Raw genomic sequence first — 57475 nt, forward strand, 5'->3', positions numbered from 1 at the left:
TCAATCGTTGCTAAATCCGCCGATAATTCTTCAACATTTTTATAGGGTGCAGCCCGTGCCACATCGTGTAATTCATGATGAAACGTGCCAATTTCAAGCGCGGTAGCAAAAATACGCGATGCAATCGCCGACACGGCAAGACGATAAGGCTCGCCAATTTTGCGATTTTTATCATCAACGGCGCTTTCAGCCAATTCCGACAAAGCTTGATCAACGGCCACTAAGCGCGTCGACATCGACAACTCGCCTTCCAGCTTCAAGCATTGTTGGTAGTAATGATCTAAAGCCACGCCAGCTTGACGAGAAACGGCATAACGCATCACATCCGCCGTGACATTGGGATTGCCATCGCGATCACCACCAATCCAGCTACCGACTTGAATAAAGTTAGGCAACTGAATGGCTTCACCACTCATATCAGAAAACTTGTCTTCTAAATCTTGGTAAAGGCGTGGGATTTCATGCAAGAAGGTATTACGGAAAAAGGTCGAGCCATTTTCAATTTCATCTTGCACGGTTAGTTTTACCGTGCGCACTTCGCGGGTTTGCCACAAAGTCAGCATAACCCGTTCCATCGCCTCTTGGTTGTCGCGAACTTCTTCTGGCGTCATCTGGCTACGATCGCGCTCTGTCAGTAAGGCGGCGAGCGCATTATGACAATTGAGGATGGTTTTGCGCTTCACTTCTGTCGGATGCGCTGTCATCACCGGGGCTATCAGTGTATCCGCCAATAACGCTAACATTTCAGATGGCTTAACGTTACGTTCTAATAGATCATCAATCACCGCAGCAATACTGCCTCGTTGTGGTTTTGAACCGGCAATTTTATGTGCGCGGCGGCGGCGATTATGGTGCAAATCCTCTGCTATATTTGATAAATGCGAGAAGTAACTAAATGCACGCACCAAGGCCATGGTGGTTGGCATATCCAATATCGACAAGGAGCGCGCCAATGCTTTACCCGCATCAGGTTCGTGCCCTTGCACGTAGCGGAAAGCAAGTTGACGAATGGCTTCAATTTGTTCAGCAGTTGCAGCACCAGCCTGTTCACGAATCGTGTCAGACAACAAGGCAGCAAGCAGATCAAGATCTCGCTTTAAGGGTTGGTCTTTCTCAGCAATAGGTAAGTTCACAGGCATGGCAGTCCAACTTTTTGGAAATTCAAGACAATATTTTTTCTATCTTACCAAAAAATACCAATTTTTGCGTCACTAAGTGTCAGCAAGCAATTCTTTCAAGGTGATCGCCGCATGCCACAATATTCCTTTCACATGCTGAATGTTTTTGCCGAAAAGCCCTTAGCTGGCGATCCATTCGTGGTTTTTGTGGTCGATGACTTCCCAGAGACTGAAATCTGCCAAGCCCTCGCCTACCAAATGGGCGGCACCGAAGTGGCTTTTTTTAGTCCAAATAGCAAACAACTGCAATGCTTTACGCCGCAATACGCATTGCCATTTTCGGGCCGGGCTTTAATTGGTGCCACTGCGGTTGCTCGGCATTTAGATCCTGAGTTTAAGTCGCTCTTCATCACACACAATGCACGGCAATTTAAGGTGGGGTATAGCCATGAAGAATATGATTTCATTAGCTCACCAAGCAGTACCCGCCCTTATGACCAAAGTCCACTGGCCTTAGCCCAAGCGCTCAATATTAGCGTGCATGATTTAGTTTTGCCGATTTTATGGGTCGATAATGGAATCGAACAGCTCATGATTCAAACGCATTCACGGCAAAGTGTTTTACAGGCCAAGCCCCACCCCGCTTTACTGGCGCAAATTCTCAATAGTCCCAACGCCATGGCACAAGTCACCATCTGGCGGCGTGATGCTGAGCTATTTACCGTGCGCTGCTTTAGCTCAGATGCTTTTGGTGTCGAAGAAGATTTTGCATCGGGCACGGCAGCGGTCAATCTGGGCAGCTACTTACTGGCTACCGGCGCCAAGACACCATTGCAATTTAGAATTGAGCAAGGCCACACCATCCAAAAGCTGATTAGCCGACTTTGTGTGATCAATATCAAAGTTAATCCACTACTACAGATTTACTGCACAGGTAAAGTGAACTATTTAGGAAACGGTATTATTAATCTCTAATATCCAAGGCATAATAGCGCCCATACACCGTCTTTGTTACAAATGGTATGGGACCTTCACGATGACACTTAAATTTAAAGCATGGGCCTTATCCATTGCCGTTCTCGTCGCCTTAATTGGCGTCATGTTAGTTGGCTTAATCACCATGCGTGATATGAGTGCAAGCGACAATCAAGCACGTATTGAACAACTCCTTAAAAGCACCTACCTGACGATTACTCAGCTAGAAAACTTAGCCGCCAGCGGTCAACTGACTGAAACACAAGCCAAAGCCATCGCAACGCAAATTTTGCGCGAAAACAAATATCACAAATCGGAATACGTTTACGTTACCGACGAAAAACTCAACTTTATTGCGACGCCACTTGATCCACAATTGCACGGCACGAGCTTTAATGAATTTAAAGACGCCAAAGGCGGCAGCGTTGGTGCTATTGCGCTGGCAGCTCTGAATCAATCGGGCGGCGCACTCACCGCGTATCCGTGGACCTCCAAGCGTGATGGTGAAGTCGTCGAGCTACTGTCTGTGGCACAAAAAACACCACACTGGGGTTGGATTGTCGGCAATGGTGTCAGCTCAGCCGAAGCGCACACTCGCTTTTGGAGCAATGCGCGCTGGCAAGTTTGGATCTGCCTAGTGGTGGCTGGCATTGTTGGTTTTCTGATGCTCACCACTGTGCGCCGTATTTTAAATGACTTAGGTGGCGAGCCCGCTGAGGTATTAAAATTGGTGCAAAGCGTTGCCGATGGCAATTTACAAAACCACCACGAAGCCGACAATTCCTCCCCGCATAGTATTTTTGCCTCGGTCATCCGCATGCGCGAATCATTGCGCACCGTGATGTCGCAGCTATCACAAGCGGTCTCTACCTTACATCACACCAGTGAAGACATCGTGGCACGCGCCCAAGACAGCAATCGATTAATCGAAGCGCAAGGGCATGCGGCCAGCCGCATCGCGCACACACCGCCGAGCAATTTGCGGCGCAAACTCGCTCAGCTGAACAGCAAGCCAATACGGCCCGCCAACAAAGCGAATCAGCCACGGCCATTTCGGCACAGGGTCTCACGGTGATTTCATCGGCTGTCACGCGCTTTGCCGATATTGAACAAGCGGTTGGCGACACCCAAAGCAGTATTGATGATTTAGCGCAGCGCGTTGGCAGCATTTCCGCCGTCATTGCCGTCATTCGCGATGTTGCCGACCAAACCAATCTACTGGCTCTAAATGCAGCCATTGAAGCGGCGCGCGCTGGCGATATGGGGCGTGGCTTTGCTGTCGTCGCCGATGAAGTACGTAAACTCGCCGAACGAACTAGTTCAGCAACGCAAGAAATTGGCCTCACCATTACCGCAGTTCAAGGCAGTGGTCAGAATGCCAAAACCCGGATGGATGAGATGTTTATCCAGCTTAAAGAAGGGATACGCCAAGCCAAAGAAGGCGGTGAAGCGGTCAAAGCCATTCGCCAAGAGACCGAAGCCACCGCAATGGTGGTGGGCGCGATCGGCAATGCGCTCGCCGAACAAGTGCATGCCAGTATGGCGATCCGTAATGATGTCGATGAAGTGGCCCAATCTTCAAACGGCACCATGTCGGCAGCCCAAGGCACAGTTGGCGCAGCACAATCGATTAAAGTCGTATCAGAGCAACTGGCGACCTTAGTGCATAAATTCCGGCTATAACACCCTCCTCGTCAGACCAAAGCTCGTCGTTATTCACGACGGGCTTTTTTTTATAACTGTGCACCGCGTCATAGCTTGCTTTATGAAAACAGCGCAAAATCAATGGATTCCAAGCAGGAGCATTCATGATGAGCACGACGACCTCAAGCCCCCATCCTCTGATTTTAGCGGCAGCGGCGTCTGTCATTTTGGCGTCCGGTGTCGGCATCGCCCATTGGCTGGGCTATGTCGGTAATACGCCTCAGCCTAGCGCCAGTGCCCCCGCGCTGATTGCCAGCAGCACAGCAACCGCGAGCCCAACACCTACGCCGACAGCAACGCCAACCCTCACAACAAGTCCGAGTCCTAGCCCAACGCAGGCCCCAACCGCGGCACCGACGCCCAGCAAAAAACCAAAAATATCACCCGAAACCAACGCCAGTACCCGTTGCACCTGAGCTGGTGTGGACTAAAGTCCCAGCAAGCAATAGCCCGGTTAGCTGCCCCAACTGCGGACAAATTACCCATATTGAAACCATTCAAACCGATGGTGAGGGCTCTGCCGCGGGTGTAATACTCGGCGGCGCTGCGGGTGGCGTGATCGGCAATCAAATCGGCAAAGGCCACGGTAAAACCGCCGCCCGAATTTTAGGCGCGATCGGTGGAGCACTGATTGGCAATCAAGTCGAAAAAACGCGTTAATACACAAACCCATTATGAAGTCACCGCACAATTTGCCGATGGCAGCACCCGCACCATTCAATACCCAGAAATGCCAACATTACTCGTTGGCCAGCAGGTTAAATTAATCAATGGTGAGTTAGTTGCATACTAAAACATCGCAGCAATCGAGGGATTAAGCGAAAAAAAACCGCAAAGCATTTTGCGGTTTTTTTATGCTGTCTATTTATTCTTTCGGTTCATCGGGTAAGGTGGTAACGGTTGCTGGCGGCAAACGCTGCGGATAAAAAATCCAGCTACGTGCAAGCTCATAAAAAATCGTCAACAACACTGGACCAATAAATACACCCAGCATCCCAAACGCCAAAGCGCCGCCAAGCACACCAAAGAAAATCAAAATAAACGGCAGTGAACTACCTTTACCAATCAACAATGGTTTAATCACATTATCGGCCGAGCCCACCACAAATAGCATCCAGACCACCATAAAAATCGACCAGCCCACTTCGCCTTGATAATACAACCATGCCGCAGCTGGCAAACCAATCAACGACGGACCAAATGGCATTAACGCTAAAATAAAGCTCGCAAAACCCAGTGATGCGGCATTCGGTACGCCCGATATCAAAAAGGCCAACCATGCCAACACCGCTTGCACCACGGCCGTTCCCATAAAGCCGTAGACCACGCCCTTAGTCGAAGCCAAAGAAATACCCAATAATTCAATACTGCGCTCTCCAGCGAGTCGCTCAACAAAGCCGCGAATCCACGCCAATAAATCTTCGCCACCCATGTAAATAAAAAATGAAATAAATAAACTCATCACCAACAGCATCATGCCACTGCCAACCTCTTTGGCCAGCAACAATAATAGCTGTGAAGCAGGTGCGATATAACTGCGAAAGGAGGTTATCGTTTCGGCGTCTTTGGCGCCAAGTTTGTTCCAAAATTGATCAATATAACTACCCGCTACCGGCAAAGAAACCAACCACTGGGGTAATGCTGGCCAGCCCTCACCAAATGCTGCATGCAGCTGAATACTCCAAGTTGAAGCAACACTTGAAAAATCACTCGCAGCCAAAACAATCGGTAATAAAATAAAACCGCACAAAGCAGCAATCATCGTTACCGCTGCCAATGCACGCCGACCACGTAGGCACTTTACCAAAAAAAGGTAAGGTCGCCACGTGCTAATCACCAAAATACCGGCCCACAAAATAGCGGCCAAAAATGGGCGAACAATCGAAAAAATCGTCAATGACAAACAAACATATCACTGCCAATGCAACCAAGGGCTCAACAAAATCAGCCGTTTTGTTTTTCATAGCATGTAAGCTCAACAAGTAAATTGAGCTAAGCATAATCTAAAAAGCCGTCATCTGTCGTGATCGGCAATAAAAAAACGACCCATCATAAGATGGATCGTTTTTTAAAAGACACTCAATTGAAATTATCGCCCTTGATTAGCCGTCACCCGCGCACGATAAATTAACAAGCCCATCATATTGCTAATATCTCTTTTTACTTGCAAAGAATCCACTCGACCAAAACGATCACTCAATGCTTCATGCACTTCGCAGGCCAAATGAAATAATAATGGTTTTTTCGCGCATTGGCGCACTCACCAAATAATGATTAATTTCATTCACAATTTGATCGGCTAATTCATCGGGATAAATTGCTTTCGAATTTAAAATACAATCGAGTAAGCGCACACCAATCACACCCAGCGAAAGCAATTGAATTGTCATTGCAAACCTCTTTGATCCAAGCATTTGCTTCACTTTAGTGAGCATGCTCTGGTAATGTCGGCCAATCCGTCAAACGGTACTCGGACTAGGGGTATTCCAATAGCGACAAGGCATGTAATTTATTTTACATTTCAATGATGCAATGCACCATTCGGAGAAATCAATTTATGTGCGGAATTGTTGGCGCAGTATCAAATCGAAATGTTGTTCCAATGTTATTGGCTGGTCTTGCCCGACTTGAATATCGCGGTTATGACTCTAGTGGCATCGCACTCAATGGCGAGCAGCAATTAGAGCGCATTCGCGTAGCAGGCCGAGTGGCCGATTTAGCAGACCGTTGCCTGCATGCATCGGGGCAAAGTGGCATTGCCCACACTCGCTGGGCAACGCATGGCATTCCATCAGAAGCCAATGCCCATCCGCATTTAGGCGGCGACTCCGTCATGCTGGTGCACAATGGCATTATTGAAAACCACGCCGAACTCAAACTTGAGCTAGAAGCCGCTGGTTATGTATTTAGCTCAGAAACCGATACTGAAGCGATTGCACATTTAATCCATTTTAATTTGCAACGCAGTCATCATCTGCAAACCGCAGTGCAAGAAAGTATTCTTCGTTTACGCGGTGCATTCGCCATTGGTGTTGCCAGCTTAGCCGAACCCAATGTGTTAATTTGCGCACGACAAGGTAGCCCCTTGGTCTTAGGGCTGGGTTTTGAAGAGCAATTTTTTGCTTCAGACATCGCCGCCCTATTACCACTCACCCAACGCATGATTTACCTCGAAGAAGGTGATTTAGCGGTACTCAACACCAGCGGCATACAAATTTTTGATCGACACGGCCAACGAGTTGAACGCCCTGCGCGCACCTTGGATGTGGTCACCGATTCAGCCGACTTAGGGCCTTACCGCCACTACATGCAAAAAGAAATTTTTGCCCAACCCGTTGCCCTTGCCGACACGCTCGCTGCCGCGCTCAAACACGGATTTTCCTCTGCGCTATTTGGCAGCAATGCGCATGACATATTCAGCAAAACCACCGCGATCCGCATCGTCGCTTGTGGCTCAAGCTATCACGCTGGCCTGGTTGCTCGATACTGGATTGAGGAATACACCGGCTTACCCGTCAGCGTCGATATCGCCAGTGAATACCGCTATCGCAGCGGCAAAGAGCAAGACGGCACCTTAATCGTGGCGATCTCTCAATCGGGAGAAACCGCCGATTTACTCGCCGCACTTCGCTCAGCCAAAGAGCGCGGCCAAGTTCATATTTTGGCCTTATGCAATGTCGCTCATTCCACGCTCACTCGCGAAGCTGACCTGATCGCGCTCACTCATGCCGGTATTGAAATTGGCGTTGCTTCTACCAAAGCATTCACCACCCAATTGGCCGCGCTATTTACTTTGGCTGGCTCACTAGCTCACTGCCGGCAAACTTTAGACCCTGCAGCATTAGCGGAACTGGCCAATTGCCTGCCCCGCTTGCCTGCGATGTTTACAGATATATTCCCGCTAGAAACCGCGCTAGAAGAATGGGCGCACGAACTGAGCCACTATAACCATGCGCTCTTTTTAGGTCGCCATACGCTGTTTCCAATTGCACTAGAAGGCGCACTCAAGCTCAAAGAAATTGCCTATATCCACGCCGAAGGCTACGCGGCTGGCGAACTCAAACACGGGCCACTGGCTTTGGTTGACGAAGACATGCCAGTTATTGTCTGCGCCGCCAATGATGCGCTATTTGATAAATTACTATCTAACCTGCGCGAAGTACAAGCACGCGGCGGCAAGATTTTTCTAATCGCTGAGCCCGGTTGCGAAGCCGCCTTTGACTACTGCCATCGCACAATTACTCTGCCGAGTAAAATCGGCCCACTGGCCCCCATTGTTTTTACACTGCCACTACAATTTTTAGCCTACCACACCGCCTGCCGCAAAGGCACCGACGTCGATAAGCCAAGAAACTTAGCCAAAAGCGTCACAGTCGAGTAACTTTAAATTGGAAAAATTACTTTTTGTTAAGGAATAAAATATTTTGACACAGCACAATATATAGTGACACTAAATAATATAATTTGACACGCAAGCCCATCGCACTATACTTTCAAGAGAACTATAATTTTCTGGAGTATGGTATGCGTGGGCGTCGCTTTAAAACTCAAGCCGATATAGACAGGTATATAAAGCAAGGCTATGGGCAAGGCGAAGGCATTGACTATAAGCCATGGCTGCGCGTTCGAGACGTTCCCTCCAAGGGGCGTTCTCACATCGTTCCTGGCAGTAAAATTGATCGGGCATACCACTTTCTATCTGATATTGAATTTTATTATTTCTTGTCCTTGGAGTTTTCAGAGCAAATTCTTGATATACGTGAACAATATCCAATCCTAGAAATAGAACAAACGAAGGCAATTGCTACAAGTTTGGGCATCAAATATCCAAATTACCCGGGTACAAATGTCCCATTCATTTTTAGTACTGATTTTTTAGTAACCTATCAGGGGGATGATGGATTGCCACACTTGGCAGCCCGTTCCGTGAAAGACGAAACAGCTCTGGAACCATCTGAGAGTTTGGAATGGACGCTATTAAAGCTTGAAATTGAACGTATCTATTGGAAAAGCAAAGGAATCAGCTGGCTATTAGTGACGAACAAAACCATAAACCCAATCATTAGCCATAATCTTACCTGGCTACGTTCAGGAATTCGCTTGGACCGACAACTGCACGACAAAAAACTTCATCAATTATTTATTGAGACTTTTGCTCACCTGAATGGCTCTGACCGCAAACTACAGTCGATGATCAAATCCACTTCAACTGCAATTCATCTTAACTATAAAGATGGAGTCCTCCTTTTCAAACACTTAGTCTGGAATAAAGCAATTCGTTTGAATTTTAGTGAAACTTGCCTTGATCTAGCAATGAAAGCTCCAAAATTCGAATTATTCGCCACTTCGATTTGCCCAGATCAAGGGGTATCCTGATATGTTGCCCCAGTTAACAATAAATGACGTACTTGAATCCGTAACTGGTGAAGCTCCATTCGACAAACTATCGCGTATTCTTTGGGTAGATGGAGAATCAGGAGACATAACACTTCTGTCCATTGAAATACCCCCCAAGCAACCATGGGTTATGAATTTTCAAGAACTTACCGCGATGCTACAAGTAGGCACATTACAAAAAACGACGGTACGTACCCCGGCATTCATGCTTGAACTTGAAGAAGAACTACCAGAGCATGCCAAGACAATGCGTAATAAAAACTGGGAGCGTATACAGCCCTTAGTTGAAACGGCATTCCCCGGAGAATTTTTTCTTGCCACGAATGCGCGGCTTAATGGTTTCAATGCACGCCTCAAAAACAGGCCTGCCAAGAAAAACACTCTATCGTTTACTTTATCGATTTTGGCTTTATGGCAGCGTACGCAATGCATTACTGCCAGATAGAACCAAAAGCGGCAATCCTGGCGTATCGAGAACTTTTGCACCAGGCAAAACGCCAGGTCGTCCTGCAAAATACTTAGGTGAAACCGTGCAGGTTAAAAAAGGCATATTAACCGACCAAGATAAAGAATACATCCGAATTGGTTATGCGTTATATGCAAAAAACAAAGTAAAGTATATCTCCGATGCATATCAGAAAACATTAAAGCGCTATTATCGCGCAGAACACCCGAGTCCAAATGAAAAAGAAGATTATGTAGTATTAAAGCCATTGGCCGAACTACCTTCTAAAAAAACAATTTATCTATTGGGGTAAAAAATCTTTTTCTGACATGGCAGTTTTGCGGGGCCGCAAAGGAGAAAAGCGTTGGCAAAAAGATCATAGAGAACTTTCTGGGCGGGCTACAGATGGGGTGCATGGTCCCTGTCATCGTTTCGAAATTGATGCCACGATTGCCGATATCTATTTAGTTAGTCGATATCGAAAAGATTGGATCATTGGTCGTCCAATCGTTTATGTTGTAGCCGATGTTTTTTCAGGCATGATTACCGGTGTATTTATCGGCTTAGAGGGGCCAAGCTGGGATGGCGCTCGACACGCACTATTCAATACATTTACCAGCAAGGTTGCCTTTTGTAGCGCACATAATATCGAAATTTCAGAAGATGATTGGCCCTGCCACCACCTTCCACAAGAAATTATGGCTGACCGTGCAGAAATGCTAAGTGAGTCAGCAAAAGTCTCTCTTGTGGATAGCCTGAAAATAGACCTTGCTGTCGCTTCTCCGTACCGCCCTGATTGGAAAAGTATCGTCGAAAGTCGCTTTAAACTTTTGAATGATATTTCTCAGATACACTGGACTCCTGGAGGTGTTCGCGCTCGTGAACAAGAGCGAGGAGATCGAGACTATCGATTAGATGCAACGCTCAACTTAGAAGAATTTACCCAAATAATCATCGTCAGCATCCTGCACTACAATCGGCACAATCGACAACCCTCACGGCTAAACGCCGAAATGATAAATGATGGAATTGAACCAACACCACTCAACATCTGGAACTGGGGAATAGATCAAGGCCTAGGATGCTTTAACCCCCAATCAGATGAAATTGTATACCTGCATCTGTTACCAACCGCTCAAGCCAGTATTCAGGCAGGCGGAATCAACTTCAAAGGCATGTTCTACACGTCGGAATATGCTATAGAAAATAACTGGTTCTCACGCGCACGAAATAAAGGACGAACACCTACAAAGGTATGGTATTCGCCTTGGTCGACTGAATTTATTTGGATACAAGACAAAAATCGCACCTTTCACGCATGTTCATTACGTTCGTCAGAAGATCGTTATCGTGGCATGCGATTAGAAGAGGTTATAGATATGCTGGAAATAATCAGTAAGCCATCACCAAAAATTCATCATGAGCAATTAAACGGTCTAGTACAGCTTGATGAATTCATTGAATCTACAATTAATAAGTCCAAAAATAATCAATCAGCTAGCGGGGAATCTGCCGCAAAGCGTATCGAAGGCATTCGTACATATCGTCAAGTCGAGCGACTTGTAGAACAAACGCGATTGAATGTGCGTTTTGGGACTAAATCCAAGGAAAAACCGGCAGAACAACCTATTACAAAAGAACCGCTAACAATCCCAAGCGTAGCAACCACCTACGCAGGTGAGCGCAGCACACAAGTGATAGATCTCCTTGGTAGCCTTCATCAAAAAGGACGAAATTCGTGACCAAAAATACATTTGTGCAAGCACAATATTTTGAACAAGCCGTACTTGAATATCAGGGCAACCCCCTGATCGAGGCGCTTCCACCAATTTTATCGGAAGAAAATGCCGCAGTTGCAATGTCAAATTTTCCCGAAGAGCCAAGTGATGAAGAAAGGCAAAAACCCAAAGAAATCAGATTACACAGCATTGATCGACTCAATCGATTGGTTCAGCCTCTGCCAATTTATCTTGAACTAGAAAGTGTAGTTTCGACGGTCATCCGAAGTGGGTATGTGGGGCGCAATCCAATGAGCACCCAAACTTGGCGTCATTTATATGGGCTCTCGGCTGAACGCGGCATTGCAACAGAGTTTGTTTCAACGGCATCTTCATTTAGTTTGGTAGGACTCAGCGGAATTGGCAAGAGCACAATGCTAAGCTCAATCCTCAAACTCTACCCACAAACTATACGTCATCAGAAATATCGCGATACCGAATTCATACACACTCAGATAACCTATTTAAAATTAGATTGTCCTCATGATGGTTCTTTATCAGGGTTATGCCGCGCTTTTTTTCGGGCCGTGGATAAAGCATTGGGTCAAGATCGTTACACTCCACAGCTAAAGTCAAAGGCCAGCGTACCTGAACTTATTCAAAAGATGGAGCAAGTGGCCAGCACATATTTTATTGGCGCGCTTTTCATTGATGAACTCCAGCATTTAAACTCAGCCAAAACTGGCGGCAAAGAAAATATGCTAAATTTCTTTGTAAATATGATAAATAGCATTGGGATTCCTGTTGCCTTTATCGGAACTAACTCGATGGTTAATCTCTTTTCTAATGTAATGCGTAATGCTCGAAGAGCTTCTGGGCTTGGTCAGTATGAATTTGAACAGCCTAAAGAAGATGATCCAATCTGGAATCTTTTATTAGATGCAATCTGGCGTTATCAATGGGTTAAACAACCGCAGACGTTAGATACTGATTTGCGTAAAAAGCTTTATGAGTTAACTCAGGGTGTAACAGATTTTTTGGCAAAATTAATGATACTGAGCCAACGATACGCCATACAAACAGGCAAGGAAACGCTAACAACTGATTTACTCAGCTATATCGCTGACACAAAAATGGCTTTATTAAAGCCAGCAATATCGGCTTTACGAAGTGGCAACCCTAGACAAATGAAAAAATTTGAAGATTTGTTGCCTACCGATGAGCAGCTTAAGGCAATGATGGAGCCTACTGATGAAGAAATTACGCTAGCTCGGTTAGCTGTTTTATCCAAGGTTCAACCAACAACATTGCCACAAAAATCAAGCGCTAAAACGGAGGCTAAAACGCAAGAATTAGCATCGCAACAACCTCCGGTTCAAACTACTCCAGAGGCAATTCAACTCGCTCAACAGTCTGACCCCATGGAAGCAATGCAAAAAGCGGGTTGGCTTCTGCAAGATCCATTCGAATTTTCATCAACCTATCGACAATCATAGGGTGATGGGCAATGCAGTCACTCGATTTCAGGCTGCCAATTTTTCCTGATGAGACGCTTTATAGCCTCATCGTGCGCTATCATTATTTATTGGGAAGCCAGCGGTGGCAAGACACCATTGAGCTGCTGTGCAATACGCCTGCAACATTATTACATCGCTCCTTCCCTTCGTTTTTGAATAAGCTAAATGCATCATTATTTCCTGAACCTGATATTTCATTTGTCATTGATCAGCTCACGATATTCCCATATTTTCGCCCTTTTTTGCCTGAACGAGTTGTTGAACAAGCATCAGCACATCTAGTCGCTGGCCATTCAATGGGGGGAATCAAGACACTACTCGGCTTAGTTGCTAGTCAAATTGGAGCAAATACACAACTGCGCTTTTGCCCCTCGTGCATAGATAGTGATCAGAATCAACATGGTCAAGCATACTGGCATCGTATGCATCAATTACCTGGAGTCTGGGTATGCAGCACCCATAAAAACACACTACTTGAAGTAGATATGAAATGGTTAGAAAAACAGCGACGACGGCTAGTTCTACCAGACAATCAAGAACTAATAGATCATTCATCATTACTGCCAGCAGAACTTTCCCAGCAAGAGTTGCTTGTTCATTTAGCTCAGTTGAGCACTCATATACTACATACTAATCTAGGAGTAATTCCCCTCCAATTTTGGCAACAACTTTACCTGCAACGCGCTCAAGAACTTGGGTTCACATTGCGATCTGGTCGCTTACGCCTAGCACCACTTCATACCTATTTATTAGCATCTCTAAATCAATTGCCAACCAAGCTAGAATTTAGTGCTTGTGGAATACCTAACCAAAATCTCCCAAATTGGATACTTCTGTTATTTCGCAAGCCACGAGGTGCTTATCATCCACTCAAGCATCTGATATTAGCCAGCGGGATGGGGCTTAATTATGAAATAACAGGTGTTAATAAGTTTCAATTAATTCAAGCAGTAGCTCCAGAATTACTGAAACAGCATATCGTTGATAGAGAAAGTGATGAAGTGCTTCGCCAAACACTGGCAAAGGGGGGCTCATTGTGCCAAGCAGCTAAACTAACAGGAATAAGCGTAACAACACTTCGACTTGATGCCGCTAGGCTCGGACTTGCTACTCAAACAAAACCCCAAAAACTGACTCCATCCATCACTGATCAGCTTAAACGCGATTTTATTGCTGGATTGTCATTGGCTGAGATCTCCACCAAAGAAGATATTTCGTTATCAACCCTATACCGTGTATTACGAATATTTCCCACCATTGCAAAACAATGGCGAGCTCAACGCAAAATACAAGAACAAAAGGAACGGCGAGAGCGCTTTCTTGCAGACACGAATCGCACTTTACGCCAAAACCAAGACTATATCTGGCTCTATCGCCATGATCGCGCGTGGCTTCAGCAACAAATCCAAGTCCATGAGCCCCCCATCTCGAAGCATAAGGAACGAGTCGATTGGGCGGCTCGCGATAAACTATTAGCTGCACGCATAACAGAATGGTTTGAAATAGAGCTACAAGCGGAAAAACGCCCAATTAGAATAACACTTTCATTAATTGGAAAATCGTTGCACGTTGCTGCATGGCTCACTTTCTACCTAGATAGACTTCCCCTTACCAACGAAGCAATCAAACCTTTACTAGAAACGCCTAAGCAGTTCTACTTCCGAAGGCTAGCATGGGCTCGCCGCGAATTAATTGCAAAGGAGCTGCCAGTCGTACAATGGCGATTATTAAAAATGGCGAGTATCCGCCCTCCATCTTTGCCAGATATTCAGCAATACATTCTGACTTTATGCCAAGCCGTTCGAGGAAATGAGGGTATCTAGAATCCCTATCAAGCCATCTGAATCGCACTGGGTTTCGCGGTGACTATTTGGTTTGAGTCAGGCCAACATGGCCCGCTCGCTTTGATTACGATAATAATTCGCTTCTGCTTCCGCCAGTGGAATGTGGCCAATCCCCCCTGCAAACGATGATGATTGAACCACGAAACCCATTCCAATGTCGCTAGTTCCATAGATTCTAGACTGCTCCAAGGCCCTAAGCGATGGATTACTTCCGTTTTGTAGAGTCCGTTAATCGTCTCCGCAAGCGCATTGTCGTAACTATCGCCGGTCGTACCCACTGATGGTTCGATAGCCGTTAGCAGTCTAAATCAAAGCATCACATCATAGAACGAGTTTGATTTTCATCACGAGGTCTAGCTTTAGTCTGGCTCCATCTATCTAGGCGGCATATACTACGACCATGCGTAGCATTCTCTACTTCCTTTTCGTTATAAGCATTGCGTTTCAAGGCTGGGCAAATGCTCGCCCACAAGAATCGCATTGCATGATGAAAGAGATGAGTATGAGCGCTCAAATGCAGAACTGTGATAAAGCGATGCCCTCGTGTTGTGATCAACACAGCACCATACAAAAGTCACAATCGACCTGTAAACACACCGTTGATTGCCAATCTGGTCAGGTCGGTGTACTGGGTATTGTGCTTGATAAGCCGCAGTTGCTTGTTACTGCTGTATATACCCCTGCCTTGCATTCAGTTCCTATTTCCCTAGACTCTTCTAACGTCTGGCGACCGCCAGAACTCAGCTAATTCCATCAAATAAGCGCGTCTTCGACAGCTGTTTTTCAGTTTGTCGTGATGCTTTGTGCTCGCCGCTTAATTGCGGCCAGCGAATTGATTTGGAGTTAGATCATGAGACATTTCTCGTGGCACATTCTCGCGAGCCAAATGGCGCTTGCGGGTTTCATCACAAGCATGCCCATTGCCGCCTACGCCCTTACATTTGAATCCGCGCAAAACATTGCGCTACGCGATGCGCCACAGTTGCAGGTTAGTCAGGCGCAAATAACAGTTGCTCAACAATCAGCGATTCCTGCCGGTGAATTACCCGATCCCAAAATTAAACTCGGCATTGATAATTTGCCACTGACAGGCCCAGATCGATTTAATCCAGGGCCCAATGGCATGGCGATGCAAACCTTTGCGCTGATGCAAGAGTTTCCAAATAGCAACAAGCGCAATGCTCGCGTTCAAGCAGCCAATGCTCGAATTTCAGTGAGCGAAATAGAGCGCAAGATCGCCCGCCAAAATGTCGCACGAGAAACGGCTCAGGCCTGGATTTCGCAAGATAGTATTGAGCGGCAGCTGGTTTTGATTGATAGGCTTGAAGCTGAGAACACATTGTTTGCTAGCGTCATTAAAGCGCAACTTGCTTCCGGCAAAGGCAGTATCACAGATACGATTTTGCCCAAGCAGGAACTTGCTAGACTGGCAGAAGTTCGTGATGAACTCACTGCGCGTCGATTACAAGCGAGCGCCCAACTTAAACGCTGGGTAGGAAACGTGGCGAATGAAGGTGTTACAGGCAAGCCGCCAGTATTTCTAATTGATATCTCGATGGATCCCATCGCCTTGCAAGATCGATTTGCAAATCGCCCTGAACTTGTAGCTTTTTATCCCAAAAGTGATGTCCTCAACGCCGAAATTGCCGAGGCGCGCGCGGCTAAAATGCCGGACTGGGGCGTTGAAGTTAAATATCAGCGCAACCCCCAAGACTTTGACTCTGTGATGGTCGAGTTTAGTTTTGATTTGCCTATTTTCGCTGGCAAACGGCAAGACCCAATGATTGCAGCCAAGCTCGCCGAACGCACGGCGCTGGATGCCGAGCGCGAAGCATCGACCCGAGAGAGAAATGCGGAATTGATCAATGAGCTTGCCGATTTGCAGCGCGTAAAACAAGCCCATCAGCGCTATCAAGCGACTTTACTGCCTTTGGCGGAAGAAAAAATTACGCTGTCTCTCACGGCATGGAAAAGCGCTAAAGGCGCGCTTAGCGATGTGATTGCGGCCAGACGTGAGCGACTGGAGACGCAGCTCAAAGCCATTGCTGTTTCGGGGGAATTGCTACAAATCCAAGCTCGTCTGCACTTCACTTACGCCAACTGGGACACGCCCACTGGAGCTGCGCAATGAAAACCCAACACACCATCATCGCGCTGTCTATCGGCGCAGCACTACTGAGCCTCGGCATTGTCGGTGGCCGAATGAGCGTCACGCAACATCAAGCGGCCAATACATCAGCAGCAGCCCCTGAAAAAAAGGTGCTGTACTGGTTCGATCCAATGAAGCCTGATGCTCATTTTGATCAACCTGGCCAATCCCCATTTATGGATATGGCCTTGGTGCCAAAGTATGCGGGTGATGCCACTGAGTCGGCAGGAGTCAAAATTAATGCCCAAACATTGCAAAATACAGGCATGCGCCAAGCAAAAGTAGAGCGGCAAATGGTGTCGCTCAGTATGGATGCCACAGGCATACTCGCCTTCAACGAACGGGACGTGTCCATTGAGCAAGCGCGCAGCAATGGTTTTGTCGAACGAGTTTGGCCCTTAGCGCCCGGCGACATCATTGCGGCGGGTCAACCTTTGGCAGAAGTGCTGATTCCAGAATGGACCGCAGCGCAGCAGGAATATCTAGCCGTTCGAGCCAGTGGCGATGCTAATTTAATCAGTGCCGCTCGGGAACGATTGCGCCTCACGGGAATGCCAGCTGGCGCAATCTCTGAGCTTGAAAAAAACGGCAAAATCAGCGCGCGCCAGACTTTGCGCAGCACCCAAGCTGGCGTGATTCAAGAGTTATCGGTACGCAATGGCATGACCCTAACAACGGGTCAAACCCTCGCCAAAATCAATGGCATCAGTTCGGTATGGCTCGATGTCGCCGTGCCAGAAGCACAATCTGCAGCCGTGCAAATCGGCGGTAAAGCCGATGTGTTATTAGCCGCCTTTCCTGGCGTGAGCTTAAACGGCAAAGTCACCGCGATTTTACCGACTTTAAATGATGCGAGTCGTAGCCTCAAAGTACGAGTGGAACTACCTAATAAGGATGGTCGCTTACGTCCTGGCATGTCTGCCCAAGTGAAATTAGCCAGTAACTCGTCAAACTCAGCGCTTCTTGTTCCTACTGAGGCCATTATCCGTACTGGCAAACGATCTCTGGTCATGCAGCTCAATGCTGAAAATCATTTCATGCCAATTGAAGTGACTTTGGGCGCAGAAGTCGGTGATAAAACCATTGTTCTCAATGGATTGAGCGAAGGGCAGAAAGTCGTGGCGAGCGGGCAGTTCTTGATTGATTCTGAAGCGAATCTAGCGGGTATTAAAACGAAATTACTGGATGAAAAGTCGGCCACCTCTAATGCGATAGCACTTGACGAAGCCGATGCGACGATCAAAGCTATCGATGGGCAGCAAGTCACATTGGCGCACGGCCATTTCAAAGTGGTTGGCATGACGGCCATGACAATGGCTTACCCAGTTGCTCGCATTGATATTCTCAAAGGGCTTAAAGTCGGCGACAAAGTTCGTGCTGGTGTTCGGCAAAGTGATGATGGCCTCATCATTGAACAGCTCATCAAACAAGGGGTTCAGCCATGATCGCCCATTTGATTCGTTGGTCGGTTGCTAATCGATTTTTAGTGCTGTTGGGAATGGCTTTTCTAACGGCTTGGGGCATTTGGGCAGTCAAAACCACGCCCATTGATGCTTTGCCTGATTTATCCGATGTACAGGTGATTATCCGCACCAGCTATCCGGGGCAAGCGCCGCAGATTGTCGAAAACCAAGTCACTTACCCGCTCACGACGACAATGCTGTCAGTGCCTGGAGCGAAAACCGTACGTGGCTTTTCTTTCTTTGGCGATAGCTTTGTCTATGTGTTGTTTGATGATCAGACCGATTTGTATTGGGCGCGCTCGCGCGTTTTGGAATATCTGAATCAAATCCAAAGTCGCTTGCCAGCGTCGGCTAAATCATCACTTGGCCCTGATGCGACGGGCGTGGGCTGGATTTATCAATATTCACTGGTCGATAAAACCGGCAAGCATGATTTATCTCAACTGCGCTCTTTGCAGGATTGGTATCTGAAGTTTGAACTCAAAACGCTACCTAATGTCGCTGAAGTCGCCACAGTGGGTGGCATGGTCAAGCAATATCAAATCGTCATCGATCCGATCAAATTGGCGAGTTACGGGATGACTCAAGCCGAGGTCCGTGACGCCGTTGCAAAAGCCAATCAGGAAACCGGCGGCGGCGTGCTCGAAGCGGGCGAAACCGAACTCGTAGTACGTACCGACGGCTACCTCAAGTCCATCGATGACTTCAAGGCAATACCCGTTAAATTAGCCAATAATGTACCGATTTTGCTGGGCGATGTTGCGACGATCCAGCTTGGACCAGAAATGCGCCGTGGGATTAGTGAACTCGATGGCGAGGGTGAAGCAGTGGGTGGCGTTATCATTCTGCGCTCCGGTAAAAATGCGCGAGAAACCATCGCAGCGGTGCACGCAAAACTGGAGCAACTTAAACCGAGCTTGCCCGCTGGCGTTGAAATTGTCACCACCTATGACCGCAGCCATTTAATTGATAGCGCGATTGACAATTTGAGCTTCAAATTACTTGAGGAATTTCTGGTCGTCGCCTTGGTGTGCGTGATTTTTTTGGGGCATTTTCGCTCTAGCTTGGTGGCGATTGTTTCCTTACCATTGGGCGTTTTAATCGCGTTTTTGGTGATGCGTTACCAAGGCGTGAATGCCAATATTATGTCGCTGGGCGGAATCGCGATTGCCGTTGGTGCCATGGTCGATGCTGCGGTGGTGATGATCGAAAACGCGCACAAAAAAGTCGAGGCTTGGCAGCATGCTCACCCCGGCGAAGCGCTCAAGGGTGAAGCGCATTGGCAGGTGATGACTGAAGCGGCGGTGGAAGTTGGCCCAGCGCTGTTTTTTTCCTTGCTGATTATCACGCTGTCCTTCATTCCGGTGTTTACGCTGGAGGCGCAGGAAGGCAGGCTGTTTGCGCCATTAGCGTTTACCAAAACCTACGCAATGGCTGCGGCGGCAGGTTTATCGGTGACACTGATTCCGATTTTGATGGGCTATTGGATACGCGGCAAATTACCGGAAGAGAATAAGAATCCACTCAATCGTTTTTTGATTCGGATTTATCGTCCACTACTGAATGGCGTTTTGGCAAAACCCAAAACCACACTTTTAGTGGCTGTCTTGGTGTTTTTGACCGCGCTCTGGCCGATCAGCCGCTTAGGGGGCGAGTTTCTTCCGCCGTTGGATGAGGGTGATTTGCTGTATATGCCATCGGCACTGCCCGGTTTGTCGGCGCAAAAAGCCAGCGAGTTATTGCAACAAACCAACCGGATGATTAAAACCGTTCCCGAAGTGGCGCGCGTTTCGGGCAAGGCAGGCCGCGCCGAAACCGCGACCGATCCAGCTCCGCTGGAAATGTTTGAAACGACGATTCAATTCAAGCCGCGCCATCAATGGCGAGCAGGTATGACACCGAAAAAATTGATCGAAGAGCTGGATAATGCAGTGAAAGTGCCGGGCATGGCCAATATCTGGGTGCCGCCGATTCGTAACCGGATTGACATGCTGGCGACGGGGATTAAAAGCCCGATTGGCGTCAAAATTGCGGGGAGCAATCTGGACGATCTCGACAAAATCGCGCAGCAAATCGAAACCATCGCCAAAACCGTGCCCGGTGTTAGCTCTGCATTGGCTGAGCGGCTCACTGGTGGGCGCTATGTGGATGTCAAAATTGATCGCGCTGCGGCCGCGCGCTATGGCCTGAATATTAACGATGTTCAGGCTGTGGTCGCTAGCGCCATTGGCGGTGACAATATCGGTGAAACGGTCGAAGGTTTAGCGCGTTTTCCCATCAATATGCGCTATCCACGCGAATGGCGAGATACGGTGGAAAAAGTGGCTAATCTGCCGATGCTGACGCCACAAGGCGCGCAAATCACCTTGGGTATGGTCGCTAAAATCTCAGTAACTGATGGCCCGCCGATGCTGAAAAGCGAAAATGCGCGCCCGACGGGCTGGGTTTACGTCGATGTGCGTGACCGAGATTTGGCCTCGGTGGCGCATGATCTACGACGAGCCGTCACGGCGCAGGTGAAACTGGAGCCCGGTATCAGCATCAGCTATTCTGGCCAGTTTGAATTTTTAGAACGTGCGAATGAACGGCTGAAACTGGTCGTTCCCGCCACCTTACTCATCATCTTCGTGTTGCTCTACCTGACGTTCAAACGTTTTGATGAGGCTCTGTTGATTATGGCGACGCTGCCATTGGCACTGACTGGTGGCGTGTGGTTCTTGTATTTGCTGGGCTATAACCTGTCGATTGCAACCGGAGTCGGCTTCATCGCACTCGCTGGCGTGTCAGCCGAATTTGGCGTAATTATGCTGCTGTATCTAAAAAAACGCATGGCAGGCGCGTTTAGATGAGGGCGATCACAGCGATAAAGCCTTGCTCGAAGCGATTACCGAGGGTGCTGTATTGCGAGTTAGGCCTAAGGCGATGACGGTGGCTGTGATTATTGCAGGCTTGTTGCCGATTTTATTGGGTAGTGGTACAGGCAGCGAAATCATGAGCCGAATCGCAGCACCGATGGTGGGTGGAATGATCACGGCACCGCTATTGTCTCTATTTATTATCCCAGTCGCTTACCAATTGATGCGAAGAAAAAAACGAGCTTAGCTATTTATTGCTAAAGAGGATAAAAAATGGCGAGCAAGCTCGCCATTTTCACTTCTTCAAACTAACAGGCTTCAGTCGTGGCTGTGCGTCTGGTCTTTAGATTTTGATATATCGTCACGACTATTACCGCAAGCGGCAGTCATGCCGATCAATGCCGCCAAGATACTAAAATGAATTACTTGGGTCATAGTTTTCATGGTGTGAGTCCTATTTCGTAGATTGATTTTCTTCAATTGAGGCATGGGGGTTACATCATTTTCTTGATGGATTGATAGTCACCACTGGTTTTCAGTGTGATGGTCACATTCGCTTCTGAACGATTGCGCCAAAACCAACCATGTTTGCCATCGAATGCAGCTTCAAGAACACCTTCTTTGCCAGCAATTTGTTTCTCTTTACCATAGCCGTGATAGAAACCTTCAGGCGGATTAACTGGATCGCCATGGGCATCCACATTGACTAAGCCACCTTCGCTGCGCCATGAGTAAGTGACTTTGGCTCCCTTCTTCATTTCCATTTTGATTTCAGTGGCTTGACCAGGCTTGAGTGTCATAATCGTCTGATCGTTGCGGATTGCACGATTGGTTTCGCTTACTGGTTTGGCCTGTTCTGGTATTGCCGCTTGAGCAGTTGATTGCAGAGGGGAAGTGTTACTACCTTTCGCGGCATCCTGAACTGCTTCAGTCGCTAGCGTTTGCTTAATTTCGCCCATTTTTTTCAAACCAAGCGAGCTACCAACTCCAGTTGGATCAATCCCGTATTCGGCAGGCAATACGACGGTAATAAGTAATAGGCTGGCCGTGATCAAAGCCAGAACGGTTGAACGAAGCAATTTTTTCGAGCTTGGCAATTCGGCGCGAGTTGGCATATCGGTGTTGTACATAATAAGAATTCCTTGATCTTTTTCGAAGGCGGTTTAAGCCGTAAAGTAGCCAGTTAATTGCATGCCGATGAGGACGAAACCCGCGCCCATCATGGCGATATTGGCGGTATAGGCATGGCGTAAAAAGCTCGCGCTACGTCGCCAGTAGTTCATCACAATCAAAATGGCAAATAAGGCAAGAAACTGGCCGATTTCGACGCCGATATTGAAGGCGATTAGATTTGGCCAAAGCCCATCTTTGGAAATTTCATATTCCAAAACTTTGGTCGCTAAACCAAAGCCGTGGAAGAAACCAAAAATAAGTGTGGCTACCTTAGGGTTGGGCTGAACGCCAAACCAACGCTGAAATGCACCGACGTTGTCGAGGGCTTTGTAAACGACCGAAAGACCAATAATGGCGTCAATTAAATAACCACTAATACTCGTACCAAAATACACGCCGAGTAGCATGGTTGTGGAATGGCCTATAGCAAATAGACTGACATAGAGGCCAATGTCTTTGAGCTTATAGAGGAAAAAAATCACCCCGAACAAGAACAAAATATGGTCGTAGCCAGTGATCATGTGTTTTGCGCCCAAATAAATGAACGACAAGAAATGAACACCGGTAATTTCCGCGATATAGCCTTTATCGCCTTCAGCAACACCATGCGCGTGTGCGCCTGCGGCCAAAAAGAATAGGCAAGCGAATACCAGCCAGAGCACAGACGAGCGCCAGCCCATCAGCCCGTTTAAACGATTCTGAAACATAGAGAACTCTCAAATGAGTGGTTAACCAGCCGTCTTTAGGACGGCGCGTGTTAAGCGACTATATCGAGGCGAGGTGGACGTTCAAGCCGATAATTGGGTGCAGGATAGTCAGTCGCGTGCTGTTGCTGCTGCCAAGCTATCTGAGGAAGGTGTACTGAGGTTTTTGTTTCTAAGAGGATCTGCGGTAGTTCGTGATCGTGATCAAAGTTCGCATGCCCATGTACATGACCCATCGCTTGCTCTGCAACCTCGCCATCATGATGGCTGTGACCATGTTCATCCGATTCAACGCTGAGCTCGGAGTGCCGTTGCTGCTCAATTTGCTGAGAGAGGATGGGGGAATGAGAGAACGACACCATGCTCGCGATAGGCAGCCACGCACACAGCAGCATGATGAGCATCACGAGCTGTTGTTTGCGAGGAATGAAAATAGCGCTGAGCATGGTTTAGGGTTGATTCAACTCAATAAATGGCGATGGCATAACACAGACCGCAGTTTACCATCGAAGTTCCTAAATAGGCTCATGGCCGTGATGCCAGATAGGCCATTTCTTTAGCCCAGTCGGTATATTTTTTATGAAAATCGACGTGTGGTTTATGCCCTACTGTTTTTTCGGCAAAAGCATTGAGCACTGGCAATTGCCGCTGTGCCAGTTGCTTCGTATCGCTGTACTTTGTCGCAGTCAAGAACGATGAGAGACTGGTGACAACCTGACCCGCCTTCTGGCTCATTGAAGCTTTAGCTAAGCTATCCACAATCATCGGTGAATACTTTAAAGTAAATTCCGCATAGCGCCGCAACAGTGGCACTTGCTCTTCTAAATCTTGCCGCTCAGTATCAAAGTCATCACGAAATACAACTCTTTTGTCTTGAAACACAATCGGCGCGACCTCTGAAGTATCGCATTCCCAGCTTTTTCGAGGGATGAGTAACTCTGCTTGATACTGCTCATCTCGATAGGGATAAAACGGCATCGTTTTACAGCGCGCTGGTTTCTCGGCATGAATCCCGCAAAGATTGTTTTCTAGCAACGCTGGGCAGGGTAACTCCGACGGAATGTAGGCTGTCGGCACAATCAAAACCGCTAACTCTTTGCGGTCAGCCAATTTAATGGTCGTGCCTAAGCTTGCCACCATGGGATAGTCTTTACTGCCCTGTCGTAGCGGCGTCCAGACAAAACAGAGTGGAAAGCGTTCCGCATTGGCAAAAGCATCTTTGATCGTTAGAGGTAATTGCCCGTAACAACACTTGCCGCAAGCAGTACATTGAAAATGCCGCGCCATTTCTTATTCCAGATCAGTCGTTGTGCCACAGCATTTCTTGGCCTTTTTGCCTGAGCCACAGGGGCAAGGATCATTTCTCCCCACTTTGCTGACTTGACGCTGCGTGATTTGCGGATTGAATTCGCCTTTCACATACAACCATTGACCGTTTTCACGACGAAAAGTTGCCAACTCAGCTTGTACCATTTCCTGTTGGTCGCGGCGGAAGCGAATTGCGAATTCAATCTCGGCGGCATCGCCAGTTTCTGTCACGCGACGAATTTCTAGACCACGCCAATCGCACTCTTCGGCTAGGCGCTCCGCCTCTGCACGATTAAAGTCATCACGAATTTCTGGCGCGTGCGTGCGCTCAACATGGTCGAGCTTGCGCTGAACAAATGCAGTGTAGCGTGAACGCATCAATGCTTCAGCAGTGGGTGCGAGCGATCCTGCGATGATCGGGGCACAACATGCTTCGAATTCTAATTTTGAATAACAGGGGCACAGAGCCATGAATAACCTCTTTGTGTGTTGTTGCCAACTTAAGGCAAATTGATCCAGCCGTGATAACCCACGTACAAACCCACCAGCATGATTAACGCACCTGAGAAATACGGGGCTTTACGCGCAAACTCACCAAAGCCGCTCCAGCGCTTAGACATGTGTTTTACGCTTAAGGCCGCGACGACACCTGACAATACCAAGGTGAGTGCTAAACCAATACTGAAGCCCATCACCAATGTCGCACCCAGTGCGATTTTTTTGAGTTGCAAGCACAGTAATAAGACCGTAATCGATGCAGGACAAGGGATTAAGCCTCCAGTTAAGCCAAATACGACAATTTGCCCTGTCGTTACATTTTGATTGGTAAAACGACGGCGAATATCGTTGGCGTGGGCTAATTCATGTGGGTCTTGATAGCCCGGCGCAGCCATATCCAGTTGCTCATAATCAGCAATCGCGTGGTGAGCATGCTCTACATATTCCACATCATAATCATGGCTATGATGGCCGTGCCCTAGACTCAAACGAGCTACAAACTCATGTGGTTCAGGGATTTCTTGCTCAGACTCTAAAAAACCATCGCGTTGTACGAAAGTGAAGGCATCAATGCTGCCATCGGCGCGTTCGGTTTGGATTTTGACTTGATTTGCCGTCCATGCATGACCGCCTTCAGCAAAAAGCTGAAACCGTGGTGGCACGCCATCTTCAAAAATTTCGAGTCGTACTACACCATGCCCAGTATCAATGTGTTTGGTTTCATCATGTCCATGATGATGGTTGTGGTCGTGTGTATGCTCAGCAGCATCTTGTTGATTGCGCCACGTACGCCAAATCATCCATGATGCAGTCGCGATAATAATCACTGCTGATGCGATTTGCAGATAAGGCTCGCTGGTTTCTGCACCCCAGCGCTAACCAAAGTACATCCCGCCTAAAGCAATAATCCATACGACCGCTGTATGTGAAATCGTTGCCGCCAAACCAAGTAAGACGGCCTGTTGCCAAGTGCCACGCACTGCGACGATAAATGCGGCCATCATGGTTTTAGAATGGCCGGGCTCTAAGCCGTGCAAGGCACCTAATAAAATGGCGCTTGGGATAAATAACCACGCATTGCCTTGCTGCAGAAAGCTTGTAAATTCAAACATGATGCAATCCTTATAAATATTTTGTAATCGCTTTGAATTCGCGAATGGCATCAACGCTTTGATCCTGAACAGCATGTTCAAGGCAATGATCAATGTGGTCATGCACCAAGGTTTTCTTGGCACTACTGACGGCACTTTCAACAGCTTGGAGCTGCTGAGCAATTTCTAAGCAGCCACGTTCGCTTTCTAGCATCGCAATAACACTATTGAGATGGCCAGCGGCTCGTTTCAATCGCTTAATGATGTCCGGGTGTGATGCGTGCGTGCTCATAGCTTTTTATCCTATCCTAGGGGATAGGATATTAACTCTTAATCAACTATCTTGTCATTGCCAATTAGAGTGTGCGTAAATGGGAAAAGTGAGAACTGAAGTTGGAGCTGAATGTATGGATCGAGAAACACACTGGGAAACCGTTTACCAAACTAAGCCAACTGATGGCGTTAGCTGGTATCGCCCTCACTTAGAAACTTCATTACGCCTAATTCAGTCTGCGAACATAGGGTTTAAGGCAGCTATTATTGATGTGGGTGGTGGCGAAGCAACTTTGGTCGATGATTTACTGGCGCAGGGGTATACGCGGCTAAGTGTACTGGATATATCGCAAGCAGCGATTGAACGAACAAAGCACAGACTAACTGAGCAAGCTACTTGCATTAATTGGCTGCTTGGTGACATCACCAAAATTCAACTACCAGCGCAGCAATATGACATTTGGCATGATCGAGCGGTGTTTCATTTTTTTAACCACAGAAACGCAGCGTTCTGCTTATGTCAGTCGGCTACGCCAAGCGCTAAAGCCCAATGGGCACTTAATTATTTCAACTTTTGGCCCGCAAGGGCCTGAAAAATGCAGCGGCTTAGACATTGTCCGCTATGACATTAACTCACTACAACAGCAGTTTGGTGATGATTTTCAGTTGCTTGAAAGCGGTAGCGAAACTCACCAGACGCCATTCGATGCCGAACAGCAGTTTGTTTATTGCCATTTGCAATTGCGTTAAGGTCAACTTCCATAGTCCTATCTGATATATGGCAGCCTTTGTTCATTGACCTCAACCCAAACTAAATAGCTACTTTACAAGCAACTGCGCCATCATGCCTTGGCCTTCATGTTCCAAAATATGGCAATGGAACATACGCAAGCCTTTATCGTGCTGCACGGTTTTGATGCGTACCGTTTCATAGGGGCGAAGGTTGATGGTGTCGTGCAGTGCGCGATATGGCGCGTTGCGGCGCTTACCATCTAGCTTTGAATCCAGAACAATAAATTGCGTACCGTGAATATGAAAAGGGTGATCCATGTGCGAGTTATTAAAAATCTCCCACACTTCGACTTCGCCCACTTTGCTGGTCAAATCGACCCGATTCATGTCAAAGCTTTTGCCGTTGACCAAAAAAGCCATACTATGCACGCCATTGTCCATGCTCATCGTTTCGCTGAACTCGACTTTTTTGAGCGCGGTTGCGCGACCGAAGTCTGCAATTTTTCGCAATTGAGCCGGAATCGTGGGCGTTGCACCGCTGGTGAAATTGAGCTGCGCCACAATACGATCGACTTCTGGGGCGACTTTACCCATTTTTTCTCTATCGTAAGCCAAAGCTTTGAGTTGAGTGCTGGCTGTTTTACCGTCGCCGACAATCACTTCAATCCTTTGCCCTGGCACTAATAGGATTTCATCCTTCAATACTGGTTTTTCAAGTAAGCCGCCATCGGTCGCCACCAGCGTGAGTTTTTGCCCCGGGATCGCCAGACGCAAATAACGTGCACTGCAGGCATTCCAAATTCGCAGGCGTTGCCGACCCGCAATCGTCACCACCGGTTCGCGCTGACCATTCACCAGCACAAACTGACCTTCACGGCCATTCATCCAGTCATTCGCCGTGTTATCGGGGATCTGCGCGTTCGCGTCGAGTTTCAAATCGGAGATGACTAAATGCTGCTCAGCAAATGCCGCGAGCGGATCGCTCTTGCTGCGAACAATAAATAGTCCCGCAAGGCCGCGATACACTTGTTCCGGCGTGTCGCCATGCGGGTGCGGGTGATACCAGTACGTTCCGGCGCTGTCTTTTGGCAGTTTGAAGCGGTAGACGCGTTCACCACCAGCAGGCACGGCATCGTGCGGATTGCCATCTTGCTCGGGCGGCACGGGCAGACCATGCCAATGAACCGTTGAAGCTTGCGCAAGCTGATTGATAAAACGAATTTCGACTTCATCGCCTTCAAACGCTTCAATCAATGGACCCGGCACTTGGCCGTTATACAGCCACATTGGTGTTTTTTTACCAGCAACCAGTTCGACCTCGTACGTTGCGGCAGTTAATGTCGCTTCAAAGCGCTGTGGCGCTGTGGCGGTATTGCTCAAGATGGCTAGCGGCGCATGTGCACGCGCTGAGATTAAGGCTGATTCGGGCAGTAGCGGCATATTGGCGACGGTCTTCATCACCTGTGGCATCGCGCCACCGCCGTGCTGACTATGATCCATCGCAGCCCAGCTCGTACTCAGCCAGCTCATCGCCCCCATACCCGCTGAGGCGGTTAAAAATTGTCGTCTATTCATTACGCGCTCCTAGAATTTTGCTCAATCATCAACATGTGATTACTTCACATACAGTGAAGCATCGCTTTAAAATTGACTGACTAAAATGCAGCACACACCTCAACAAATATGGGTATTACCATGTAGCAATCTATTATTAATGCCTAGATGGCAATACCCATTGATGTTTTATTTCAAAGCAAAACGAAATTGCTCAGCGGCTTTGTCCTGCAAGGTCACTTTTAACACCGCTTTCGTTCCTGCAACGGCTTTGTATTGGCCTTGCGCCATAAATGAATTGTCGCCCGATGGGGCGAGCTTCACTGCTTGTTTCTCAGTGCCATTGAGCAAAGTTAATTCTGCAATAGCGCCCTTAGTAGCAATCACTTCGCCGTGATGACTGGTGAGATACACCATCAACATATTGCCTTGTGTGCTGAGTTCGGCACGCGTTCCCGTCGTTGCTTCAGCCATCACGCCACCGTGCGCTGCTTTCATTTCGCCATCAGCAAAAGCCAAGTTGGAAACTAAGGCGAAGCCTAGTGCGATTAAAATCTTTTTCATGATATTTCCTTTATTAAAATGCCCGAAGGCGAGGGTTAAAACGCGGTCTGGTTGTTTTCATCCAGCAAGCGTTGTAATGGTTTTTGACCGAACAGCCAGAACATCAACGGGGTCAGTAATGTATCGAGAATGGTCGAGCTAATCAGCCCGCCAAAGATCACCACGGCAACTGGATGCAAGATTTCTTTACCCGGTGCATCGGCAGCAAACAACAGTGGCAGCAAGGCCAAGGCGGCCGTCAGCGCGGTCATCAGTACCGGCGTGAGGCGTTCTAGCGAGCCACGAATAATCATCGCTTGGCTAAAATGCTCACCTTCGAATTTGCACAAATTGATGTAGTGGCTGACTTTTAGAATGCCATTACGCGTGGCAATCCCAGTCAGCGTAATAAAGCCAACCAAAGAGGCGACCGACAGCGAGATGCCGGCCAGCCACATCGCAATCACGCTACCAATCAGTGCCATTGGGATATTCCCATAATCATCGCAGCCAAAACCGCCGATTTATAGCGGCTGTAAAGCACCATAAAAATCAGCGACAGTGACACAATCGATAGTCCCGCAATCAACTGGCTGGCCGCTTCTTGTGCTTGGAACTGCCCCTCCAAACTCACGAAGTAACCATCGGGCAACTTATTCTCCGCCAGCACTTGGCGGATATTTTTGATGATTTCCGCCATGTCCGAGCCATCTGAGTTGGCAGAAATCACAATGCGCCGCCGGCTGTTCTCACGGCCAATTTGATTCGGCCCATCGCTTTCTTCAACGCTGGCGACTTGCGATAGTGGCACTTTGCCATGCGGTGTATCGATCAAGATATTGCCCAAGCCTTGCGGGTCACGCGCAGCATCGGGCAGGCGAATCACCAAATTGAAGCGCTTATTGTTATCTACAATTTGTGCGACGGTATCGCCCTCGGTGAGGGTTTCCAACGTTTTCAGCAAAGTACCTGGTGACACGCCGAGCTGCGCGGCCACGGTCGTAATCAATCCGCACTTTGATTTGTGGGATCAATACCTGCTTTTCGATTTGCAGATCAGTGAGGCCTGGAATCTTGGCTAACTTCTCTTTTAAACCTGCCGCTTCACCGCGCAAGGCATCGAGATCATCGCCGTAAATCTTCAGCGCAATCTGTGCGCGAACGCCGGACAGCAAATGATCGAGTCGATGTGAAATTGGCTGCCCCACGGTTGTCGTGGCAGGTAATGGCGCAAGCTTGCTGCGAATATCAGCCATGATGTCTTCGCGGGAACGCTCGGACTTCTTCAAATCAACATCAATTTCGCTTGAATGCACACCTTCGGCATGTTCATCCAATTCTGCACGCCCAGTACGCCGCCCGACGCTTTTCACTTCAGGCACTTCAGCAATCAGCGTCTCGGCTAAACTACCCACCCGATTAGCTTCTGTCAGCGAGGTACCCGGATTAAGCAGCAAGCTGATGGTCAACGTACCTTCGTTAAACGCCGGTAAAAAACGCTTTTGGAAAGTACGGCACCGTTGCCAACGCGGCCACAAGTAGCAAAACGGCCAAGCCAAGCGCTAGTTTGGCATGAGCAAACGAAGCCACCAGTACCCGTTTATCCCAGCGTTTAAGGAAGAGCACCAACTTTGAATCGCCGTGCTCAATCTGCTTCATTTTGGGTAGCAGGAAGTAGCACATCACCGGTGTAACCGTCAGCGCCACCAATAAACTGGCTAAAATCGACGTGATGTAGGCAACCCCGAGTGGTGCAAACAAGCGGCCTTCAATCCCTGGCAAAGCAAACAAAGGCACGAAGGCCAGCACCACCACCATCGTAGCTACGACAACCCCGGAGCGGACTTCATTACACGCGGCCGCAATCACTTTGATAATGTGCGTCGTACCTTTGGGTTTGTGTTCCTTCAATCGCCGCAATACGTTTTCGACATCGACCAGTGCATCGTCGACTAGCTCACCAATAGCAATCGCCAAACCGCCGAGCGTCATGACGTTAATCGACAAGCCCATGAGTTTGAAGACAAGGAAAGTAATCGCCAACGACAAGGGAATTGCGGTCAATGAAATCAGTGTCGTGCGGCCATTCATCAAGAACAAAAACAGAATGATCGCGACCATAATCGCACCATCGCGCAAGGCTTCTTGTACGTTGTGAATCGAGGCTTCGATAAAATCGGCTTGGCGGAACGAGATTTCTGGTTTGCTGATGCCGGGTGGTAAAGATTTGCTCAGGCTCGCGAGTGCGTCTTCGATTTCACCACTCAGGCGAATCGAATCCGCATTTGGCTGCTTTTGTACGCTAACAATCACGGCAGGCTTACCGGCGAAACCGGCGTCGCCCCGTTTAAACGCTGCTGCAAATTTCACCTCGGCGACTTGTTTAAGCAGAATCGGCTGGCCATTAATGACTTTAACCGCCAGATTTTGCATGTCCTCCAGCTTGGTTGTGCGCCCCATATTGCGAATCAAATATTCGCGCGCATTCTGTTCCAAATACCCACCACTGGTATTGCTTGAAAATCCTTTTAGTGCAAGCTCTATGTCTTCATACCCAACTCCTAGTTGCGCCATCATTGCGGTATTTGGCTCAACTCGGAATTGTCGCACTTCGCCACCAATAGGAATCACTTGCGCGACACCGGGAATCGACAATAGCCGTGGCCGCAGTACAAAATCGACATATTCACGTACCTCCATCGGACTGGCTTTATCGGGGTCAGCAGGGAATGCAATCAGCATGATCTCGCCCATGACGGATGAAATAGGCCCCATTGCAGGCTTTACGCCTTCAGGGAGTTGCTCTTTCACCTCCGCCAGACGCTCTGCAATCAATTGCCGATTACGGTAAATATCCGAGCCCCATTCGAACTCGGCGTACACAATCGATAAACCAACCCCAGAAACCGAGCGAACTCGCGTTACACCCGGCATGCCGTTGAGCGCCGTTTCGAGTGGGAAGCTGACGAGTTGCTCCACTTCCTCTGGTGCCATCCCACCGGCTTCGGTCATGATGGTGACGGTGGGTTTGTTCAAGTCAGGAAATACATCGACCGGCATCTTGCTGGCCGTTAAACCACCATAAATCAATAAAATGGCGGCAATAGCGACGATAAATAGTCGGTTTTTTAAGCTTTGATTAACGATCCAGCTAAACATGAGATTCCCCTTAGCGGATTTGATTAATCAAAGTGGCACCTTGCGTCACGACGCGGCTGCCTGCTTTGAGCTGCGTAACCAACACCGTTTTGCCATCGACTGGAATCGGTGTGACCGGTACGGCGCGGAACACTTGTGCGCTGTCGTGCAGCCAAACGATGGATTCATTGGCCGAGTTTTTAACGATGCTGCTGGCGGGAAGCTGTACGCCCTTGAGTTGCTCACGGGTCTGAACGACTAATTTGACGTTCTGCCCCAAAGCAAGCGGAGTGGCCTCAAGCGGAGCAAATAACAGCGGCAATGCACCATCACGCAAGCTACTCGCGCCGCCGAGATAAACGCAGTGAGATACCTTGCAGTGAAGCGCTAGCGATATTGCCGACCAAGGCTGGATCGTAGGCCAAAGCTTCAATCAGCATGCTTTTCGGCTCGACGATTTCAAACAACACGGTGCTCGATTCAATCACTTGACCATTAATGGCATTGCTCGCGGCCAAAACACCAGAGACGGGTGCATGCAAAGCCTCGCCAGTGCTGACGCTAGACAGCGCCGCTGCACGTCCACGTAAACCATTCAACTCCGCTTCTGCGGCTTGGATTTCTTTACGTGGCACGCTCTGGCTTAACTCTTTCAAACGAGCCAGCGTTTGTTCCGCCAATTGCAATTTGCTGCGAGTTTCTGCCAAATCAGCTTGCCGTTGTGCGATCTCGTACGCGCTAGCTGCGGGCTTAACCCAAGCTAAGACTTGCCCCTTACTCACTTTGCTACCCAGCAGGGGTAAGCCGCCGTCGGGTGCGCTGATTCGACCGCCACTACTGGCTTGCACTCGACCGCCCCGATTAGGATCCATCACCACATGACCGTTAAGTTCAACCGAACGTGTTGCCATGCCATCACTGGCCAGTACCGTCCGCACATTCAGACGATGCTGTGCTTCCTTCGGTAGCAAGACGCGGCCATCAGGTAGGCGCTGTGGTTTATCACTATTTACCGTCGCCGCCACTGGCGCGGCACCATGATCTTCATCGCCATGTGCCCAGAGTGAGTTAACGCTCATTGCGAATACCGCAAGGGCGATGAGATTGATTTTATTTTTAATCATGCTTTCGCTCCAGAGGGTTTGCGGCTTGAACGGCGTTGGCGCGACAACAACAGCGCTGCGATTGCCATTATTCCGGCAACACCACCTCCCACCCAGCGCCACATTGTTCCCGAGGCTGCGGCATGCTCAGCCTTGGCAACGGGCGCGTCGCCAACTTTGAGTGTGGCCTCCAGTAAGTCTGATTGCGCACCAGCAACAATCGTAAAGACAAGGGCATGCTCGCCGATGCCTGATATTGCAGCGGCTTCAGCCTCATACTTACCCGGAGTAATCGCTTTGAGCTGCGTTTTGAATGCACCACTATCCACTTCGATCTTGGCATTCTCAATCGGTGCATTGTCGCTATAGCGATCCAAATACACTTGCAAGGTTTTACCCTTGAGCTGAGCCAATAATTCAAACTCTTCTGAGCGCGTTTCAGCACTCGGTAATCCAGCAGTGCTAACTACAACAGGCTTGCCGCCACCGTGATCTTCATCACCATGCGCTAAGGCGACGGAAGTCGCACTAGAGAACAACACACTCAAAATAATCGATAGAAATAATTTTTTAGGCATTATGGTAGAACTCCAACGGCTTGATTCAGTCGGGAAATAGCACGATCCACCGCAAGGCGGGAGCGAGCGGACTCAGATTCGGCATCGAATTTTTCTTGTAGGCTTCTGAGTTGCGCCATCAAATCGAATTGGCCGAGGCGAAAGCCTTTTGCAATCCATTCGGCACGCTCACTGGCAATTTTGAACTGTTCCACAGCCAGTACTTGTGCTTCACGGCTTTGCGCTAATTCCATTTGAGCACTCGAAATAGCATTAGCGATCCGCGCTTGTTCCAGCTCAAGCGCAGTTTGCGCCGCAATCAATGCGGCATTGGCTGTGGCGATACGAGGACGATTCCGGGATTCGGAGCCAAACGGGATTTTGATGCCCAGCTTGATGCGGCCACGATAAGCCTCGTCGCTCGCATCTTTTTCGGAAGTGTAAGTCAGGCCGATTTCTGGTGCGTTACGCGTGTCGCCCGCCGACTGGCTCAGCCTGGCTTGCGCGCTCTGTGCATTCAAACCTAGGCTGGCAAGTAAGGGGTGTGGCTTGGGATTGGCTTGCAAAACCTCAGCTAAATCAGGTAAAGCCACACCACGGCTGAGCAACAAATAAGCCTGCCGATTACGCTCGAACAGCAGCTTGGCAGCACTCACTTCTTTTTTAGCCAGCAAGACAGCAATCTTGCTTTGGCTATCATCCGTTGGCGCTAAATCACCCGCCTTAACACGCTGGCTAACATCGGCTGCTAATTGCTGTTCAGCGGCCAGTTTACGATTGGCTTGCGTGAAATCGAGCTCCGCAAAGCGCGCGTCCCACCATGCCTCGCGGAGAGCGCCAGCCAAATTCAGCTGTGCGAGCGTTGACTCGCCAATGAAGGCCGCATGCTCAGATTGTGCGACATTGGTCACACGCTCACGTTGCCCATATAGCCAAACAGGCGTGGACAACTCCACTTCCCATTCACGGCGTCCAGCATTGGCGTTGAGTTGATCGGTAGTATGCGATAGGCCGATGCTGGGTGGCTCGGGCGTCCAAGCTTGGCTGGCTTGTAATTCGGCGCTATAGCGCTCGTTTTGCGCATTTTGCGCTGGAGCTTGCACTGACCAAGCTTGATCGAGTGCTTCGCGCAATGTTGCTGCTTGCAAGTCGGGTAGCAAAAATAGGCTAGCCAACGCGCAAGCTTGCAATGTCTTAACAGCAGACATGATTGATCCTTGTTGAGTGGAAAACGTGTCAAGACGTTCCAGCGCAACTCGGATTGACTGCAAAAAATAGCGGACAAGATTAAGACGCACGCAAGTGCATCACAGAATCTACGGCCAGCCCAAAGGCTTGCCTAATCGCAAATTTTTACAGCAAAGAGAGTGAGTGTCGCGCCAGAATTAGGCGCGAAGGAAAGGCGGACGTAACGGAGGGGGTGTATTAACGCTAGATAAAACGGATAATTTAGCGGCGTTTTGCACTGAATGCAGCGGTGCAACCATAGTTATATAAGCGAGCAGTGGTACCGCCGAAGTACATGTATTGCAATGGCTACCTTGACTTTTTTTACTATCAGTCGAGTGGTGGTCTTTCACCTTCGAATCATTGACACTACCGTGATGGTCTGAACTCACAACCATTTCATTGTGATAGTTCGAGTGATTATCTTCCGCCGACGGAAATTCCTTCGCCACAGCCACACTAAGTGACAGAGCGAATGAAATAAATATCAAAAGAAAAATACGGAAAAATTGCACGATAGCTCTATAAGCAACGGATACGCCGAGTGTAGACGAAGCTATACGACGAAATCAACCGTCACGTGAAAAATATTACAACTAGTATGCGTAAGCATGGTATCTGCCGACTTTATTGATAGCAATGCTAAGATCTGGCGTTTATAGGAGCTTCTGCTAGGCTCTGTTGACGTTTGGTTTACGATCGCGCTGGAGCGGGTTTCGCGGCGAATCAAGGCGTTTCGTGCGAAGCATAGTCATTCTATTCAAGCGCGGAACAACGTAGAGTCGCCGCGAAAACCGCCCAGCCCTTCGGGTTTGGCTGCTTTTGGCCTGACCCTGCGTTACAAAACGCTGGCATAGAATGACTATGCTGCACGTCTTGTGCCTTGTTTCAGGCCAAAATCAGCACAAACGCGATTCGCAAACCAAACGTCAACAGACCCTAATGTTCACAAAAAAAAACACAATTGTTAGTAATCAGCTAAATGAAATATTATCGAAAGCTAAATTTCCCTCATGAGAATCAGATCTAAATATGACTTTGGCTCAATTTGAGCCTGACTAGTATGACGTCGACCCCCACTCTTTTGAATATCTGGAACTTCAGGGCCTAGCCAATTAGGCGGCATTCCTGATTTGAGAAGCAATACTCTCGGATCAATCACAGTATGTGATAAAGCTTCACAGTTCCAACCAGCAAGATCGATAATATTATTAACCCAATGAAAACTGACGCCCGAAACAAGTGCGATGTTTGAAGTTGATATAAGCTCACCACTTTTCTTTAACTCTTTAATCGTCCAAAGAATACGCCTGGCACGAAAGTGCCACAAAGACTCGGTATGCAACTCAATTTTGGCAGAAGTTAAAGGAAATTTTTTCCTGTCATTTCTTGATACCTTGTTTTTTATTTCATCAAATAAACGACCGATAGTTAATCTTACTGGTTTTCCAGAGTCTCTATCAAAGTATCCCTTTGCATAGGATTCAATCTTATTTGCTAACAGCAGATCTTTATTATCTAATTGGTCATTCGTTTTATGTACTGGCTCAGTACTGGCTTGAAGAATGTTCTTTTGCAACCAAGAATGATCATTGTCGTAAAGCCAAGACATAGATTTGAATGCTTGCTTCCAAAAAATTTGAAGAGAAGATAATGGGTATTTCTGTTTCAATTTAAGTATTTTTGCACGATGAAGTTCTTTTGAAGAAAGCTCAGCTAGTGCATTTTCTTCAACGGCACGATATTTTATCGTTGCTCCTCCAAGATTCGAACTACTTTCATCACTTTTGCAACTCGATTCAACCCTAAGAAAAAACGAATCTATATCTTTAAATAAAAAAATACCTAGTAAGATGTGTCGCGTAATTGGCATATCTAAAGAAGAGTGATAGGAAGTTAATCGAAGCCAATTTTTATGTCGCTCAATACTAAACGCGTTATCAATGGCTTTTATAAATGACGCCCCAAAATATTCAATTACGGCCTCTTGCAAACTCTCGATAGCGACACTTGTACCTCTTTTAAAACCTAACTGGATTGCCTGAGTTTTATATATCGAAAGCAAGCATTCGGGCGACAAAGGGGGAAGATTCTTATTTAAAAGCTTATTGGAAAATAAAGCATATTCATACGCGCGTTCATGCACATCTTGAACATGAGTTTTTATTTTCAACATCTGGTTTCCAATTACATCGGCATGATTGCCACGGGATACTCAGCAATTTTCTTGAAAACAAAAAAGGACATGTGCAAACTGGACAACTACTTAGCAGTGTTTTTCGATGCTTCCAGCACGCCGAAACTCCCGGTATTTGGTGTGATCGATGCAAATATGGAACTCCAAACTCATTTTTATCATCCTCAACACATTCTAAGCAGAGGCGAGCCTCGCCATGCATTCCAACAACCCTCCGTGGAATATGGCTTACAACTTCAGATGATCCCTCTTCACTTTGCTCGGACTTTACTGGGCCGAGATATGGCAAAAAAAGCGGCAACAGCGTATTTTCAAGTAATAGAGCTTTTAGCGTCTCTCTTTGCGATCCGAGAATCCGTCCAGCAAGCACTTCAATGTTTGTTGGTACAATTTGCTCCAGTGGAAAAGGACTTTTACCAAAGAGATCCTCATAGGTGCTGCGGATGGTTTTGTTACCTGCAAGCAAATGGTAACGAGAAATGCGTGACAGAAGGGATTCGTCTGGGAATGAATTTGGAAAGAATGTGAGGCGATGAATCATTGAGCTGCGCCGAGATAAATTGTGTCAAATTATATTATCTCATTTTTTGAGATTTTTTTGTATACTCTACATTTGTGTCAAAATATATTTCAATATTAATTTAAAAATTATACATGTAACACATTGATTTATAGCAAATCAATGTGTCACAATATATTGTTACCACACACTTTTGTGAGGAGAGCATTAAAGAATAATACCAAGTAATAAAGTTGCATACTGTGCATCAATAACACAGCAAAGCCAAGGAATGCAGTCGATTTGCCGTGATTATTTCTGCGGTATAGTATGATACTTTACGTTTTTCCCTTGCAAAACTGCACCGAAAAGTACGGCCTGCGTGGGAGTTCAGAGTAAAACTTTATTACTCTCCGACATTTTGATTAGGGAAAATAAAGTTCGTCGAAAAACTCGCTAAATACAGGTCTTATAAATTCAACGTACATACCTAATTAAGGTTGACCCGAAGAAATAAAGTCTGCTCAGATGAGTTGCACTTAACATTCGCTCATCAAGCATCACAGAAAATTTAGAAACAACTGAAATACGTCGAGTCTGAGTCAAAGTATCGATACACAGGCTTGATAATATCAAAGGCCGCTACCTGATGTGCGGCCTTTGATATTTTAAGCTTTGGTAATGATACCCAGGCTTAGGCAGACATTAATAATCATTTTCAGGTCGATTCTATTCCAAACTTTAGTGCCCATATTATCCTGCACACATCAAATTTGGGGCAGCCCATTTAGCGCCTTAAAGAAAACTAAGACTTCCTAACTGTCAATGTTGCCATCGTCGATGCTGGTTCAATCAATTGAGCCAATTAGCCAAAGTGTTAATACAAACCGAGTAAATTTTGCTTGGTTTTGTTCTGGTTTACTTATTTGAGTTAGCAAATAATTCGTGGCGGGCTCTTTCTGTTACCGCAATCACCGCAGGGTGACGCAATTTACGCTGCACCGAAATGGCATAAAACTGCTCTTTGAGCTCGCCAATTACGCCGCGAACTGCTACTTGATATTCTTGGCAAATACTATGGGCGAGTACAGTTGGCACAACAAAAAAACCAGCGCTGGCTTTACCAAATGCTTTAAGTAGAGCGCCATCATCAAATTCAGCCACTATCTTGGGGCGTATATGAACACGCTCCATCCATGCCTCAAGTCGCGGACGGATCACGGCATCAATACCAGGCAGCAAAAATGGCGCACCATGCAGTGCGGTTGGAAAGTCTCCAGTCCATTGGGCACAAAGCGTTGCCGTGCCGAGTACACTCAGCGTACTTTCACCCAATAAATGATTAAATCCGCGAATATTGGCTTCTGCAGGTAAGGGCCGATCCGCCAGCACTAAATCCAACTTATGTGTTGCCAGATCAGCGAGTAGGTTGAGCAGCCGTCCTTCCCGACAAATCAAGCGTAAGTGAAAGTCCATCTGCAACGCGGGTTGCAGTAGCTCAAACGCCACGGTTTTGGGTACCATGTCACCAATCCCAACCCGAAATTCTTGGGCCACACCTTGTGGGCCAAGCTCAATTGCTTCCTGTAACTCTTCGCCAAGACTAAACATTTCATCGGCATAACTTTGTACCAGACGCCCCATATCAGTCAGGGTGAGTTGACGCCCCTCGCGGCGAAATAGCGGGCTACCGATTTGTTCTTCGAGTGCTTTGAGCTGACCACTAATCGCTTGTGGCGTTAAAAACAAGCGTTCACTGGCGCGAATAACTCCGCCCGTTTTGCAAATCATCCAGAAATAATATAAGTGTTTGTAATTTAGCGCCTGCATCGAGGATTTTGTTCCAAAAAAATGAATACAGAATCAAGAATATCTGATTTTTATATTCCAGCACCAGCACTTACATTGATCAGTGAAGCTAACTCACTGGAGCGTAAAAATGAAAATCGAGATCAAAAGCAAAAACATTGACCTGACAACGAATCAACAGCAGCACATTGCTCGGCAAATCGAATTTGGTCTTGGACGCTTGAGTAGCCATATCCGCAAAGTCAGTGTACGCCTAAGCGACATTAACGGGCCGCGCGGTGGCGTGGATCAACACTGCCAACTCATCGTGAGTATGGATCAACTGCCAGATGTGCTGATTGAAGATACTGCCAAGGACTTGATTTTTGCGGTGAATCGAGCAGCGGATCGCGCCAGTCGTACGGTCAGCCGCAAACTTCGCCAAAATCGAAATTTCGCCCCAACGGCTCAATTGAGCTAAACCGGTACCACCCTGAAATACTGTTCTTTTTGACGCAACTGGAGATCTAAAATGCGCCGCTATTCTGTCAACAGTCATGAAGCTGTATGCCGTTTACTTGCCCTTTCGCTCGTCTCTGATGGCGGTATTGATCAATCTGAATTTCAAGCCATACGTGACAGTAAAGTGCTCACTCAATTGGGGATTAGCGAACACACGCTTCATGAGGTGATGCAAGGGCTTTGCGATGATCTGATTCACCATGCCAATGGTCTGAACCAATTGGAGCTCGATGAGGTTTTGATAGATCAATTACTCGCTGAAATTGACGAGCCACGACTACAAATGACCGTACTGCGTGCCATGCTCGGTATCGTGGACGCCGATGGTTGGTTTGCCGATGGTGAAGCCGTTCTAATTGCTCGTGCCATGGCTTGCTGGCAATTTGATTGGTTTTCAGTACAACCCATCGTTAAGAATGCCAGTGCTCGACGTAGCGCAGTGCGAAGTTGACAAGGTAGTCGCCCTGTAAATTATTAAGGAGTGCAGTAAATGGAATTGTTCATGGGGGTATGGCTAGGACAGCCAGTTTGGTTATGGCTGTCTTTTATCGCAATTGTGTTGACGCTATTAATCTTTGATTTGGGCGTGCTGCACAAGCAGGATCACGAAATTGGCGTACGTGAAAGCCTAAAGCTGTCCGCTTTCTATATTACAGCTGGCCTGCTGTTTGGCGGCTGGGTCTGGTGGTACTTGGGTTCGGTTTCTGGTATGGAATATTTTACCGGCTTTCTGATCGAAAAGAGTCTATCGCTAGATAATGTATTTGTGATCTCTCTAATCTTTACGTACTTTGCCATACCTCGTATTTATCAACACCGAGTTTTGTTCTGGGGGATTCTGGGGGTTATCGTTTTACGTGCGATCATGATCGGAGTAGGGGCAACACTAGTCGCAGAATATTACTGGACACTTTACATTTTCGCCGTGTTCTTGATTTTTACGGGCTTAAAAATGTTGTTTGCCAGCGAACAAGCTACTGATATGAGCAAAAATCCATTACTCGGTTTTTTACGACGTCATATGCGCGTGACGGATCAGCTGCACGGACAGCAATTTTTTGTTCGAGTACCAGCGGCGGCGGGAAGCGAAAAAACTGTATTGTGGGCTACCCCGTTGTTTCTAGCGCTAGTTATGATCGAGATTGTTGATCTAGTTTTTGCTGTAGATAGTGTGCCAGCAATTTTTGCAATAACCACTGATCCATTTATTGTCTACACCTCTAATATATTTGCCATTTTAGGGTTGCGAGCACTTTATTTTGCATTGGCCGCTGTGATTCATCGCTTCCATTACTTAAAGTACGCGCTCGCTTTGGTTCTCGTGTTTATTGGCTCTAAAATCTTTTTGGGTGATTTTGTATTTGATGGCAAAGTACCACCGGCCTTATCTCTGGCTGTCACTTTTGGACTACTGGCAGCGGGGATATTGTTCTCACTCTGGAAAACTCGAGGCGCAGGGGGGCTAGCTAAGTAAGGGGAGATAAGCTACGCAATTATTAGTTCACTTTACAGGCAAAAATTTTAACCCAGACTCACCTTAAGTGGTCAGTTTGGGTTTTTTTTCTGCGGTGAAATTAGACGTACCTTAAAACAGCGACTTTAGCTAATTTGACAAAAAAACGATGAGGCAGCAGATTCAATTTCTCTTTGGCGCTCTAAAATTTCAGACTGTTGAATACTCAGTCTTGTCAAAAAACTTTGTAAAGAAAAACAAAGCCAATTGCAAAGCGCTAAAAGAGCGATTGGGGGACTGCGTTGGCATGAATTTGAAAGATGAAAGAGCCGCAACGTGTTCGTTTGCGTTCTTTCATCTTTCACGCATTGGCGTGTGCGGAGCGGCCGAAGCGGCTTTTCGGCATCATTGCCTAACCGTCATTTAGTTATTCAAGACGAACAGCTGTAGTGCGAAATGCCACCTGCGTTGAAAAAATAATCGGGTTTGAGTCGGTAATATTTTTCTTCAATCGGCCGGTTCTTGTTCACTATATGGGTCATTAAACACCTGTTTCAGCGCTTCAATTAATGAATAGTCGCCTTGCCTCGCTTGTTCATAAGCGGGTGCAACCAGCCATTCGCGCCAGGTGTATTTGGGATTGGTGAGTTGCATATTGATTTTAATCGTATTTAAATCTTGTTTTTCATTGGCTAACAGATCGAGCCATTGGTCTAGCCAATGTTGCCATTGCTGATCAAGCACAGCGGAAGTGGATTGATAAAAGCTCTTTTTCAAGCTTCCGATATCGCTAGGTATATGCGATAGTTCGCGGGAAAAAGATAGTGTAATCAAGCTTTGTTTGCGTCATTAACGGCATCAATTGGCTAAACAATTGCTGAGGAAACTCGCTCAGTCCTAATTTTGCGGCCCACATGCTCTGACATTGCTGCTGCATCTCAACTTTAAAGCCACTGCGAATCTCATCTAATTGGGCTATTGCCTGCTGATCTTGCGCAAGCAAAGTCCGTAATGCCAGCCAAAACATATGGAAATTTGCCTCAGCGGCGGCAGCTTGGTTAAAAAAGGCAAAATGCTGGCCACCACCAGTCCACGGCTGAAAGTCGGGATCAAAAGCTTCACAAAAACCAAACGGCCCATAATCAAGGGTTAAGCCACCTGCGTGGCAGTTGTCACTATTGAAATTACCTTGGCAGAAGCCCACGCGTAACCAATGAGCGACAAGTTGGCTTAAACGCGTTCTAAACGATTTGGCCAACTCAATAATCTGTTGGTGAAACGCGAGGTTTGGATCTATTTCACCTTGGTACTCACGCTCAATTAAATGGGCCACGATGTCTTTTAGCTCTGTGAGCGCATTGTCATGCGCGTTAACACGTGCTCGACGGGCAAACAGCTCAATCTGGCCAACGCGCAAAAATGATGAAGCGACGCGAGTGGATATGGCAACCGGATTGTTCACCATGATGTCGGGATCCGCTGAATAGGAGTTTGGGGAATACCAAGGTCGCGCCGCAGTTTCTGACTTGGATACATATAAAGTCAGTGAACGAGCGCTTGGCACGCCTAAAGCGTGCATAAATTCTTGCGCTAAAAATTCTCGCACGCTCGATCGCAAGACGGCCCGACCGTCTCCTCCGCGAGAGTAGGCGGTTGCCCCGCCGCCTTTTAATTGCATTTCATAGCGTTGATCGCTGAAAACGCCTTCAAAAATCGACATGGCACGGCCATCACCATAGCCATTGCCGGTGCGAAAAAGGACATTGCTGGGTATATTCTGTGCCATATATCGACAATGCATAACCGGTTGCCCAGCCATATCGCACCATCGGCGCAGGAGCCTGACTTAAATCACCAGAAAATAATTGCCTAAAGCCATTGTCATGAACAAGCGCATCGGCGATGCCTAATTGAGCAAACAAGGCTTGGCTATGACTAATATATTCGGCATGGGCCATCGCGGTGGGTTTCACCCGAACATAATGACCAGAAAACACTTGCCGTGCTTGGTGATCATTCCCATCTGATGTGCCATCTGGATCTGGTGTAAGGCGATCCATCAAGGAATAATCTGCAGCCTTTGCAAAGGTGGCTAAATCTAAAATGCTAGGCTGCGCGAAAGCATTTGATGGGGCAGTCATTGCTGAAGTCCTTGATGTTCTTTGTATTTAGTGGGGTCGGTGCAACGCACAGGATGTCGGTATTGCAAATCGCCGTTTAAGCCGCGACTACTTTAGTAGATTTATCGCCTTTGGGCATTTTTTTGTTAGCATGGGCTTCTTTTTTACTTACTGAACATCATGAGCGCACAAAAACAACCCAGCCTGTTTGGCAATCTGCTGCTGAACATTCTGATTCCAACGCTGATTCTCACCAAATTAAGCACCGACCAATGGCTAGGGCCGACTTGGGCAGTGGTGGCCGCGCTGGCGTTTCCCTTGGCTTACGGCCTGTACGACTTAAAACAAAGCGGCAAAGTAAACTTTATTTCGATTCTAGGTGTGGTCAGCGTGCTACTAACCGGTGGCATTAGTTTACTAGAGCTTGATCCCAAGTACCTAGCCATCAAAGAGGCGGCCATCCCCACCCTCATTGGCTTAGCGCTACTGATTAGCCAGTTTACGTCCTACCCGCTATTGCACAAGCTGCTGTATAACGATCAAATTCTTAGCCTCGCAGCCATTGAGCAAGCACTCAGCACTGAGCAACAGCAAGCTGAGCTGGATAAACGCCTGACCATCACCAGCTACTTGGTAGCAAGCTCGTTCTTTTTATCGGGTGTTCTAAATTATCTGTTGGCCCGTTGGATCGTCGTTAGCCTTCCGGGCACCAGCGAATTTGCCGCCGAATTGGGAAAAATGACCGCACTTAGCTACCCAGTAATCATGGTTCCCAGCATGATCGTCCTGATAGCTAGTCTGTGGTATTTGCTGCACAGTCTTAAAAAACTGACGGGTCTTGACACCGATCAGCTACTGGCTGTGAAGGGTTAATCGTCGGCGTGAGTTTTTTTGCGACAAGTAAACGCCGCTAGTTTTTGTAGAGGCCGGTCTGTCGGCGTTGTACCTGACTGTAACCGTTCAGACGAAACAGGGCGGTGGCTTTGACCTAACAGCCGAACTACCCTGCTATTGGTTAAAAGACTGAAAATTCAAGCAAAGCAGACACTGGATACAGCATGTAACAAAGATCAAGTATTGTGGGAAATTCGAAAATTAATTAGCCTTAAAAATAAAAGTGCCTTCGTCACGACTATGGAATTAAATCTTCCATATTGGTAATTTACATGATTTTTTTTTGAAAAATAATTTCACGACTTTAATAGGTCGGAATACAGATCGATTATTTAACCGCTTCGGCGCGAAACTCGGGTGTATAGCGTGCTCTTGGGAGCTTGCTCAGGAACCACCTCCAAACTCCAATTTTACAGGATTGAAGGTGTCCGTTAATTCCATCATGCCTCAGTCGGAGGAACGAGTCACCTGCAACACCTGCTTTCTTTGATTATGCTTGAACGGATGGATCAACTGCCCAGTCAAATCAACCTCCATCGGTTCATCAATTCCATATTGCTGTGGTAGATTTTTGGGCAAATGCAGGGTAGAGAAAGCCAGATCGATCAATGGAAACATGGCTGCATAGTTATGATCTCGCTGCCCCTTTGTCTCATTAGCATGATGCCAGTGATGAAATGCGGGGGTTGCCAGCAGCCACTCCAGTGGACCAAAGCGCCATCGTACATTCGCATGTACAAAAAAACCCCCATAATACACCAGCCATTAAAATTAATAAGGTTGGAAAATCAGCCATTCCACTTGTCTGGGGGCGTGCCAATCCAACAATGTAAAGCACTATAAAGCTAATCCAACGTGTAAATACAATTTCAAAAGGATGCGCACGGGCACTTACAAGCCAATCAAGCTTTTCGGCACTGTGGTGTACCGCATGAAACCCCCATAACCAGGGTACTTGATGCATTGCCCTATGGACAAAGTAATAAGCTATATCACCCACGAGTAAACCTAAAAGTGCACGCAAGCTCATTGGCAAGTTTAAAGCCCAGTTTTGTAAACTACTGGGAACTAAAAAAGATAACGCTAAAGCAGTAACACTCATTAAAGGAATAATGGCTAACTTAAACATCAGCCCATTCCCAAAAAAATAAAGCATATCCTGCCAATAATTAGTGCGTACCCCCTTGTTTTTAACAGCAAAAAAAAATTTTTCAGCTGCCCCAAGCAAAATCAGTAACAATAAAAACCAGACACTTAGACGTAATAACTCTAACGCTATGTTTTGCCAAGAGAAAGTCATTCTTTTCACGCACCAAGCCTGTTGCATCAAAAAAATGTATTACCGACGTATTTCTGGCCAGACACCCAAATAATAAAACTCAGGTACTTGCATGAAAACAAACGGAACACATAACGTTAATTCTTATTGCCTTTAAATACCTAGCATAAAAAAGAGCCTGAAAAAAGGCTCTTTTATCAAATCAAACAACAATGACATTTTTAAATAATCATATTGCTAGTGCTGAGTACGTAGTTTGCGTCGCGCCAGTAGCCCGCCAACGCCGGCCATCATCAGCAGCACTGTAGCAGGCTCAGGTACCGGTGCAGTGGGAACCAGCGTAACGCCATCCAATAATGAATATGGCGGTTGCCCTACTGGTCCCCCAGCAACTAAAAATGATAGGGTTTGATTTGCCGCTGTCGCAGTGAAATGCATATTTACGGCACTCCACCCAGAAAAAACTCCCGGTGTAGTGTTCAGCGTCGTCGAGCTTTGTGTTTGGTTGCCAAACGTCACATCCCAGCTATGCGTCGTAGCCGAAGCCCATCCTTGTTGCTGCGCACCCGCTTGGTAGAAACTTAAATCATAGCCCGCGCCCACAGTTAAACCTGAAAATGATTGGCTAAGCACTGACGAGCCCCATATTGGATTTGCAATATAAAAATTACCACCATCTGGGCTGGAAGTAATTGTTGAGTTAAGACCGCCATATGACCATGCAGACATTGTTTTATTATTTGAGGCTGCGGCATTAGTCACAAAAGACCAAGTAAATCCTTCAGGATTGCCTGCTGCAGGCAAACTAACTGCCCAATTGCCATAGCCCGGAGTTCCGACACGGCTACCCACTTCGACCCCCGTTGCCGAGCTCCCGCACGGATTGCAGCCTGCTAAATCATTAAACGAACCTCCATTGATTAAATTCGCATGCGCGTGACTAGCAACCATTCCCATGCTTGCACAAATAAAGATATACCGGATTTTTTTAAAATTAAGAAACACAGTGCTCATATTTATCTCCAAAAACCAATGTGAATAGCAACGCTACCGGCACGCATTGAAAACCACTCGAGACTTTGATTGATTTTGCGCTTGCTGCAATGATTGATATAGAAGCACCAAGAATCAAACTTTACTCAAACTTTGTAAGCTGAACGGTCATAATTTCTTCAGAAGAAATCTAAAAAAAGCTTGCATTAAGCTAAATGACGAATATGAAATTAAATGCCCAGTAACGCAGTAACGCAGTAATGCAGTAATGCAGTTCATTTAAGCTAAGTGAACTACATTTTTTATCTCTCTGTTTCTTTGTAATTACACGTACCATCTCAGCTTTTTATGCCCCGTCAACGCGTTCGCTCCCCACAAGATTACGACTTTGCCATTCTCTCCTCTGCCATTGAACCGCAATGGATTGTGCAGGTCCTTGACGCCACTGGCACCGCCAGCATTCGACGCCGCAAAATGCCTGCCGAACAAGTCATTTGGCTAATCATTGCGCTCGCCCTGTTTCGCTGCCAATCCATTCCTGAGGTCGTCGTCCATCTAGATTTATTTTGCCCAATGCACTTAATCCCAATATTGCCAACAGTGCGCTCACTCAAGCTCGACAGCGCTTAGGCGAGGAGCCTTTGGCACAACTCTTTTCTTTGTTCGCTACCGCTTGGGATTAGTGTGGCTTAATGATTTCGGACACCAACTTAGGTGGTAATCTCACCACCCTCAATGATCGCTTGCATCAGCGATGACTAGCCGCTAGAACACGACAAGCCTACAGAATCCCTGCCGTGAAGCTGATAAACTAAGCGGCAATTCATTTGGGAGTTGTCATTATGCTCAATGCTCTGCAACAGCAACTCAGCAAAGGACAAGCACGACGTCAAACAGCGTCAATTGCCGCGCATGCCACTTTAGGCAATATTCAACGCGATCCGCTCGAGCTACTCATTGCCAGCAGTCAAGGCAGAATTGAACGCTTAATTCCTCTGCGTTATGGCCGAATGCTGGTGTCGCCATTTACCTTTTTTCGTGGCTCAGCCATGCTGCAAGCGCATGATTTAGCGGCCACGCCACACAGCGGCATCATTCAGCAAATTTGCGGCGATGCCCATTTAGCTAACTTTGGTGGCTTTGCCTCACCCGAGCGCACGCTGTTATTTGATCTGAATGATTTTGATGAAACCCACCCGGGGCCTTGGGAATGGGATATAAAACGCTTGGCAGCCAGCTTTGTTTTGGCTTCACGTAGCTCAGGGTTTTCTGCAGCGGCGGCCGATGAAACGGTCTATCGATTGGTGCGTAGTTATCAGCATTGGATCGCGCAGTATGCCGAGCAAGGCGCGATGCAAATTTGGTATGACCAAATTAGTTATGAGCGACTACTGGCCAATATTACCGACAAAGACGCACGCAAGCAGCTGAGTAAAGAAATGAAACGCGCTCAAAAGCGTACCCACGAACGTTTGCTACCCAAAATCAGCAGCAAGGTCGATGGCCGCTGGCAAATTAACGATGAATTACCGGCTTTATTTCATATTTTTGGTGAGAACAGCATCTTTGGTGAACATGAGCGCGAAATTTTATTAGGCAATCGCCAAGCATTGGCGCAGCAATTATTTAGTGAATACCAAAACACCATCAGCATCAGCCACCGCCAATTATTATCACGGTTTACGATGCAAGATCTGGCTTGCAAAGTCGTCGGCGTAGGCAGTGTCGGCACGCGTTGCTTGGCGCTACTACTGACCGATGAGCAAGATAAACCTTTATTTTTACAAATCAAAGAAGCTCGCCCTTCGGTACTCGCGCCATATGTACCTAGCGGGGTATCACCGTATAGCAATGAAGGGCAGCGCGTGGTGGTTGGCAAGCGATTAATGCAGGCGTTTAGTGATATCTTTTTGGGCTGGTCTAGTGCCGGCAATCATCATTTTTACTTCCGCCAATTGCGCGATATGAAAATCTCGCCAGCCATCGATAGCTATACCCCATCAATGATGACGCTGTATGGTGAGTTGTGTGGCTGGGTGCTGGCGCGTGCGCATGCGCGCAGCGGTGGTTTTGCGGGCGAAATTGCGGGCTATTTGGGTGAGGATGATGAATTTGCCATGACCATGATGCGTTATGCGCGTAACTATGCCGACCAAAGCGAACAGGATTACACGCTATTTCAAACAGCGTGTAAAAGTGGCCGACTGCAAGCGCAATCTGAAGCCGATTTTGTCAGTAGCATGAGCAACCAAGGCACTTAGCGCGGCAATCAATCACCAGCAACAACCCAAGCGAAACCACGTCGCTTGGGTTTAATCTATAGCGGCACTAAACAAGTTACACGGAAACGATAGGCAAGGGCTGGCACTCAATGCGGGTCAGACAGCCATTTTGTAAGCGAAAAAACGCATCTTGCGGCATATCTTGCTCCCACAGCGCAGCGGGCGATAATTGGGCATAAATCCCGCGTAAAATGCGCCCTAATAAGCCATGCGCCACCACAATAAGCTGATCTGGCAAGGTGTCATCGGCAAGCCAGCTTTCAAGTCGCTGCACCACATCGGCGTAGGCTTCACAACCCGGCGCTTGAAAATGCCAATCCGGTAGCATTGCTAAGTGAGGATATTGCGTATGCAGAGTTTGAACTTGCTGCTGCTCCCAATCTCCAAAACCGACTTTCAATCAAGCGCGGCTCTGGCTGGATACAGCGACTGGCTAAGCCTAGCTCGGCGCAAACCAGTTCGGCGGTCTGCATTGTTCTGCCCAGAGGGCTGGCGAACACTTGCCAATTGTCCAGCGAGCCCAATTCTGCCCGTAAAGTCGCGCCCATGGCTCGCGCTTGCGCCACACCAAGCTCAGTGAGGGCGGAATCACAATGCCCTTGCATGCGACGTTCGAGATTAAATTTCGTTTGTCCATGCCGTAGCAAATAGATGGTACGTGACATCAAAAGCCCCTAATCTCAAAAGGGACAAAGTGTAAAACCTTTTAAACAGAAAGCCCAAGGGAATAACACCAGCGCTTGACAATACTCCTACCGCGTATTGACTTAGCAGCCATAATTTAAGCGCCTTGTATCGTAATACCAATCATTATTTAGCCTGATATTTTTCGCAAAATTCGATACCCCGAAAATGACCGAGAAATTCAACATGCCAGCCAATATGGCATGTTTTTTTTAAACCTAGCTGATGATGTGCTTACTACAGAAACCCATAAAAATCGCGTATTTTCGGAGCGAGCTCGCCCGCGAATGCGAGCTAAATAAAAAACCTTCGTGGGCAAGCCTGCTGCTAGGCCGCTTTTCTGAAGCACAGACCTAATCAGGTAAACCTTTATTGCATGAGCACCGATTCGGCGCCGACAAGATCAAACCCTTCTATCTTTGCCGCTCTCACTTTTTGCTGCAAATAGTGATTCATTCCCTGCCGAGTGGCCGCTTCGTGTAAATACTGCGCTATTTTATTTTGCACCATCGCAAAGTCTAGTCTTTTACCGAGCAGCTTGTGCTCACAACGTAAGATATGTAAACCAAATCGCGTTTCTAATAAGCGCGGTGAGATTTCCCCCGCTTGCAGCGCAAACACCACTTTATCAAATTCAGGCACCATTTCACCGCGCGAAAACTGCCCTAAACTGCCGCCCACTTGCCCAGAAGGGCAATTTGAATACTGCCGAGCACATTGCTCAAACAAGGCTGGATTTTGCAATATATCCGCCAAAATAGACTCGGCCTTCGCCCGCAATAATTCCAAAGGGACCGTCTCGCTCACTTGAAATAAAATATGACTGGCCGTCACCAACTCCCCTTGCACAAAGGTTGACGGATGCTGCTCATACCATTGCAAGCAACTTTCAGCATCGGCCTGCGGCACTTTAATTTCTCGATCTAATAGGTTACCAATGATTTCATCATCATCTTGACCTGCAACGTCTAATTTTTGCGCCTCTTGCAGCAAAACCGTCCGTAAAATAACTTCTTTGACGACCTCATCAAGTGTTTTATCCGGTTGCATTTGCCGCTCTAATTGAATCACATCGTCACTAATATCCATCCCATTCACCGAGATTCCCATCGCTTTTTCCTTTTTTATTCGCCAATAAAAACGGCGAACTCAGTTCGCCGTTATCATGTAATGAGTTAAATTAAGCGCGCGGCCGGACCAACTGCCAAGCTCGTCCCAAATAAGTCACACTGGCAAAACCACTCCAGACATGCACCATACGAGTAAATGGGAAAATAATAAAAAACGTCATTCCAAAGAAAATATGCAGCTGAAACACTAAAGGAGAACCAATAACAAATGGCGCGGCATCACCACGAAAGGTCACAATCCGCTGTGCCCACTCCATAAACATCACCATCATGTCGCCGTTTAAGTGCGCCATCGACAATGGAATTGTCAGCAAACCTAAACCTAAGGTGACTAACAACCACAGCAATACCACTTTATCTCGCATTGGCGTCATTGCTGCCAAACGCTCATTACTAAAGCGGCGATAGAGTAAAATCAGCAAGCCAATAATGCCTAAGCCACCTAAAATCCCCCCTGCCGTCATCGCTAAGATTTGTTTTGCTTCGTGGGTCACCCCCAAGGCTTGCCACACTGCCATCGGAGTGAGTAGGCCGCCTAAATGCCCAAAAAATACGCCAATAATCCCGATATGGAACAAGTTTGAACCTAAGCGCAATTGCCCACGATGAATCATTTGCGTTGATTCGGATCGCCAAGTGTATTGCTCGCGCTCAAAACGGACTAAAGAGCCCAAAAGGAAAATAGTCAGCGCGATATAAGGATAAATACCAAAAATAAAATATTGAAGGTAGTCCATCGTCAAACTCCTTGCGAGGCGCCAACCGGGGCAGCCGTACGTGGATAAAACTGTATCGTTTGCGTTGTTGCCTGATGACTCAAACTCGGGCTAAGCAGTGGCTCAATGCCATCTACCCCACTACCAAACTGCTCCATGACTTCATCCATGTCCCGTACGGGCGGCTCTGCCAATGGCAAAGGTTCAACATCCGTTAAACTGCGTAAAGCGGTAAATACGCCATGATAAGGACTCTCTCCTTCATCAAGCTTGTCACCAATCCGTGCGATCACATGAATGGATTCACCCAAAAATTCAGCGGCAGTCGCTTCATCGGTTTGCCCCAAAAACTCGAGAAACATGGGCAAAAAATCCGGCAATTCATCGGCAACCACCAAAAAATTGTGATTGGTGTATTCCTGCATCAAGCTCACCATTGCTGGGCCCCGCTCTCGACTTTCTCCGTACACATGCTCAAATAAATGCAAACTACAGGTTCGATTACGATCAAACGTGGCAACATAATTTTCTTGCAGCTCAATCAAATCATGCTGCGCCAAATAAGCCAAAAGCGGCGCAATCGAAGTGCGAACTTCAGTCGAACAATGCTCTAGCTCTGCATGAATCTCTGGCAAAGCCTCTAACAAGGCCTTTTCGGGGTATTGCAGTAAAGCCGATAGTATTTGAAAGCTCCGCATAGATACCCCCTATTCTTCTTGAGTTGATTTTTTGCGTGATTTAGGCATCTCGACAAAAATAATCGACCCTTCTTTTTTCTTGCCAAACAAAGTCCCAGAAGAAACGCCCGTCGAGCAGCCATTACCAAAAGTAAAGCCGCAACTGCCTTTTTCATTAAAACTATCTTCAACCACTTCTTTATGGCTCGATGGAATCACAAAGCGATCTTCATAATTGGCAATCGCCATGATTTGGTACATGTCATCGACTTGCGCTTGCGATAGTCCAACTTGTTTCAGCACATCCAAATTGTCGACTTTATCTACCGTTTTGCTACGCATATAAGCGCGCATCGCGAGCATTTTGTCCAGCGCAGATAGCACTGGTTTTTCGTCACCCGCAGTGAGTAAATTGGCCAAATATTTCACCGGAATTCGCAATTCTTTCACATCGGGCAAAATCCCATTGCGCCCCAAAACGCCACGTTCGGCAGCAGCTTGAATTGGTGATAAAGGCGGGATATACCATACCATCGGCAAAGTGCGATATTCAGGGTGTAATGGAAATGCCACCTTCCACTCAACTGCCATTTTATACACTGGCGATCGTTTGGCTGCATCGAGCCACGAATCAGAAATACCTTGCTTGCGAGCCTCTTCAATCACCGAAGGTAAATTTGGATCGAGGAAGATTTTAAGCTGTGCTTCATACAAATCTTGTTCATTGGCCACGCTCGCTGCCGCTTCGATTTGATCGGCGTCATAGAGCAAAACACCTAAATATCGAATCCGGCCAACGCATGATTCAGAGCAGACTGTTGGCTGACCGCTTTCAATGCGGGGATAACAAAACGTACATTTCTCCGCTTTCCCTGAATCCCAGTTGTAATAAATTTTCTTATAAGGGCAGCCCGAAATACACATCCGCCAACCACGACATTTATCTTGGTCAACCAGAACAATGCCATCGTCTTCGCGTTTATAAATAGAGCCCGATGGGCATGAAGCGACACAAGCTGGGTTTAAGCAATGCTCACACAAACGCGGTAAATACATAATGAAAGTGTTTTCAAATGTCGAATACATTTCTTTTTCGATATCTTTAAACAATTGATCTTTACTGCGTTTGGCAAACTCGCCTCCCAGATCATCTTCCCAATTCGGCCCCCATTCGATTTTGTCCATTTTTTTTGCCAGTTAACACCGAAATCGGACGAGCCGTTGGTGGTGTTTGCATCTCTGGCGCATTTTGCAAATGTTCATAATCGTAAGTAAATGGCTCGTAATAATCATCAATTTCGGGCAAGTTCGGATTGGCAAAAATATTGGCTAAAATCCGTAATTTCCCACCCTGCCGAGGTTCAAGTTGACCTTTAGCATTGCGCTGCCAGCCTCCTTTCCATTTACTTTGGTTTTCCCATTCTTTGGGGTAACCAATCCCAGGCTTGGTTTCTACATTGTTAAACCAGGCATACTCGACACCATCTCGGCTAGTCCACACGTTCTTACAGGTGATCGAACAGGTATGGCAACCAATACATTTATCAAGGTTAAGGACCATCGCTACTTGAGCACGAATTTTCATAACGATCTCCTCACGCCTCAACTTTATTGAGTGGCTGTTCTAACCAATCAACATTTTTCATTTTACGAATAATCACAAATTCATCGCGATTACTCCCCACTGTGCCGTAGTAATTAAAGCCATACGCCAATTGTGCATAACCACCAATCATATGCGTTGGTTTCATCACCACACGCGTCACAGAATTATGAATACCGCCACGCTTACCCGACATTTCGGAGCCAGGCACATTGATGATTTTTTCTTGTGCGTGATACATCATCGTCATTCCATCCGGCACACGTTGGCTAACCACCGCTCTTGCGGTTAATGTGCCATTGACGTTAAAGACTTCCAGCCAATCATTATCGACAATCCCTGCGCGCTTGGCATCGCCTTCAGACAACCAAATGTGCGGGCCGCCACGACTTAAAGTAAGCATCCGCAAATTATCGGAATACGATGAATGAATGCCCCATTTTTTTGGTGTGGCGTAATGAAATTAAGCGTAATTTCAGTTTCACCATTGGGTTTTTTACCCAAAATACCTGCGGTTGTTTTTAAATCAATGGCCGGCTTATACACCGCAAACCCTTCACCAAAATCAATCATCCAACGATGATCTTGATAGAACTGCTGACGGCCCGTCAGCGTGCGCCATGGAATTAACTCATGCACATTGGTATAACCTGCGTTGTAACTCACTTCTTCAGATTCAATGCCTGACCATGTTGGACTTGAAATGATTTTTCGCGGCTGCGCCTGAATATCACGGAAACGAATCGCATCGTGCTCACGTGGCAAAGCCAAATGCGTGTGATCTCGCCCAGTAATTTTGCCTAAAGCAGCCCACGCTTTTACCGCAACATGGCCATTGGTTTCTGGCGCTAGGCTCAATATCATCTCAGCAGCATCAATGGCGGTTTCTAATTTGGGCTGACCATTTTCAGCTTTGCCGTTGAGCTGCAAAAGTTGCTCAACTTCTTTTCCGGTTTGCCAAGCAATACCCTTACCGCCATTACCTAATTTGCTCAATAAGGGGCCAATCGTGGTGAATTTTTCATAAATTCGTGAGTAATCGCGCTCAACCACCGTCATTTGTGGCGCAGTTTTGCCAGGAATTAAATCGCATTCCCCATGCTTCCAATCCTTAGGCGCAAATGCCTGACCCAACTCACTCGGTGTATCGTGCATCAGCGGCGTCAGCACCAAATCTTTTTGTATCCCTAGCTCAGGCCCGGCCATTTCGGTAAAGCGTTTGGCGAGTAATTTGTAAATTTCCCAATCGCTTTTTTGCTTGCCAAAGCGGCTGCACAGCCTCTGAAAGTGGATGAATAAACGGATGCATGTCTGAGGTATTCATATCGTCTTTTTCATACCATGTTGCCGTTGGCAGCACGATATCGGCGTACAAACACGTCGTGCTCATTCTAAAATCAAGCACCGTCAATAAATCGAGTTTTCCTTCCACAGCCGGACGAATTTTGACTTCCGATGGTTTAATTCCTGTCGCTTCATCATCAAATAAAGCGTTTTGTGTGCCAAGTAAGTACTTGAGAAAATATTCATGCCCCTTACCGGACGAGCCCAAAATATTTGAGCGCCAAACCATCATATTGCGAGGGAAATTACGTGGGTTATCTGGGTCATCGCACGACATTTTTAATGCGCCAGATTTCATATTTTCAACCGCATAAGCCACTGGGTCTTGGCCGGCCTCTTGGGCGGCGCGAGTGACTGCAAAAGGATTGGTTTCTAATTGCGGTGCAGAAGGCAGCCAACCCATACGTTCAGACTTGGCATTAAAGTCAATCAACGACATGCCATCGAACTCAGATTTGGTCGTTGTAGGGCTAACAATTTCATCTACCGCCAGTTTTTCATGCCGCCATTGGCTGGTATGCGCATAAAAGAAACTCGTGCCATTCATTTGCCGAGGCGGACGAGACCAATCCCCGGCAAAGGCCAGTGGTGCCCAGCCTTGTTGTGGGCGTAGTTTTTCTTGCCCAACATAATGCGCCCAGCCACCACCGCTTTGACCGATACAACCACACATCATCAATAAATTGATAATGCCGCGATAAGTCATATCCATGTGATACCAGTGATTGAGCGCAGCACCGACAATCACCATACTCTTACCTTGGGTTTTGTCGGCATTATCGGCAAATTCACGCGCAACAATCTCTACATCAATGGCCTTAACACCGGTATGTTTTTCCTGCCATTTTGGCGTATATGGAATATCCATATTGTAAGAGATAGCGACATTTTCACCGCCATGGCCATTATCCACCCCGTAATTGGCCAGCATTAAGTCATACACCGTTGCCACCAAAACGCTGCTACCGTCTTTTAAGGTGACCCGTTTAACCGGCACATTCCTTTGCAAAACTTCACCATGCTCGCTGCCAAAATATGGGAATCCAACGCTAACGACTTCATCGGCTTTGTCTTTCAGCGACAGCAATGGGTCAATCTCTAAACCCGATGTGGCTTTTAATTCGAGATTCCATTTGCCAATTTGATCGCCAGTCTCGCCCCAACGCAAACCAATTGAGCCATTTGGAATGACAATCTCACCGGTTTTTTCATCAATCAGTAGCGTTTTCCAATCTGGATTATTGGTACTTTCATGCTCAGATAAGTGCGACGCCCGTAGGTAATGATCACCAACTAATCCCTTGACCATGATCTTTAAGCATCACTAGCATTGGGAAATCGGTATATTGCTTACCGTAGGATTTAAAGTAAGCGCTTTTACCTGTTTTGTGAAATTCATTCAAAATCACATGCCCCATCGCCATCGCTAGGGCAGCATCTGTGCCTTGTTTCGGCGCTAACCAAATATCGCCAAATTTGGCCATTTCACCGAAATCACTCGAAACCGCAACCGTTTTAGTCCCTTTATAGCGAACCTCGGTATAAAAATGCGCGTCGGGCGTACGCGTCATTGGCACGTTAGAACCCCATACCATCAAGTAAGTTGAGTTATACCAATCGGCCGACTCTGGCACATCAGTTTGTTCACCCCAAACCTGCGGACTAGCAGGCGGCAAATCACAATACCAATCGTAAAAAGATAGGCAAACACCGCCAATTAAACTCAAATAGCGACTACCTGCGGCGTACGACACCATCGACATGGCGGGAATCGGCGAAAAACCAACCACTCGGTCAGGACCAAATTCTTTGATGGTATAGGTTTGCGATGCAGCGATGATTTCAGTGGCTTCATCCCAAGTTGCACGAACAAAACCACCTAAACCGCGGATTGATTTATACGCTTTAGCCCGCTCAGGGTTTTGGCTAATGTATTCCCAAGCCGCGATTGGCGACATGGTTTTGCGCGCCTCGCGCCACATTTTGACTAATCGACCGCGAATCATCGGATATTTAAGACGCTGGGCAGAATACACATACCAAGAATATGAAGCACCACGTGGGCAACCGCGCGGCTCATGATTGGGTAAATCTGGCCGAGTGCGTGGGTAATCAGTTTGCTGCAGCTCCCAAGTAATCAAGCCATTTTTAACATAAACTCGCCAGCTACAGGAACCCGTGCAATTAACGCCATGGGTAGAGCGCACA

Annotated in this window: 61 protein-coding genes and 3 pseudogenes (2 of these 64 only partly in view); 24 read left to right on the top strand and 40 right to left on the bottom strand. The window is 47.3% G+C overall.

Going from position 1 to position 57475, the window contains the following annotated elements; genetic code table 11:
• A protein-coding gene (ppc, locus tag GKO28_RS02140) for a phosphoenolpyruvate carboxylase (RefSeq protein ID WP_182075196.1) crosses the window boundary here: on the bottom strand, window positions 1-1139 show its start. Its footprint begins 1624 nt before the window's first position; the window shows 1139 of its 2763 coding nt (coding positions 1-1139); its start codon is at window positions 1137-1139; its stop codon lies off the left edge, out of view.
• 111 nt (window positions 1140-1250) lie between these two features.
• On the opposite strand from ppc, the gene GKO28_RS02145 reads away from it, so the two are divergent.
• The 6 genes from GKO28_RS02145 (at window position 1251) to GKO28_RS02165 (ending at window position 4590) form a co-directional block, all read left to right on the top strand.
• A complete protein-coding gene (locus tag GKO28_RS02145) occupies window positions 1251-2093 on the top strand; it encodes a PhzF family phenazine biosynthesis protein (protein WP_182075197.1) in 843 nt (280 codons plus the stop codon).
• 61 nt (window positions 2094-2154) lie between these two features.
• On the top strand, window positions 2155-3168 hold the full coding sequence (locus tag GKO28_RS18835) for a methyl-accepting chemotaxis protein (RefSeq protein WP_210768883.1): 1014 nt from the start codon (window positions 2155-2157) through the stop codon (window positions 3166-3168).
• Entirely contained in the window at window positions 3165-3776 is a 612-nt protein-coding gene (locus GKO28_RS02150; protein ID WP_307838932.1) for a methyl-accepting chemotaxis protein, read from the top strand. Before GKO28_RS18835 ends, GKO28_RS02150 begins: the two co-directional genes overlap by 4 nt.
• 125 nt (window positions 3777-3901) lie before the next feature.
• Entirely contained in the window at window positions 3902-4213 is a 312-nt protein-coding gene (locus tag GKO28_RS02155) for a hypothetical protein (RefSeq protein ID WP_203563840.1), read from the top strand.
• 4 nt (window positions 4214-4217) lie between these two features.
• Window positions 4218-4457, top strand: a complete 240-nt coding sequence (locus GKO28_RS02160) for a glycine zipper 2TM domain-containing protein (protein ID WP_182075199.1) — start codon at window positions 4218-4220, stop codon at window positions 4455-4457.
• Window positions 4429-4590, top strand: coding sequence for a hypothetical protein (locus tag GKO28_RS02165; RefSeq protein ID WP_182075200.1), 162 nt, complete (start codon window positions 4429-4431; stop codon window positions 4588-4590). Before GKO28_RS02160 ends, GKO28_RS02165 begins: the two co-directional genes overlap by 29 nt.
• A 72-nt stretch (window positions 4591-4662) precedes the next feature.
• Here the strand turns inward: GKO28_RS02165 and GKO28_RS02170 are convergent, their stop codons facing one another.
• The 3 genes from GKO28_RS02170 to GKO28_RS02175 form a co-directional block, all read right to left on the bottom strand.
• The gene (locus GKO28_RS02170; protein WP_182075201.1) at window positions 4663-5700 is read right to left on the bottom strand and encodes an AI-2E family transporter; all 1038 of its coding nucleotides are present in this window, start codon (window positions 5698-5700) and stop codon (window positions 4663-4665) included.
• Between the two features lie 186 nt (window positions 5701-5886).
• Complete coding sequence (locus GKO28_RS20910) at window positions 5887-6009, bottom strand: hypothetical protein (protein ID WP_282099201.1); 123 nt, start codon at window positions 6007-6009, stop codon at window positions 5887-5889.
• Window positions 6002-6187: a hypothetical protein gene (locus GKO28_RS02175; protein WP_182075202.1), complete on the bottom strand. Its 186-nt coding sequence runs from the start codon at window positions 6185-6187 to the stop codon at window positions 6002-6004. The genes GKO28_RS20910 and GKO28_RS02175 overlap by 8 nt, the downstream gene beginning before the upstream one ends.
• A gap of 167 nt (window positions 6188-6354) precedes the next feature.
• Between GKO28_RS02175 and glmS the strand changes: the two genes are divergently transcribed.
• From glmS to GKO28_RS02205, 6 genes are all read left to right on the top strand, one after another.
• Window positions 6355-8178 carry a glutamine--fructose-6-phosphate transaminase (isomerizing) gene (gene glmS / locus GKO28_RS02180; protein WP_182075203.1) on the top strand — a complete coding sequence of 608 codons (1824 nt, stop codon included), beginning with the start codon at window positions 6355-6357 and terminating at the stop codon, window positions 8176-8178.
• 143 nt (window positions 8179-8321) lie between these two features.
• Window positions 8322-9173: a TnsA endonuclease N-terminal domain-containing protein gene (locus tag GKO28_RS02185; protein WP_182075204.1), complete on the top strand. Its 852-nt coding sequence runs from the start codon at window positions 8322-8324 to the stop codon at window positions 9171-9173.
• A gap of 356 nt (window positions 9174-9529) precedes the next feature.
• Window positions 9530-9952, top strand: coding sequence for a hypothetical protein (locus GKO28_RS02190; protein WP_203563841.1), 423 nt, complete (start codon window positions 9530-9532; stop codon window positions 9950-9952).
• A gap of 16 nt (window positions 9953-9968) precedes the next feature.
• Entirely contained in the window at window positions 9969-11381 is a 1413-nt protein-coding gene (locus tag GKO28_RS02195) for a DDE-type integrase/transposase/recombinase (RefSeq protein ID WP_203563842.1), read from the top strand.
• Window positions 11378-12853, top strand: a complete 1476-nt coding sequence (locus GKO28_RS02200) for an ATP-binding protein (protein ID WP_203563843.1) — start codon at window positions 11378-11380, stop codon at window positions 12851-12853. The genes GKO28_RS02195 and GKO28_RS02200 overlap by 4 nt, the downstream gene beginning before the upstream one ends.
• 11 nt (window positions 12854-12864) lie before the next feature.
• Window positions 12865-14697, top strand: a complete 1833-nt coding sequence (locus GKO28_RS02205) for a TnsD family Tn7-like transposition protein (RefSeq protein WP_182075205.1) — start codon at window positions 12865-12867, stop codon at window positions 14695-14697.
• A gap of 57 nt (window positions 14698-14754) precedes the next feature.
• Here the strand turns inward: GKO28_RS02205 and GKO28_RS02210 are convergent.
• Window positions 14755-15008, bottom strand: a pseudogene (locus GKO28_RS02210) (integrase core domain-containing protein); the annotation flags it as partial.
• Between the two features lie 560 nt (window positions 15009-15568).
• Here GKO28_RS02210 and GKO28_RS02215 point away from each other — a divergent pair.
• Genes GKO28_RS02215 through GKO28_RS20915 form a run of 4 tightly spaced genes read left to right on the top strand, consistent with a single transcriptional unit; the run spans window position 15569 to window position 21432 of the window.
• Window positions 15569-16849 carry a TolC family protein gene (locus tag GKO28_RS02215; RefSeq protein WP_182075206.1) on the top strand — a complete coding sequence of 427 codons (1281 nt, stop codon included), beginning with the start codon at window positions 15569-15571 and terminating at the stop codon, window positions 16847-16849.
• Window positions 16846-18312 (top strand): efflux RND transporter periplasmic adaptor subunit, encoded by a 1467-nt coding sequence (locus tag GKO28_RS02220; RefSeq protein ID WP_182075207.1) that lies wholly within the window; start codon window positions 16846-16848, stop codon window positions 18310-18312. Before GKO28_RS02215 ends, GKO28_RS02220 begins: the two co-directional genes overlap by 4 nt.
• Window positions 18309-21179: an efflux RND transporter permease subunit gene (locus GKO28_RS02225; protein ID WP_282099202.1), complete on the top strand. Its 2871-nt coding sequence runs from the start codon at window positions 18309-18311 to the stop codon at window positions 21177-21179. Before GKO28_RS02220 ends, GKO28_RS02225 begins: the two co-directional genes overlap by 4 nt.
• A 22-nt stretch (window positions 21180-21201) precedes the next feature.
• The gene (locus GKO28_RS20915; protein WP_282099203.1) at window positions 21202-21432 is read left to right on the top strand and encodes an efflux RND transporter permease subunit; all 231 of its coding nucleotides are present in this window, start codon (window positions 21202-21204) and stop codon (window positions 21430-21432) included.
• A gap of 71 nt (window positions 21433-21503) precedes the next feature.
• Here the strand turns inward: GKO28_RS20915 and GKO28_RS20920 are convergent, their stop codons facing one another.
• The 9 genes from GKO28_RS20920 to GKO28_RS02260 all read right to left on the bottom strand — a co-directional run bounded on the left by GKO28_RS20920 (window position 21504) and on the right by GKO28_RS02260 (window position 26251).
• Window positions 21504-21629, bottom strand: a complete 126-nt coding sequence (locus GKO28_RS20920) for a hypothetical protein (protein ID WP_282099204.1) — start codon at window positions 21627-21629, stop codon at window positions 21504-21506.
• Between the two features lie 50 nt (window positions 21630-21679).
• On the bottom strand, window positions 21680-22315 hold the full coding sequence (locus GKO28_RS02230) for a transmembrane anchor protein (RefSeq protein WP_182075208.1): 636 nt from the start codon (window positions 22313-22315) through the stop codon (window positions 21680-21682).
• Between the two features lie 33 nt (window positions 22316-22348).
• Window positions 22349-23065: a HupE/UreJ family protein gene (locus GKO28_RS02235; RefSeq protein WP_182075209.1), complete on the bottom strand. Its 717-nt coding sequence runs from the start codon at window positions 23063-23065 to the stop codon at window positions 22349-22351.
• A 50-nt stretch (window positions 23066-23115) separates the two neighbouring features.
• Window positions 23116-23508, bottom strand: coding sequence for a hypothetical protein (locus tag GKO28_RS02240; protein WP_182075210.1), 393 nt, complete (start codon window positions 23506-23508; stop codon window positions 23116-23118).
• Window positions 23509-23587: 79 nt separating this feature from the next.
• On the bottom strand, window positions 23588-24349 hold the full coding sequence (locus tag GKO28_RS02245; protein WP_182075211.1) for a YkgJ family cysteine cluster protein: 762 nt from the start codon (window positions 24347-24349) through the stop codon (window positions 23588-23590).
• Window positions 24350-24352: 3 nt separating this feature from the next.
• Window positions 24353-24841 carry a YchJ family protein gene (locus GKO28_RS02250; protein WP_182075212.1) on the bottom strand — a complete coding sequence of 163 codons (489 nt, stop codon included), beginning with the start codon at window positions 24839-24841 and terminating at the stop codon, window positions 24353-24355.
• A gap of 29 nt (window positions 24842-24870) precedes the next feature.
• Entirely contained in the window at window positions 24871-25668 is a 798-nt protein-coding gene (locus tag GKO28_RS02255) for a nickel/cobalt efflux transporter (RefSeq protein WP_282099205.1), read from the bottom strand.
• Between the two features lie 75 nt (window positions 25669-25743).
• Window positions 25744-25980: a hypothetical protein gene (locus GKO28_RS20925; RefSeq protein ID WP_282099206.1), complete on the bottom strand. Its 237-nt coding sequence runs from the start codon at window positions 25978-25980 to the stop codon at window positions 25744-25746.
• 10 nt (window positions 25981-25990) lie between these two features.
• On the bottom strand, window positions 25991-26251 hold the full coding sequence (locus tag GKO28_RS02260) for a metal-sensing transcriptional repressor (RefSeq protein WP_182075213.1): 261 nt from the start codon (window positions 26249-26251) through the stop codon (window positions 25991-25993).
• 115 nt (window positions 26252-26366) lie between these two features.
• Here GKO28_RS02260 and GKO28_RS22585 point away from each other — a divergent pair, with 115 nt between their 5' ends.
• A complete protein-coding gene (locus tag GKO28_RS22585; RefSeq protein ID WP_203563845.1) occupies window positions 26367-26825 on the top strand; it encodes a class I SAM-dependent methyltransferase in 459 nt (152 codons plus the stop codon).
• A gap of 226 nt (window positions 26826-27051) precedes the next feature.
• Here the strand turns inward: GKO28_RS22585 and GKO28_RS02270 are convergent, their stop codons facing one another.
• The 13 genes from GKO28_RS02270 to nhaR all read right to left on the bottom strand — a co-directional run bounded on the left by GKO28_RS02270 (window position 27052) and on the right by nhaR (window position 39612).
• Window positions 27052-28539 carry a multicopper oxidase family protein gene (locus GKO28_RS02270; protein ID WP_182075214.1) on the bottom strand — a complete coding sequence of 496 codons (1488 nt, stop codon included), beginning with the start codon at window positions 28537-28539 and terminating at the stop codon, window positions 27052-27054.
• A gap of 168 nt (window positions 28540-28707) precedes the next feature.
• Window positions 28708-29082 (bottom strand): hypothetical protein, encoded by a 375-nt coding sequence (locus tag GKO28_RS02275; RefSeq protein ID WP_182075215.1) that lies wholly within the window; start codon window positions 29080-29082, stop codon window positions 28708-28710.
• 35 nt (window positions 29083-29117) lie between these two features.
• Complete coding sequence (locus tag GKO28_RS20930) at window positions 29118-29546, bottom strand: efflux RND transporter permease subunit (RefSeq protein ID WP_282099207.1); 429 nt, start codon at window positions 29544-29546, stop codon at window positions 29118-29120.
• Entirely contained in the window at window positions 29537-30013 is a 477-nt protein-coding gene (locus tag GKO28_RS20935) for an efflux RND transporter permease subunit (protein ID WP_282099208.1), read from the bottom strand. The genes GKO28_RS20930 and GKO28_RS20935 overlap by 10 nt, the downstream gene beginning before the upstream one ends.
• A complete protein-coding gene (locus tag GKO28_RS20940; protein ID WP_282099209.1) occupies window positions 29967-30530 on the bottom strand; it encodes an efflux RND transporter permease subunit in 564 nt (187 codons plus the stop codon). The genes GKO28_RS20935 and GKO28_RS20940 overlap by 47 nt, the downstream gene beginning before the upstream one ends.
• 10 nt (window positions 30531-30540) lie before the next feature.
• Entirely contained in the window at window positions 30541-32220 is a 1680-nt protein-coding gene (locus tag GKO28_RS19040) for an efflux RND transporter permease subunit (RefSeq protein WP_247646290.1), read from the bottom strand.
• A 10-nt stretch (window positions 32221-32230) separates the two neighbouring features.
• Window positions 32231-32536 carry a hypothetical protein gene (locus GKO28_RS02285; protein ID WP_182075216.1) on the bottom strand — a complete coding sequence of 102 codons (306 nt, stop codon included), beginning with the start codon at window positions 32534-32536 and terminating at the stop codon, window positions 32231-32233.
• Between the two features lies 1 nt (window position 32537).
• The gene (locus GKO28_RS02290; RefSeq protein ID WP_182075217.1) at window positions 32538-33323 is read right to left on the bottom strand and encodes an efflux RND transporter periplasmic adaptor subunit; all 786 of its coding nucleotides are present in this window, start codon (window positions 33321-33323) and stop codon (window positions 32538-32540) included.
• Complete coding sequence (locus GKO28_RS02295; RefSeq protein ID WP_182075218.1) at window positions 33320-33880, bottom strand: hypothetical protein; 561 nt, start codon at window positions 33878-33880, stop codon at window positions 33320-33322. Before GKO28_RS02295 ends, GKO28_RS02290 begins: the two co-directional genes overlap by 4 nt.
• Complete coding sequence (locus GKO28_RS02300) at window positions 33880-35067, bottom strand: TolC family protein (protein ID WP_182075219.1); 1188 nt, start codon at window positions 35065-35067, stop codon at window positions 33880-33882. Before GKO28_RS02300 ends, GKO28_RS02295 begins: the two co-directional genes overlap by 1 nt.
• A 1019-nt stretch (window positions 35068-36086) precedes the next feature.
• Entirely contained in the window at window positions 36087-37262 is a 1176-nt protein-coding gene (locus GKO28_RS02305) for a TnsD family Tn7-like transposition protein (protein ID WP_203563846.1), read from the bottom strand.
• Window positions 37225-37824: a TniQ family protein gene (locus tag GKO28_RS22590; protein WP_182075221.1), complete on the bottom strand. Its 600-nt coding sequence runs from the start codon at window positions 37822-37824 to the stop codon at window positions 37225-37227. The genes GKO28_RS02305 and GKO28_RS22590 overlap by 38 nt, the downstream gene beginning before the upstream one ends.
• An 876-nt stretch (window positions 37825-38700) precedes the next feature.
• A complete protein-coding gene (nhaR, locus tag GKO28_RS02315; protein ID WP_182075222.1) occupies window positions 38701-39612 on the bottom strand; it encodes a transcriptional activator NhaR in 912 nt (303 codons plus the stop codon).
• Between the two features lie 109 nt (window positions 39613-39721).
• On the opposite strand from nhaR, the gene GKO28_RS02320 reads away from it, so the two are divergent.
• From GKO28_RS02320 to GKO28_RS02330, 3 genes are read left to right on the top strand one after another with little or no spacing between them, the layout of a single operon-like run.
• The gene (locus GKO28_RS02320; protein WP_182075223.1) at window positions 39722-40051 is read left to right on the top strand and encodes an HPF/RaiA family ribosome-associated protein; all 330 of its coding nucleotides are present in this window, start codon (window positions 39722-39724) and stop codon (window positions 40049-40051) included.
• Between the two features lie 51 nt (window positions 40052-40102).
• Window positions 40103-40543: a TerB family tellurite resistance protein gene (locus tag GKO28_RS02325; RefSeq protein WP_182075224.1), complete on the top strand. Its 441-nt coding sequence runs from the start codon at window positions 40103-40105 to the stop codon at window positions 40541-40543.
• 39 nt (window positions 40544-40582) lie between these two features.
• A complete protein-coding gene (locus GKO28_RS02330) occupies window positions 40583-41566 on the top strand; it encodes a TerC family protein (protein ID WP_182075225.1) in 984 nt (327 codons plus the stop codon).
• A gap of 486 nt (window positions 41567-42052) precedes the next feature.
• On the opposite strand, the gene GKO28_RS02335 is transcribed toward GKO28_RS02330, so the two are convergent.
• The 3 genes from GKO28_RS02335 to GKO28_RS02345 are packed head-to-tail and all read right to left on the bottom strand — an operon-like array spanning window position 42053 to window position 43686.
• Complete coding sequence (locus tag GKO28_RS02335) at window positions 42053-42322, bottom strand: hypothetical protein (protein WP_203563847.1); 270 nt, start codon at window positions 42320-42322, stop codon at window positions 42053-42055.
• Window positions 42323-42335: 13 nt separating this feature from the next.
• Entirely contained in the window at window positions 42336-43331 is a 996-nt protein-coding gene (locus GKO28_RS02340; protein ID WP_203563848.1) for a protein adenylyltransferase SelO family protein, read from the bottom strand.
• On the bottom strand, window positions 43276-43686 hold the full coding sequence (locus GKO28_RS02345; protein WP_203563849.1) for a hypothetical protein: 411 nt from the start codon (window positions 43684-43686) through the stop codon (window positions 43276-43278). Before GKO28_RS02345 ends, GKO28_RS02340 begins: the two co-directional genes overlap by 56 nt.
• A gap of 159 nt (window positions 43687-43845) precedes the next feature.
• Here GKO28_RS02345 and GKO28_RS02350 point away from each other — a divergent pair, with 159 nt between their 5' ends.
• The gene (locus GKO28_RS02350) at window positions 43846-44538 is read left to right on the top strand and encodes a VC0807 family protein (RefSeq protein ID WP_182075226.1); all 693 of its coding nucleotides are present in this window, start codon (window positions 43846-43848) and stop codon (window positions 44536-44538) included.
• Window positions 44539-45006: 468 nt separating this feature from the next.
• On the opposite strand, the gene GKO28_RS22595 is transcribed toward GKO28_RS02350, so the two are convergent.
• From GKO28_RS22595 to GKO28_RS02365, 3 genes are all read right to left on the bottom strand, one after another.
• Window positions 45007-45318, bottom strand: a complete 312-nt coding sequence (locus GKO28_RS22595; RefSeq protein ID WP_182075227.1) for a sterol desaturase family protein — start codon at window positions 45316-45318, stop codon at window positions 45007-45009.
• A complete protein-coding gene (locus GKO28_RS02360; protein ID WP_247646670.1) occupies window positions 45215-45859 on the bottom strand; it encodes a sterol desaturase family protein in 645 nt (214 codons plus the stop codon). The genes GKO28_RS22595 and GKO28_RS02360 overlap by 104 nt, the downstream gene beginning before the upstream one ends.
• 216 nt (window positions 45860-46075) lie before the next feature.
• Window positions 46076-46852 carry a PEP-CTERM sorting domain-containing protein gene (locus GKO28_RS02365; protein WP_182075229.1) on the bottom strand — a complete coding sequence of 259 codons (777 nt, stop codon included), beginning with the start codon at window positions 46850-46852 and terminating at the stop codon, window positions 46076-46078.
• Window positions 46853-47179: 327 nt separating this feature from the next.
• Here GKO28_RS02365 and GKO28_RS02370 point away from each other — a divergent pair, with 327 nt between their 5' ends.
• The 3 genes from GKO28_RS02370 (at window position 47180) to GKO28_RS02375 (ending at window position 49092) form a co-directional block, all read left to right on the top strand.
• Window positions 47180-47461, top strand: a complete 282-nt coding sequence (locus GKO28_RS02370) for a transposase domain-containing protein (RefSeq protein ID WP_182075230.1) — start codon at window positions 47180-47182, stop codon at window positions 47459-47461.
• Window positions 47422-47514: a transposase domain-containing protein gene (locus GKO28_RS22600; protein WP_374220754.1), complete on the top strand. Its 93-nt coding sequence runs from the start codon at window positions 47422-47424 to the stop codon at window positions 47512-47514. Before GKO28_RS02370 ends, GKO28_RS22600 begins: the two co-directional genes overlap by 40 nt.
• Window positions 47515-47673: 159 nt before the next feature.
• Window positions 47674-49092: a DUF2252 domain-containing protein gene (locus GKO28_RS02375; RefSeq protein ID WP_182075231.1), complete on the top strand. Its 1419-nt coding sequence runs from the start codon at window positions 47674-47676 to the stop codon at window positions 49090-49092.
• A 76-nt stretch (window positions 49093-49168) separates the two neighbouring features.
• Here GKO28_RS02375 and GKO28_RS02380 read toward each other — a convergent pair whose 3' ends face one another.
• The 7 genes and pseudogenes from GKO28_RS02380 to GKO28_RS02410 form a co-directional block, all read right to left on the bottom strand.
• A complete protein-coding gene (locus GKO28_RS02380) occupies window positions 49169-49513 on the bottom strand; it encodes a histidine phosphatase family protein (RefSeq protein ID WP_203563850.1) in 345 nt (114 codons plus the stop codon).
• Window positions 49404-49778 carry a phosphoglycerate mutase family protein gene (locus GKO28_RS22605; protein WP_203563851.1) on the bottom strand — a complete coding sequence of 125 codons (375 nt, stop codon included), beginning with the start codon at window positions 49776-49778 and terminating at the stop codon, window positions 49404-49406. Before GKO28_RS22605 ends, GKO28_RS02380 begins: the two co-directional genes overlap by 110 nt.
• A 388-nt stretch (window positions 49779-50166) precedes the next feature.
• On the bottom strand, window positions 50167-50907 hold the full coding sequence (locus GKO28_RS02390) for a peptidylprolyl isomerase (protein ID WP_182075232.1): 741 nt from the start codon (window positions 50905-50907) through the stop codon (window positions 50167-50169).
• A gap of 70 nt (window positions 50908-50977) precedes the next feature.
• The gene (gene narI / locus GKO28_RS02395) at window positions 50978-51664 is read right to left on the bottom strand and encodes a respiratory nitrate reductase subunit gamma (RefSeq protein WP_182075233.1); all 687 of its coding nucleotides are present in this window, start codon (window positions 51662-51664) and stop codon (window positions 50978-50980) included.
• A gap of 2 nt (window positions 51665-51666) precedes the next feature.
• Window positions 51667-52341 carry a nitrate reductase molybdenum cofactor assembly chaperone gene (gene narJ / locus GKO28_RS02400; RefSeq protein WP_182075234.1) on the bottom strand — a complete coding sequence of 225 codons (675 nt, stop codon included), beginning with the start codon at window positions 52339-52341 and terminating at the stop codon, window positions 51667-51669.
• A gap of 9 nt (window positions 52342-52350) precedes the next feature.
• A pseudogene (gene narH / locus GKO28_RS02405) lies at window positions 52351-53905 on the bottom strand (nitrate reductase subunit beta).
• Between the two features lie 10 nt (window positions 53906-53915).
• Window positions 53916-57475 (bottom strand): annotated as a pseudogene (locus GKO28_RS02410) (nitrate reductase subunit alpha); it runs 134 nt beyond the window's last position.

The organism is Deefgea sp. CFH1-16, assembly GCF_016881365.1.
Lineage (GTDB): Bacteria > Pseudomonadota > Gammaproteobacteria > Burkholderiales > Chitinibacteraceae > Deefgea.

Coding starts and splice junctions, on each gene's coding strand:
- GKO28_RS02145 (WP_182075197.1), top strand. CDS start 1,251: ATGCCACAATATTCCTTTCACATGCTGAATGTTTTTGCCGAAAAGCCC.
- GKO28_RS18835 (WP_210768883.1), top strand. CDS start 2,155: ATGACACTTAAATTTAAAGCATGGGCCTTATCCATTGCCGTTCTCGTC.
- GKO28_RS02155 (WP_203563840.1), top strand. CDS start 3,902: ATGATGAGCACGACGACCTCAAGCCCCCATCCTCTGATTTTAGCGGCA.
- GKO28_RS02175 (WP_182075202.1), bottom strand. CDS start 6,187: ATGACAATTCAATTGCTTTCGCTGGGTGTGATTGGTGTGCGCTTACTC.
- glmS (WP_182075203.1), top strand. CDS start 6,355: ATGTGCGGAATTGTTGGCGCAGTATCAAATCGAAATGTTGTTCCAATG.
- GKO28_RS02185 (WP_182075204.1), top strand. CDS start 8,322: ATGCGTGGGCGTCGCTTTAAAACTCAAGCCGATATAGACAGGTATATA.
- GKO28_RS02190 (WP_203563841.1), top strand. CDS start 9,530: ATGGTTTCAATGCACGCCTCAAAAACAGGCCTGCCAAGAAAAACACTC.
- GKO28_RS02195 (WP_203563842.1), top strand. CDS start 9,969: ATGGCAGTTTTGCGGGGCCGCAAAGGAGAAAAGCGTTGGCAAAAAGAT.
- GKO28_RS02205 (WP_182075205.1), top strand. CDS start 12,865: ATGCAGTCACTCGATTTCAGGCTGCCAATTTTTCCTGATGAGACGCTT.
- GKO28_RS02215 (WP_182075206.1), top strand. CDS start 15,569: ATGAGACATTTCTCGTGGCACATTCTCGCGAGCCAAATGGCGCTTGCG.
- GKO28_RS02220 (WP_182075207.1), top strand. CDS start 16,846: ATGAAAACCCAACACACCATCATCGCGCTGTCTATCGGCGCAGCACTA.
- GKO28_RS02225 (WP_282099202.1), top strand. CDS start 18,309: ATGATCGCCCATTTGATTCGTTGGTCGGTTGCTAATCGATTTTTAGTG.
- GKO28_RS20920 (WP_282099204.1), bottom strand. CDS start 21,629: ATGAAAACTATGACCCAAGTAATTCATTTTAGTATCTTGGCGGCATTG.
- GKO28_RS02230 (WP_182075208.1), bottom strand. CDS start 22,315: ATGTACAACACCGATATGCCAACTCGCGCCGAATTGCCAAGCTCGAAA.
- GKO28_RS02235 (WP_182075209.1), bottom strand. CDS start 23,065: ATGTTTCAGAATCGTTTAAACGGGCTGATGGGCTGGCGCTCGTCTGTG.
- GKO28_RS02240 (WP_182075210.1), bottom strand. CDS start 23,508: ATGCTCAGCGCTATTTTCATTCCTCGCAAACAACAGCTCGTGATGCTC.
- GKO28_RS02245 (WP_182075211.1), bottom strand. CDS start 24,349: ATGGCGCGGCATTTTCAATGTACTGCTTGCGGCAAGTGTTGTTACGGG.
- GKO28_RS02250 (WP_182075212.1), bottom strand. CDS start 24,841: ATGGCTCTGTGCCCCTGTTATTCAAAATTAGAATTCGAAGCATGTTGT.
- GKO28_RS02255 (WP_282099205.1), bottom strand. CDS start 25,668: ATGATTTGGCGTACGTGGCGCAATCAACAAGATGCTGCTGAGCATACA.
- GKO28_RS20925 (WP_282099206.1), bottom strand. CDS start 25,980: ATGTTTGAATTTACAAGCTTTCTGCAGCAAGGCAATGCGTGGTTATTT.
- GKO28_RS02260 (WP_182075213.1), bottom strand. CDS start 26,251: ATGAGCACGCACGCATCACACCCGGACATCATTAAGCGATTGAAACGA.
- GKO28_RS22585 (WP_203563845.1), top strand. CDS start 26,367: ATGGATCGAGAAACACACTGGGAAACCGTTTACCAAACTAAGCCAACT.
- GKO28_RS02270 (WP_182075214.1), bottom strand. CDS start 28,539: ATGAATAGACGACAATTTTTAACCGCCTCAGCGGGTATGGGGGCGATG.
- GKO28_RS02275 (WP_182075215.1), bottom strand. CDS start 29,082: ATGAAAAAGATTTTAATCGCACTAGGCTTCGCCTTAGTTTCCAACTTG.
- GKO28_RS20930 (WP_282099207.1), bottom strand. CDS start 29,546: ATGGCACTGATTGGTAGCGTGATTGCGATGTGGCTGGCCGGCATCTCG.
- GKO28_RS19040 (WP_247646290.1), bottom strand. CDS start 32,220: ATGTTTAGCTGGATCGTTAATCAAAGCTTAAAAAACCGACTATTTATC.
- GKO28_RS02290 (WP_182075217.1), bottom strand. CDS start 33,323: ATGATTAAAAATAAAATCAATCTCATCGCCCTTGCGGTATTCGCAATG.
- GKO28_RS02295 (WP_182075218.1), bottom strand. CDS start 33,880: ATGCCTAAAAAATTATTTCTATCGATTATTTTGAGTGTGTTGTTCTCT.
- GKO28_RS02300 (WP_182075219.1), bottom strand. CDS start 35,067: ATGTCTGCTGTTAAGACATTGCAAGCTTGCGCGTTGGCTAGCCTATTT.
- GKO28_RS02305 (WP_203563846.1), bottom strand. CDS start 37,262: ATGTTGAAAATAAAAACTCATGTTCAAGATGTGCATGAACGCGCGTAT.
- GKO28_RS22590 (WP_182075221.1), bottom strand. CDS start 37,824: ATGATTCATCGCCTCACATTCTTTCCAAATTCATTCCCAGACGAATCC.
- nhaR (WP_182075222.1), bottom strand. CDS start 39,612: ATGCAGGCGCTAAATTACAAACACTTATATTATTTCTGGATGATTTGC.
- GKO28_RS02320 (WP_182075223.1), top strand. CDS start 39,722: ATGAAAATCGAGATCAAAAGCAAAAACATTGACCTGACAACGAATCAA.
- GKO28_RS02325 (WP_182075224.1), top strand. CDS start 40,103: ATGCGCCGCTATTCTGTCAACAGTCATGAAGCTGTATGCCGTTTACTT.
- GKO28_RS02330 (WP_182075225.1), top strand. CDS start 40,583: ATGGAATTGTTCATGGGGGTATGGCTAGGACAGCCAGTTTGGTTATGG.
- GKO28_RS02340 (WP_203563848.1), bottom strand. CDS start 43,331: ATGGCACAGAATATACCCAGCAATGTCCTTTTTCGCACCGGCAATGGC.
- GKO28_RS02345 (WP_203563849.1), bottom strand. CDS start 43,686: ATGACTGCCCCATCAAATGCTTTCGCGCAGCCTAGCATTTTAGATTTA.
- GKO28_RS02350 (WP_182075226.1), top strand. CDS start 43,846: ATGAGCGCACAAAAACAACCCAGCCTGTTTGGCAATCTGCTGCTGAAC.
- GKO28_RS02360 (WP_247646670.1), bottom strand. CDS start 45,859: ATGACTTTCTCTTGGCAAAACATAGCGTTAGAGTTATTACGTCTAAGT.
- GKO28_RS02365 (WP_182075229.1), bottom strand. CDS start 46,852: ATGAGCACTGTGTTTCTTAATTTTAAAAAAATCCGGTATATCTTTATT.
- GKO28_RS02370 (WP_182075230.1), top strand. CDS start 47,180: ATGCCCCGTCAACGCGTTCGCTCCCCACAAGATTACGACTTTGCCATT.
- GKO28_RS02375 (WP_182075231.1), top strand. CDS start 47,674: ATGCTCAATGCTCTGCAACAGCAACTCAGCAAAGGACAAGCACGACGT.
- GKO28_RS22605 (WP_203563851.1), bottom strand. CDS start 49,778: ATGTCACGTACCATCTATTTGCTACGGCATGGACAAACGAAATTTAAT.
- GKO28_RS02390 (WP_182075232.1), bottom strand. CDS start 50,907: ATGGGAATCTCGGTGAATGGGATGGATATTAGTGACGATGTGATTCAA.
- narI (WP_182075233.1), bottom strand. CDS start 51,664: ATGGACTACCTTCAATATTTTATTTTTGGTATTTATCCTTATATCGCG.
- narJ (WP_182075234.1), bottom strand. CDS start 52,341: ATGCGGAGCTTTCAAATACTATCGGCTTTACTGCAATACCCCGAAAAG.